General features: G+C 57.5%; 61 protein-coding genes and 1 tRNA gene (2 of these 62 cut by a window edge). 17 read left to right on the top strand and 45 right to left on the bottom strand.

Features of this window, described 5'->3' with window-relative positions; all coding sequences use genetic code 11:
* From ACR0BF_RS08015 to ACR0BF_RS08000, 4 genes are all read left to right on the top strand, one after another.
* Window positions 1-595, top strand: partial view of an ABC transporter ATP-binding protein gene (locus ACR0BF_RS08015; protein ID WP_480624637.1) — the 3' portion only. Its footprint begins 482 nt before the window's first position; only the last 595 of its 1,077 coding nucleotides appear in the window; its start codon lies off the left edge, out of view; the stop codon is at window positions 593-595.
* A gap of 52 nt (window positions 596-647) precedes the next feature.
* Complete coding sequence (locus ACR0BF_RS08010) at window positions 648-1,388, top strand: sugar phosphate isomerase/epimerase family protein (RefSeq protein ID WP_170387240.1); 741 nt, start codon at window positions 648-650, stop codon at window positions 1,386-1,388.
* A gap of 11 nt (window positions 1,389-1,399) precedes the next feature.
* Complete coding sequence (locus tag ACR0BF_RS08005; protein ID WP_480624636.1) at window positions 1,400-2,533, top strand: Gfo/Idh/MocA family protein; 1,134 nt, start codon at window positions 1,400-1,402, stop codon at window positions 2,531-2,533.
* Between the two features lie 427 nt (window positions 2,534-2,960).
* Window positions 2,961-3,512 carry a hypothetical protein gene (locus ACR0BF_RS08000; RefSeq protein WP_480608323.1) on the top strand — a complete coding sequence of 184 codons (552 nt, stop codon included), beginning with the start codon at window positions 2,961-2,963 and terminating at the stop codon, window positions 3,510-3,512.
* Window positions 3,513-3,730: 218 nt separating this feature from the next.
* Here the strand turns inward: ACR0BF_RS08000 and ACR0BF_RS07995 are convergent, their stop codons facing one another.
* Both ACR0BF_RS07995 and terL read right to left on the bottom strand, forming a co-directional pair.
* Window positions 3,731-4,522 carry a class I SAM-dependent methyltransferase gene (locus ACR0BF_RS07995; protein ID WP_480624635.1) on the bottom strand — a complete coding sequence of 264 codons (792 nt, stop codon included), beginning with the start codon at window positions 4,520-4,522 and terminating at the stop codon, window positions 3,731-3,733.
* 281 nt (window positions 4,523-4,803) lie between these two features.
* Window positions 4,804-5,664 carry a phage terminase large subunit gene (gene terL, locus ACR0BF_RS07990; protein WP_480624634.1) on the bottom strand — a complete coding sequence of 287 codons (861 nt, stop codon included), beginning with the start codon at window positions 5,662-5,664 and terminating at the stop codon, window positions 4,804-4,806.
* 124 nt (window positions 5,665-5,788) lie between these two features.
* On the opposite strand from terL, the gene ACR0BF_RS07985 reads away from it, so the two are divergent.
* Window positions 5,789-6,331, top strand: a complete 543-nt coding sequence (locus tag ACR0BF_RS07985; protein WP_480624633.1) for a hypothetical protein — start codon at window positions 5,789-5,791, stop codon at window positions 6,329-6,331.
* A gap of 561 nt (window positions 6,332-6,892) precedes the next feature.
* On the opposite strand, the gene ACR0BF_RS07980 is transcribed toward ACR0BF_RS07985, so the two are convergent.
* A tRNA-Ser gene (locus ACR0BF_RS07980) sits at window positions 6,893-6,982 on the bottom strand.
* A gap of 202 nt (window positions 6,983-7,184) precedes the next feature.
* On the opposite strand from ACR0BF_RS07980, the gene ACR0BF_RS07975 reads away from it, so the two are divergent.
* From ACR0BF_RS07975 to ACR0BF_RS07940, 8 genes are all read left to right on the top strand, one after another.
* Window positions 7,185-8,465, top strand: coding sequence for an SPOR domain-containing protein (locus tag ACR0BF_RS07975; RefSeq protein ID WP_480493853.1), 1,281 nt, complete (start codon window positions 7,185-7,187; stop codon window positions 8,463-8,465).
* Window positions 8,466-8,481: 16 nt separating this feature from the next.
* Window positions 8,482-9,648, top strand: coding sequence for a D-alanyl-D-alanine carboxypeptidase family protein (locus ACR0BF_RS07970; protein ID WP_480624632.1), 1,167 nt, complete (start codon window positions 8,482-8,484; stop codon window positions 9,646-9,648).
* Window positions 9,645-10,271: a dTMP kinase gene (gene tmk, locus ACR0BF_RS07965; RefSeq protein ID WP_480476142.1), complete on the top strand. Its 627-nt coding sequence runs from the start codon at window positions 9,645-9,647 to the stop codon at window positions 10,269-10,271. Before ACR0BF_RS07970 ends, tmk begins: the two co-directional genes overlap by 4 nt.
* 3 nt (window positions 10,272-10,274) lie before the next feature.
* Entirely contained in the window at window positions 10,275-11,396 is a 1,122-nt protein-coding gene (locus tag ACR0BF_RS07960) for a DNA polymerase III subunit delta' (protein WP_480624631.1), read from the top strand.
* Window positions 11,393-12,199, top strand: coding sequence for a TatD family hydrolase (locus ACR0BF_RS07955; protein ID WP_480604345.1), 807 nt, complete (start codon window positions 11,393-11,395; stop codon window positions 12,197-12,199). The genes ACR0BF_RS07960 and ACR0BF_RS07955 overlap by 4 nt, the downstream gene beginning before the upstream one ends.
* Window positions 12,196-13,014, top strand: a complete 819-nt coding sequence (locus ACR0BF_RS07950) for an MBL fold metallo-hydrolase (RefSeq protein ID WP_480624630.1) — start codon at window positions 12,196-12,198, stop codon at window positions 13,012-13,014. The genes ACR0BF_RS07955 and ACR0BF_RS07950 overlap by 4 nt, the downstream gene beginning before the upstream one ends.
* A gap of 33 nt (window positions 13,015-13,047) precedes the next feature.
* Window positions 13,048-13,980 carry an AEC family transporter gene (locus tag ACR0BF_RS07945; protein ID WP_480476134.1) on the top strand — a complete coding sequence of 311 codons (933 nt, stop codon included), beginning with the start codon at window positions 13,048-13,050 and terminating at the stop codon, window positions 13,978-13,980.
* A gap of 61 nt (window positions 13,981-14,041) precedes the next feature.
* Window positions 14,042-14,740 carry a CbiX/SirB N-terminal domain-containing protein gene (locus tag ACR0BF_RS07940; protein WP_480557458.1) on the top strand — a complete coding sequence of 233 codons (699 nt, stop codon included), beginning with the start codon at window positions 14,042-14,044 and terminating at the stop codon, window positions 14,738-14,740.
* A 39-nt stretch (window positions 14,741-14,779) separates the two neighbouring features.
* Here the strand turns inward: ACR0BF_RS07940 and ACR0BF_RS07935 are convergent, their stop codons facing one another.
* From ACR0BF_RS07935 to ACR0BF_RS07915, 5 genes are all read right to left on the bottom strand, one after another.
* On the bottom strand, window positions 14,780-15,772 hold the full coding sequence (locus tag ACR0BF_RS07935; RefSeq protein ID WP_480557460.1) for a diguanylate cyclase domain-containing protein: 993 nt from the start codon (window positions 15,770-15,772) through the stop codon (window positions 14,780-14,782).
* On the bottom strand, window positions 15,769-16,356 hold the full coding sequence (locus ACR0BF_RS07930; RefSeq protein WP_480604353.1) for a heme NO-binding domain-containing protein: 588 nt from the start codon (window positions 16,354-16,356) through the stop codon (window positions 15,769-15,771). Before ACR0BF_RS07930 ends, ACR0BF_RS07935 begins: the two co-directional genes overlap by 4 nt.
* 118 nt (window positions 16,357-16,474) lie before the next feature.
* Window positions 16,475-18,034 carry a trimethylamine methyltransferase family protein gene (locus ACR0BF_RS07925; protein ID WP_480476126.1) on the bottom strand — a complete coding sequence of 520 codons (1,560 nt, stop codon included), beginning with the start codon at window positions 18,032-18,034 and terminating at the stop codon, window positions 16,475-16,477.
* Between the two features lie 118 nt (window positions 18,035-18,152).
* On the bottom strand, window positions 18,153-18,845 hold the full coding sequence (locus ACR0BF_RS07920) for an HAD family hydrolase (protein WP_480622304.1): 693 nt from the start codon (window positions 18,843-18,845) through the stop codon (window positions 18,153-18,155).
* Window positions 18,846-18,869: 24 nt separating this feature from the next.
* The gene (locus ACR0BF_RS07915) at window positions 18,870-19,154 is read right to left on the bottom strand and encodes a DUF3572 domain-containing protein (protein ID WP_480624629.1); all 285 of its coding nucleotides are present in this window, start codon (window positions 19,152-19,154) and stop codon (window positions 18,870-18,872) included.
* 88 nt (window positions 19,155-19,242) lie between these two features.
* On the opposite strand from ACR0BF_RS07915, the gene ACR0BF_RS07910 reads away from it, so the two are divergent.
* Complete coding sequence (locus ACR0BF_RS07910; RefSeq protein WP_480624628.1) at window positions 19,243-20,643, top strand: diguanylate cyclase domain-containing protein; 1,401 nt, start codon at window positions 19,243-19,245, stop codon at window positions 20,641-20,643.
* A 5-nt stretch (window positions 20,644-20,648) separates the two neighbouring features.
* Here ACR0BF_RS07910 and ACR0BF_RS07905 read toward each other — a convergent pair whose 3' ends face one another.
* Genes ACR0BF_RS07905 through ACR0BF_RS07890 form a run of 4 tightly spaced genes read right to left on the bottom strand, consistent with a single transcriptional unit; the run spans window position 20,649 to window position 22,556 of the window.
* Entirely contained in the window at window positions 20,649-21,122 is a 474-nt protein-coding gene (locus ACR0BF_RS07905) for a periplasmic heavy metal sensor (RefSeq protein WP_480624627.1), read from the bottom strand.
* Window positions 21,119-21,472, bottom strand: coding sequence for a hypothetical protein (locus tag ACR0BF_RS07900; protein WP_480476116.1), 354 nt, complete (start codon window positions 21,470-21,472; stop codon window positions 21,119-21,121). Before ACR0BF_RS07900 ends, ACR0BF_RS07905 begins: the two co-directional genes overlap by 4 nt.
* A complete protein-coding gene (locus tag ACR0BF_RS07895) occupies window positions 21,462-22,079 on the bottom strand; it encodes an RNA polymerase sigma factor (RefSeq protein ID WP_480624626.1) in 618 nt (205 codons plus the stop codon). The genes ACR0BF_RS07900 and ACR0BF_RS07895 overlap by 11 nt, the downstream gene beginning before the upstream one ends.
* A 6-nt stretch (window positions 22,080-22,085) precedes the next feature.
* Window positions 22,086-22,556, bottom strand: coding sequence for an EF-hand domain-containing protein (locus ACR0BF_RS07890; protein WP_480624625.1), 471 nt, complete (start codon window positions 22,554-22,556; stop codon window positions 22,086-22,088).
* Between the two features lie 219 nt (window positions 22,557-22,775).
* Here ACR0BF_RS07890 and ACR0BF_RS07885 point away from each other — a divergent pair, with 219 nt between their 5' ends.
* Both ACR0BF_RS07885 and ACR0BF_RS07880 read left to right on the top strand, forming a co-directional pair.
* Window positions 22,776-23,174 carry a DUF983 domain-containing protein gene (locus tag ACR0BF_RS07885; protein ID WP_480516410.1) on the top strand — a complete coding sequence of 133 codons (399 nt, stop codon included), beginning with the start codon at window positions 22,776-22,778 and terminating at the stop codon, window positions 23,172-23,174.
* Between the two features lie 25 nt (window positions 23,175-23,199).
* Complete coding sequence (locus ACR0BF_RS07880) at window positions 23,200-23,901, top strand: NUDIX hydrolase (RefSeq protein ID WP_480554127.1); 702 nt, start codon at window positions 23,200-23,202, stop codon at window positions 23,899-23,901.
* 10 nt (window positions 23,902-23,911) lie between these two features.
* On the opposite strand, the gene ACR0BF_RS07875 is transcribed toward ACR0BF_RS07880, so the two are convergent.
* The 31 genes from ACR0BF_RS07875 to ACR0BF_RS07725 form a co-directional block, all read right to left on the bottom strand.
* A complete protein-coding gene (locus ACR0BF_RS07875) occupies window positions 23,912-25,579 on the bottom strand; it encodes a ribonuclease J (RefSeq protein ID WP_480624624.1) in 1,668 nt (555 codons plus the stop codon).
* Window positions 25,576-26,355, bottom strand: a complete 780-nt coding sequence (locus ACR0BF_RS07870; RefSeq protein WP_480476108.1) for a type III pantothenate kinase — start codon at window positions 26,353-26,355, stop codon at window positions 25,576-25,578. Before ACR0BF_RS07870 ends, ACR0BF_RS07875 begins: the two co-directional genes overlap by 4 nt.
* A gap of 11 nt (window positions 26,356-26,366) precedes the next feature.
* The gene (locus tag ACR0BF_RS07865; RefSeq protein ID WP_480476106.1) at window positions 26,367-27,116 is read right to left on the bottom strand and encodes a biotin--[acetyl-CoA-carboxylase] ligase; all 750 of its coding nucleotides are present in this window, start codon (window positions 27,114-27,116) and stop codon (window positions 26,367-26,369) included.
* Window positions 27,117-27,171: 55 nt separating this feature from the next.
* Window positions 27,172-28,614, bottom strand: a complete 1,443-nt coding sequence (gene nuoN, locus ACR0BF_RS07860) for an NADH-quinone oxidoreductase subunit NuoN (RefSeq protein WP_480476104.1) — start codon at window positions 28,612-28,614, stop codon at window positions 27,172-27,174.
* 15 nt (window positions 28,615-28,629) lie between these two features.
* Window positions 28,630-30,174 carry an NADH-quinone oxidoreductase subunit M gene (locus ACR0BF_RS07855; protein WP_480624623.1) on the bottom strand — a complete coding sequence of 515 codons (1,545 nt, stop codon included), beginning with the start codon at window positions 30,172-30,174 and terminating at the stop codon, window positions 28,630-28,632.
* Window positions 30,174-32,312, bottom strand: coding sequence for an NADH-quinone oxidoreductase subunit L (gene nuoL / locus ACR0BF_RS07850; RefSeq protein WP_480624622.1), 2,139 nt, complete (start codon window positions 32,310-32,312; stop codon window positions 30,174-30,176). Before nuoL ends, ACR0BF_RS07855 begins: the two co-directional genes overlap by 1 nt.
* Window positions 32,313-32,318: 6 nt before the next feature.
* On the bottom strand, window positions 32,319-32,624 hold the full coding sequence (gene nuoK, locus ACR0BF_RS07845) for an NADH-quinone oxidoreductase subunit NuoK (protein ID WP_005984024.1): 306 nt from the start codon (window positions 32,622-32,624) through the stop codon (window positions 32,319-32,321).
* Between the two features lie 571 nt (window positions 32,625-33,195).
* Complete coding sequence (locus tag ACR0BF_RS07840; protein ID WP_480516396.1) at window positions 33,196-33,798, bottom strand: NADH-quinone oxidoreductase subunit J; 603 nt, start codon at window positions 33,796-33,798, stop codon at window positions 33,196-33,198.
* Window positions 33,795-34,205 carry a carboxymuconolactone decarboxylase family protein gene (locus ACR0BF_RS07835; protein ID WP_170476531.1) on the bottom strand — a complete coding sequence of 137 codons (411 nt, stop codon included), beginning with the start codon at window positions 34,203-34,205 and terminating at the stop codon, window positions 33,795-33,797. Before ACR0BF_RS07835 ends, ACR0BF_RS07840 begins: the two co-directional genes overlap by 4 nt.
* A complete protein-coding gene (gene nuoI, locus ACR0BF_RS07830) occupies window positions 34,202-34,696 on the bottom strand; it encodes an NADH-quinone oxidoreductase subunit NuoI (RefSeq protein ID WP_480554123.1) in 495 nt (164 codons plus the stop codon). The genes ACR0BF_RS07835 and nuoI overlap by 4 nt, the downstream gene beginning before the upstream one ends.
* Before the next feature lies 1 nt (window position 34,697).
* A complete protein-coding gene (gene nuoH, locus ACR0BF_RS07825; protein WP_117868407.1) occupies window positions 34,698-35,735 on the bottom strand; it encodes an NADH-quinone oxidoreductase subunit NuoH in 1,038 nt (345 codons plus the stop codon).
* Window positions 35,728-35,943, bottom strand: a complete 216-nt coding sequence (locus ACR0BF_RS07820) for a hypothetical protein (protein WP_480604370.1) — start codon at window positions 35,941-35,943, stop codon at window positions 35,728-35,730. Before ACR0BF_RS07820 ends, nuoH begins: the two co-directional genes overlap by 8 nt.
* Entirely contained in the window at window positions 35,940-37,961 is a 2,022-nt protein-coding gene (gene nuoG / locus ACR0BF_RS07815) for an NADH-quinone oxidoreductase subunit NuoG (protein ID WP_480624621.1), read from the bottom strand. Before nuoG ends, ACR0BF_RS07820 begins: the two co-directional genes overlap by 4 nt.
* Before the next feature lie 5 nt (window positions 37,962-37,966).
* Window positions 37,967-38,371 (bottom strand): DUF5333 domain-containing protein, encoded by a 405-nt coding sequence (locus tag ACR0BF_RS07810; protein ID WP_480604374.1) that lies wholly within the window; start codon window positions 38,369-38,371, stop codon window positions 37,967-37,969.
* A gap of 98 nt (window positions 38,372-38,469) precedes the next feature.
* A complete protein-coding gene (locus ACR0BF_RS07805) occupies window positions 38,470-38,820 on the bottom strand; it encodes a hypothetical protein (RefSeq protein ID WP_480624620.1) in 351 nt (116 codons plus the stop codon).
* Window positions 38,821-38,857: 37 nt separating this feature from the next.
* Entirely contained in the window at window positions 38,858-39,274 is a 417-nt protein-coding gene (locus ACR0BF_RS07800; protein WP_480624619.1) for an MAPEG family protein, read from the bottom strand.
* Window positions 39,275-39,280: 6 nt separating this feature from the next.
* Complete coding sequence (nuoF, locus tag ACR0BF_RS07795; protein WP_480476083.1) at window positions 39,281-40,579, bottom strand: NADH-quinone oxidoreductase subunit NuoF; 1,299 nt, start codon at window positions 40,577-40,579, stop codon at window positions 39,281-39,283.
* Between the two features lie 12 nt (window positions 40,580-40,591).
* Window positions 40,592-40,813, bottom strand: coding sequence for a DUF5337 domain-containing protein (locus ACR0BF_RS07790; RefSeq protein WP_209598087.1), 222 nt, complete (start codon window positions 40,811-40,813; stop codon window positions 40,592-40,594).
* A gap of 30 nt (window positions 40,814-40,843) precedes the next feature.
* Window positions 40,844-41,944 (bottom strand): NADH-quinone oxidoreductase subunit NuoE, encoded by a 1,101-nt coding sequence (gene nuoE / locus ACR0BF_RS07785; protein ID WP_480476081.1) that lies wholly within the window; start codon window positions 41,942-41,944, stop codon window positions 40,844-40,846.
* Window positions 41,944-43,167, bottom strand: a complete 1,224-nt coding sequence (locus ACR0BF_RS07780; RefSeq protein WP_480516386.1) for an NADH-quinone oxidoreductase subunit D — start codon at window positions 43,165-43,167, stop codon at window positions 41,944-41,946. Before ACR0BF_RS07780 ends, nuoE begins: the two co-directional genes overlap by 1 nt.
* Window positions 43,168-43,290: 123 nt before the next feature.
* Window positions 43,291-43,464, bottom strand: coding sequence for a hypothetical protein (locus ACR0BF_RS07775; RefSeq protein WP_170569030.1), 174 nt, complete (start codon window positions 43,462-43,464; stop codon window positions 43,291-43,293).
* A gap of 2 nt (window positions 43,465-43,466) precedes the next feature.
* Window positions 43,467-44,069: an NADH-quinone oxidoreductase subunit C gene (locus ACR0BF_RS07770; RefSeq protein WP_480516384.1), complete on the bottom strand. Its 603-nt coding sequence runs from the start codon at window positions 44,067-44,069 to the stop codon at window positions 43,467-43,469.
* 12 nt (window positions 44,070-44,081) lie between these two features.
* Complete coding sequence (locus tag ACR0BF_RS07765; protein ID WP_209504454.1) at window positions 44,082-44,615, bottom strand: NuoB/complex I 20 kDa subunit family protein; 534 nt, start codon at window positions 44,613-44,615, stop codon at window positions 44,082-44,084.
* Window positions 44,606-44,971, bottom strand: coding sequence for an NADH-quinone oxidoreductase subunit A (locus ACR0BF_RS07760; protein ID WP_209504455.1), 366 nt, complete (start codon window positions 44,969-44,971; stop codon window positions 44,606-44,608). Before ACR0BF_RS07760 ends, ACR0BF_RS07765 begins: the two co-directional genes overlap by 10 nt.
* Before the next feature lie 193 nt (window positions 44,972-45,164).
* Complete coding sequence (locus tag ACR0BF_RS07755) at window positions 45,165-45,947, bottom strand: crotonase/enoyl-CoA hydratase family protein (RefSeq protein ID WP_480476075.1); 783 nt, start codon at window positions 45,945-45,947, stop codon at window positions 45,165-45,167.
* Window position 45,948: 1 nt separating this feature from the next.
* Complete coding sequence (locus ACR0BF_RS07750; RefSeq protein ID WP_480476073.1) at window positions 45,949-46,800, bottom strand: hydroxymethylglutaryl-CoA lyase; 852 nt, start codon at window positions 46,798-46,800, stop codon at window positions 45,949-45,951.
* A 78-nt stretch (window positions 46,801-46,878) separates the two neighbouring features.
* Window positions 46,879-48,810: an acetyl/propionyl/methylcrotonyl-CoA carboxylase subunit alpha gene (locus ACR0BF_RS07745; protein ID WP_480624618.1), complete on the bottom strand. Its 1,932-nt coding sequence runs from the start codon at window positions 48,808-48,810 to the stop codon at window positions 46,879-46,881.
* Between the two features lie 3 nt (window positions 48,811-48,813).
* A complete protein-coding gene (locus ACR0BF_RS07740; protein WP_480493839.1) occupies window positions 48,814-49,239 on the bottom strand; it encodes an ASCH domain-containing protein in 426 nt (141 codons plus the stop codon).
* A 1-nt stretch (window position 49,240) separates the two neighbouring features.
* Complete coding sequence (locus tag ACR0BF_RS07735; protein WP_480624617.1) at window positions 49,241-50,848, bottom strand: carboxyl transferase domain-containing protein; 1,608 nt, start codon at window positions 50,846-50,848, stop codon at window positions 49,241-49,243.
* 8 nt (window positions 50,849-50,856) lie between these two features.
* A complete protein-coding gene (locus ACR0BF_RS07730; protein ID WP_050602781.1) occupies window positions 50,857-51,678 on the bottom strand; it encodes a DUF6602 domain-containing protein in 822 nt (273 codons plus the stop codon).
* Complete coding sequence (locus tag ACR0BF_RS07725; RefSeq protein ID WP_480604388.1) at window positions 51,675-53,216, bottom strand: AMP-binding protein; 1,542 nt, start codon at window positions 53,214-53,216, stop codon at window positions 51,675-51,677. The genes ACR0BF_RS07730 and ACR0BF_RS07725 overlap by 4 nt, the downstream gene beginning before the upstream one ends.
* A gap of 136 nt (window positions 53,217-53,352) precedes the next feature.
* On the opposite strand from ACR0BF_RS07725, the gene ACR0BF_RS07720 reads away from it, so the two are divergent.
* A complete protein-coding gene (locus ACR0BF_RS07720) occupies window positions 53,353-53,958 on the top strand; it encodes an OmpW/AlkL family protein (protein ID WP_209504463.1) in 606 nt (201 codons plus the stop codon).
* Between the two features lie 51 nt (window positions 53,959-54,009).
* Here the strand turns inward: ACR0BF_RS07720 and ACR0BF_RS07715 are convergent, their stop codons facing one another.
* The gene (locus ACR0BF_RS07715) at window positions 54,010-55,173 is read right to left on the bottom strand and encodes an isovaleryl-CoA dehydrogenase (RefSeq protein ID WP_480624616.1); all 1,164 of its coding nucleotides are present in this window, start codon (window positions 55,171-55,173) and stop codon (window positions 54,010-54,012) included.
* Between the two features lie 164 nt (window positions 55,174-55,337).
* On the bottom strand, window positions 55,338-55,799 hold the 3' portion of the coding sequence (locus ACR0BF_RS07710; protein ID WP_480624615.1) for a DegT/DnrJ/EryC1/StrS family aminotransferase. 729 nt of this gene lie beyond the right edge of the window; only the last 462 of its 1,191 coding nucleotides appear in the window; its start codon lies off the right edge, out of view — the gene reads right to left on this strand; the stop codon is at window positions 55,338-55,340.

Raw genomic sequence — 55,799 nt, 5'->3', positions numbered from 1 at the left:
GCTGTCGAATCTGGATGCCAAATTGCGCGCGGACCTGCGTGTCGAGATCAAGCGTTTGCACCAGAACCTTGGAAATACGATGATCTACGTAACCCACGACCAAATCGAAGCCATGACGCTTGCGGATCGTATTGCGATTATGCGCGGCGGTCAGATCATGCAACTGGCATCACCGGAAGAAATCTATGGTCGCCCTGTAAACAAATACGTGGCTGACTTCATTGGATCACCGTCAATGAACTTTCTGGAAGGCCACATCAAAGACGGCGCTTTTGAAACGGGCAACCTTTCGATCCCACTATCGGGGTACGAATTCTCCGCTGGCCCGGCGACAGGTCCTGCGACTTTGGGGATCCGTCCCGAACACATCATCACCGGCGAACTGGTCGGCAAAGCCCCTTTCCAGACAGATGTTTCGGTCAGCCTTATCGAGCCTACAGGATCAGATACACTCGTCGACTGCGAAATTGCCGGTAGCCCGTTCCGCGTCCGTATGGATGGGCAGGCCAAGATCGCGGTGGGCGAAAAACTGCAGCTCGGGCTCGATCTATCAAAGGCCTCGCTCTTCGACACCAAATCCGAACTGCGGCTGTGAGCCAAAAGCGTCCGCCATCATTGAAACAGTCAGACAATCAAAGGATTGAGTTATGCCTGCCATCTCCTATCAGCTTTATTCTTCGCGCAACTGGGACGTGGAGGAAACCTTTGCCATGCTCGCGGATCTGGGGATCAATGAGGTCGAAGGTTTCGGTCCATACTTTGATGATGTTGAAAAGACAAAATCCCTACTCGACGCCTATGGCCTGACCATGCCGACGGCACATTTTGCCTTGGATTTGGTCGAAACCGACCCTGATCGTGTGATCGACGTTGCAAAAAAAATCGGCATTCAAACAATTGTCATCCCGTTTGTGGCACCCGAAAATCGTCCATCCTCGGCGCAGGGGTGGAAGGAATTTGGCGAGCGTCTTGTTTCTGCTAGCAAACCTGTCTTGAACGCAGGTCTTGGCTTTGCCTGGCACAACCACGACTTCGAAATGGTGCCCGTCGACGGTCAGACACCTCTAGATCTGATTGCCGCGGCCTCAGAGGATATCCAGATCGAACTTGATCTCGCTTGGGTAAAATTCAGCGGCGAGGACCCAGTCCAATGGATTGAAAAATACTCAGGACGGCTGGTCGCAGTGCACGTGAAGGACATCGCTCCGGTAGGAGAAAACGCGGACGAAGACGGCTGGGCAGATGTTGGCTATGGCACGATGGACTGGCCTGCGATCAAGCGGGCGATGGATGCTGCTCTCGTGCGACGTTACGTGATCGAGCACGATAATCCCAATGATCACAAGCGGATGGCTCAACGGTCACTCGCAACTGTTCAATCATTCTGAGGAAGAACGCGATGCAGGTATATGGTGTCGGAATAATCGGGTGCGGCAACATCTCGACCGCCTATCTGAATCTTGCGCCTTTGTTCAACTATATTGAAATCCGGGCAGTCGCGGACCTGAACATGGAAACCGCGCAGGACCGGGCTCAAGAGTTCGGCGTCCGCGCGGATACGGTCGAAGGTCTGCTGGCAGCCGACGATATCGACATCATCCTCAATCTCACGATTCCAGCCGCGCATTTCAGTGTCACAACGTCGATCCTCGAAAATGGCAAGCACGCCTATTCGGAAAAACCGTTTGTATTGACCCTTGAGGAAGCTGAAACACTGCGGAAAATGGCGCAAGAACGAAATCTGCGGATCGGATCAGCGCCGGACACTTTCCTGGGCGGTGCCCATCAGGCGGCCCGTGCGGCAATCGACAGCGGCGAGGTGGGCGAGATCATCGGCGGCACATGCCATGTCATGTCGCATGGAATGGAGTCCTGGCACCCGAACCCGGACTTCTTTTTTCAACCAGGCGGCGGCCCAATCCTCGACCTCGGCCCTTACTACATCTCTAATCTTGTGCAGTTGATTGGCCCGGTTAAAGCCGTGACGGCCATGGCTTCGGCAAGCTTTGCTGAACGCGAGATCGGCAATGGACCACGATTGGGTGAAATGGTTCCGGTCGAGATCCCAACAAACGTTCACGCGCTCCTGGAGTTCGAAAACGGCGCTTTGATCACATTTGGGGCAAGTTGGGACGTCTGGGCGCATCGCCACGACAATATGGAGTTATACGGCACCAGCGGCTCTTTGTTCATTCCGGACCCAAATTTTTTTGGTGGCGAGGTGTTGATGTCAAAGGCGCAGGGCGAAATCACACAAGTACCAGACAACAATCATCCATTATCTGTAGCAAATGGTTCGGATGGATCCGGGGTGCATCGTGCCAACTATCGTTGCGCAGGCCTCGCGGAAATGGCTCAGGCTATTCAGGAAAACCGTCCACACCGGTGCAGCCTTGAGATGGCGACCCATGTTGTTGAAGTCATGACCAGCATTTTGGCCTCAGCGCAGGATCGCGGCTGGGCATCCATGACGACGACCTGCGCCCAACCATCTTGGCTTGGCCCCGAACAAGCAGTCCAACTAATGCGGTGAAAACCACAATTTGCGCGATAGACGCAAAGTCAGCAGCTTCCCGCGCGCCGACCATCAGGTGCTAGTCCCTACGATTGTGGAAGCTTTCCGCTGAGTGTTGATTTACTTGTTTGGCCCTTTGTCCGTAGTGCGCTTCTCGCGACACTTTGAACGGGCTGCTTCGGGCTCGAGGCAGACGCTCGCTCAATTCCACTCAATGACTGCAATGCGGACGAATCTACCGTTTGCACCAGTGCGGCACCATCAAATTTTTTGATGGAACGTTTAACGGACAAAAGCGTCCCCTTATTGGGGACGCTCGTTGCGGTGCCAGCTAAATTCTGAGTTGATACACATCAAAGACGCTTCTGGCCTAAGATCATTAAATCATTGGCAGTTCACTTCACTTTTGAGCCAAATAACAGTGGCTGTGAATGAAAGGGGGATTATGTCTTTTGATTTTGCCAGCAAAGTAACAGGGGTGGCAATGTGCATACTCCTAGCCGGCTGTGCTCAGCCAGCGCAAAAAACGGCCATGGTTCCGGGTTCAATTGCACCAACACCAAGTTCGGCGAAATACCACAGTTCAGTCGGAAAGGTGACTGGATATGGTGGGGAAGAAACCAACCCCATGTGGACATCGGAAATATCAAAAGAAGATTTTCAGGCGGCTTTAGAAACTTCTCTTCGTCAAGCTGGAATTTACTCTACTTCAGGCCAGTACACGCTACGTGCTGATATTCTTAGTGTCGAACAACCGCTTGTTGGCTTCGATTTGAAGGTCGCAATGACCGTCCGATACAACATTATTGATACTAATAGCAGGATACTTTTCGACAGAACTATAAAGTCGGAGTACACGGCAGATTTGTCGGAGGCATTTGTTGGCGTTGAAAGGTTGCAAAAAGCTAACGAAGGTGCCGCAAGAGCGAACATTCATTTACTACTAAAGGCATTGGGTTCTACCTCATCCGGTGGACAAATAGGTGCAGTCTCCTGAAGGCTGAGCAGCCTGATCTGACTGGGCCCATTTTTTTGTTCCTTTTGTCCAAAAAGGACGTTGGTTGAAGGTCGGTTGAATGACCGGTCTGCGGACGTAGCGAGCATTCGCTGCATCGGCGCAAGTGTCTGCTTTCAGCGCCTGACGCAGCAACGTTGCAGTTAGACATCAACCTATCTGGGTTGTGGATTCACGCGGGCATGAGCGACGCGAGGATACTATTTGCGTCCTGTCACGACATTCACCGCGTCAGGGTAGATAAGTCTATCGCCCACAACATATGCGTCGAGCATTTCCGCGACCTCTTGAATCAAGGCACTTTGCGAATCTTCTTCGAGCGCGAGAAATGCGCCTGCAATAGGCATAGACGCCAGATGCATGGGAACAAATTCTGGCGCAAGCGGAACATCGATCATCAGCTCTTGCCTCTGAACGGCCACATCCGAGAACCCTTGATCCGAGACCTGTTGTCTTAATTCTTCCGCCGGTGGCGTCTGCCGTTGAGCGCTCTGCTTTTCTGCAATCTCGGGGGAGATGTGGTGGGCAACAGCAGAGCAGAGGGCTTCAGTATAAGCGCTATGCCCATCCCAGATTGAGAATGCCAAACGCCCGCCTGGAACCAGGAGCCGCAAGAACTCACTCAAAGCTTTGGTTTTTTTCGGAAAGTAATGGTAGCCATGCTGCGAAAGAATGACATCGTAAGACCCTGAAGGCAGTCCGCTGCCGCATACATCGCTCTCAATCCATTGAATATCGAGATCACCAGCTAGATCTTTTGCCTTGGCGAGCATTGGCGCGTTGATGTCCAGACCATCGACCTGCCCGCTTGCTCCAACCTTCGACTTAGCAAGTCGGGTCGTCACACCTGTTCCGCAAGCAACATCTAAGACACGTTCCGAAGAAACTAGTGAAGCCTGTTCAACAAGCGCTTCGGCCCACCGGCCAAACCAAAGGGGCACCATGACTTCTTCGTAGATTTTGGGTCCGTTACCTGCCAATTGAAATGTCATGGAAAAACCTTTTGTCGCTTTTTGTGTTAACGACAGCGTATGCGCGTACCCTTTCTCAGGTCAAACCGCCGTTGATTGTGTTGTATTCAGGCTTGTCCTTTGATCCGGACATTCATGCGCCGTGCAGCATTTGTAGAAGTGGGCTCGAAGCAGTCATCCGACGGCATTAGCGATGAGACCGGTTTGTGGTTGCGAGCGGTCATTGGGGCCGCTCTCAGGATTGGTCCGACATCGGCCCTCCCTGCACTATTCAACGAGTTTTCAAGCTTGACGCTGAGGTTCTACCGCCGTCTGACCCTCTCTCGATTGCGCTCCCGACGTTCGATGTTGATCCGGTGGTCCCGGCCCAATGCCCGGTAGAATCCCAGTCCCTTGGACCAGTTCAGAAAGTGGGCAAAACTGTCGACCTGATCGTCGTTTCGCCCGCGTGGAAAGGACTGCAGTTCCCGTTTGAACGCTGACAACCAGGGCGCGTCCGCAGGCAGGTACACCTTGCCCTCTTCGACAGGACCGCACTCGGACTGGAACCGGGTTTCCTTGTCCTTGTCAGGTCTAATGCGTTCATAGCGCCGACGGTCATCACGAAACAATTCGTCCAGAAGCGGTTTGCCGGAGGCCGCATCTTCGATCAGAACTCGATCCGGATCCCAGCGACCGACAAGCTGCAGTGCCTTGGCTTTCAGGTCTGGGTAGTCCACCTGCCCACGCCAGACGTCAAGAAGGTACCACGCGTTTTCGCGGAACCCCCAGGTTGTACAGACCGAGAAGTCGGACCTGGGATCCGCAGACATCCCCGTATCCCAGCTTTGAACGACAAGCTGATACCAGCGGCGATCTTCGATGGTCTCGTAAGTACGGAACCACTCCCAGCGCAGGGGTGACCCGTCGGGAGCAATGGGGTTCTGCTGAAATTGGCAGTTGAACACGGCCGCGCCCATTTCCCGACGCTTCGTATCCAACGTTTGCTGATCCAGGCGCGACGGGCACAGGAGATCGCCAGGTTTGCGGCGCATGACCCTTCCAAGCCCAAGGGGCACCGTCTCATGGTCTTCGGCGATGGCAGGCAGATTCAGATGCCGATAAGTCCCGCGTTCCAGCAGATACCCCGGAGGATCCATCTCGTGCAGCCGTTGTGCAACCATAACCACGCGTCCCTCGGACGGGTTGTCAAAGCGCGACAGCAAAGTCCCCTCTGATACGCGCCAACACTCCAATGACCCCGGCGCCTGGCTCACCGGTCTGCTACAGGACGAAACAGGTGATCGGTTGACGCCAACCCACACCACGCGCAAAGGCCGACGGTTGCGCTATTACGTCTCCAATCGACTGATCTCGGGTGGCAAGGATATCTCCGGCTGGCGACTGCCCGGCCCGGCGCTGGAACACGCAGTCATTGATGTCATCGTCAGACATCTGCAAGACGCAGCCGCGGCGCACCAAGTACTGGCGCAACCGGAGGCCGGGTCAGCCGATGCAGTGCAGACTTCAGTTGCAGATTTAGTAACCCGGCTTCAAGGCCAAGGCGGTCAGGTCGGCGCTGCTCTTCTGGCCAAAGGCAAAATTGCACGAGGACAGATCGACCTCGAATTTAACCCCAAAACTCTGGCAAGCGCACTTGGCATCGCGGCCGATCATCTGCACCCGGATCTCACCCACGTCTCCGCATCTTTCGATCTGCGCCGCCGCGGTGTCGAGGCCAAGATCATCGCTGGAGACATTTCACCCCAACCCGATCCTCACCTCCAGTCCATGCTGCTCCGCGCCCATGGCTGGGCGCGCGATCTGAATGCCGGGATTCAACTGATGTAAATTGCACGCCGTGAAAGTGTTCCCGGCGTATTCATCCGCACCCGCGCCCAGCTCGCGTTTCTCTCCCCGAAGATTCAGGCCGCGATTCTAGACGGGACCCAACCGCCCGAACTCACACTCAAGCGTCTGGTCAGCGTGACCCACCCACTTAATTGGTCCGAACAGGAACGCCAGTTCGGCTTTTGATAGCTTCAGATCCTGCGTCCCTGATACAGGGTTCGCCCTCCCTGATCCGCCGGAACAATTCCCTGTTCCCGCGAGAAAATTCCCTGTTCCGCTTTTTAGGGAATTTGCAACATAAACCTCTGAAAAACATGCAGTTCTGACAGGAGAAATGACCGAACTCAGACCCGTTTCACGAAAATTCCCTGTAAATTGCCGGGTATCAGGGAAATCCAGCCCAAAGCGACCCCGCCAAAATGCGGCACTGAGACTGCGGCCGGAATTGCGCTCTGAATGTACAGTCTGCTCCGTCTCTGATTGAAAGCGCACGCGCCAACTCGCGGAAATTGCGGCACAATTCCGGGTCAGAAAACACAACTGAAGTGAGACGGGTATGGGTGGCGGGGAGACAGGGATTCGAACCCTGGGGACGCTCTCACGCCCAACGGTTTTCAAGACCGCCGCATTCGACCACTCTGCCACCTCCCCGTCGAAGGCAGGGTCTAAGCGCAAGTTCTGCCAGAGGCAAGTCGAAATCGGGATTTCTTGCCGAAGCCCGCGCAGCGGTCTTTCCATGACTCTTCAGCCGCGTTATGATCCCCGAAATAGACCGAAACAGGCTGGCAAGCAGAACCAGCAGACCGGCAGCGGGGTTCCGAGAACGAGACCCCTTCAGGCAAGGGATAAGCAGATGAAGCGAGCGATCATGACACGCCCGGGACCGAAACGGTTGGCGTATCTGGCGTTGACTTTGACAGTTCTGAGCGGGTGTGAGGACATTCTTCAAGAGGCTGAAAAACCTGAAGAAAACTCAAACAAAACCGAACTCCTTCCCGAGGCGGCCTCGGGCTCGCAGCGTGACGTCGAAGCCCCTGATGTTTTTCAGGTCACCGAAGCGGGGCTTTGGGATGGCAGACCCTCGCTGGGCGGGATCTGGGTCGCGTACCCGGATGTTTCACAGCCCGAGCGTGTCGTGATTACGAACACTACGAACAACAAGTCCGTAACAGGGGCCCTGTTCCGACGTGAACGCAACCTGCCCGGCCCGGCACTTCAGGTGTCATCTGCGGCTGCGGAACAGCTCGGAATGCTGGCGGGCGCGCCGACAAAGGTCAGTGTCGTCGCTCTGCGCCGTGAAGTTGTAAAGGAATCACCACCAGAGGACGCGCCCAAACCGGAAGACGAGGCGGCGGATACGGTTGCGGTGTCGGATGCCGCAGCCACCGACGATCCATCCGCGGCAGATAGCGAAAAACCGGCCAAGCCGAAATGGTGGCAAAAGAAGGCGCCAGCGGCAGCAGCTGGTACAGCAGTGGTTGCGGCGGAAGCGGCAAGTTCTGCCAATGAAGCAACCGAAGGTACGGGAACAACCACCGACGCGGCATCAGCCACTGAGGATCCGACAGAGCCCGCTGAAGAAAAACCCGCCAAGCGGAAGTGGTGGCAGAAACAAGAGCCAGCAGCGGCGGCTGCGGGAGCCACCGTGGCTGCGGCGGATGTCGCAACAGACAGTGTGGATGTGGCCGCAGAAGTTGCGGCGGCCGCAGCTGCACCGGCGTTGTCCGATGCGCCTGTCGAAGCCCCCGCTGAAAAACCCGCGAAACGAAAGTGGTGGCAAAAGAAAGACCCCACTGAAATCACCGAAACGCCGCTGGACCCCATCGAAGGCGCGGCAGCCGCGATTGACGCGACCGAAGCGATTCCGACCGCGGCAGCAGCAACAGGCGCTGCGTCTCCGCTGAGCAAACCATTCGTGCAGATCGGGACATTCAGCGTCGAAGCAAATGCCAATGCCGCTGCTGAGAAAGTGCGCCGGAATGGCATGTCGACTGTTGTGCGGGAACTGAAAACCGAAAACAAAACAGTATGGCGGGTCCTGGTTGGCCCTGCCACAACCCGGGCCGAACGCAAAGCCATTCAAAAAGATGTAAAGGATCTTGGTTTCAAAGATGCGTTCACCGTGTCCGACTGATACAGGGAGGCATAACATGCTATCCTCATTGCGAGTTTCTGTTCTGGCCTTTGGGCTTGCCGTGCTGGCAATCCCGGCTCAGGCTTTTGATACATCCGCCCGCGCGGCATATGTGATCGATCAGACCACCGGTACGGTGCTTTTAGCAAAAGACGCTGATCAACCCTTGCCGCCTGCATCCATGTCCAAGCTCATGACGCTGTATGTTGCTTTCGAAGCGCTGCGTGACGGAAGACTGACGCTGGACGAAACCCTGCCCGTGTCTGAACACGCGATGAGCTATGGCGGCTCGACCATGTTTCTGAACACGCAGGACCGGGTTCGGGTCGAGGACCTGCTGCGCGGCATCATCGTTCTGTCAGGCAATGACGCTTGCGTGGTGCTCGCCGAGGCGCTGAGCCCCGACGGGACAGAGGCCGGGTTTTCCCGATACATGACCCAACGCGCCAAGCAGATCGGTATGAACAACTCGAATTTCGCGAACTCGAACGGTTGGCCTGCCGCCGGACATATGATGTCGGTTCACGATCTGGCGGTTCTGGCCGACAGGCTGATTACCGACTTCCCCGAATATTACCCCCTGTTTTCAGAAGAGGAATTCGAATTCGATGGCCGTGCGCCATCGAATGCCCGTAACCGCAATCCGTTGCTGAAACTGAGCATCGGCGCGGATGGCCTTAAAACCGGCCACACGCAGGAGGCCGGATACGGCCTCGTCGGCTCCGCCAAACAGGGCGACCGCCGTGTCATCTTCGTCCTCAGCGGGCTGGACAGCACCGGCCAACGGGCAGAGGAGGCTGAGGCCGTGGTTAACTGGTCGTTTCGAAATTTTGTCGAGAGGACAGTTGCCAACGCGGAAACGCCGATAGCTGAAGCCAAGGTGTGGATGGGCGAGAAAAGGACCGTAGGTCTTGTACCTGACGGCGATCTGACGGTTCTGTTTCCAGTTCTGGGCACACAGAACGTCAAGGCCGAAGTGGTCTATCAGGGTCCCATCAATGCGCCGGTCAAAAAAGGCCAGCAACTGGCCGAGCTTGTCATCAAGCCTGAAGGATTGCCGGAAATAAGACGTCCGCTGGTGGCAGCGGAAGACGTTGCAATTGGTGGATTTGTCGTTCGTATGCTGACCGTTGGTGGCATTGTTCTGAAAGACGTGATCAATAACCCGCTGGAGTCGATGTGACCAGGGCTGGGTTATTTCTGACTTTCGAAGGCATTGACGGATCAGGCAAGTCAACTCAGGCGCGGATGCTGGCAGATCAACTGCGCGCGCAGGGTCATGAGGTCGTTTTGACGCGTGAACCGGGCGGCTCGCCTGGCGCGGAAGAAATTCGTAGTCTGGTGTTGGAAGGTGATCCCGACCGCTGGTCGGCAGAAACGGAAATTCTGCTTTTCACGGCCGCCCGCCGCGACCATCTGGAACGTACGATCGAACCCGCGCTGGCCGCAGGGCAAGTCGTTATCTGCGACCGTTTTGCCGACAGCACACGCATGTATCAGGGCCTATCGCGGGGAGATCTGCGCGGCCTTGTTGATCAGCTGCACAGCCTGATGATCAAGCGCGAGCCTGACTTGACGCTGCTGATCGACATGGACCCCGATACCGGCCTGTCCCGCGCCAAAGGGCGGCAAGGCGCGGAAGAACGGTTCGAAGATTTCGGCCCGGACCTGCAAAAGAAAATGCGGGCGGGCTTTCTGGCGCTGGCCCGTGAGTTTTCTGACCGTTTCCGCGTTGTGGACGGCAACCGGGACATGGACAGCGTTGCACAGGATGTGACAGAAATCGTCCAGGCTGCACTGCGATAGACGATGAATGACGAAATCCCCTCTCCGGATCAGGTGCCTGGTGCGCCGCATCCCCGCGAGACCGCCCAGCTTTTTGGTCAGGATGCAGCGGAACAGGCGTTTCTGACCGCCTTCAACTCGGACCGGCTGCACCACGGCTGGTTGCTGACCGGGCCGCGTGGTGTCGGCAAGGCGACGTTGGCATGGCGGATTGCGCGGTTCTTGCTGGCAACACCTTTGGCAAACGACGGTGGGCTGTTTGGCGCGCCGCCACCGCCAGAGACTCTCGACATTGATCCCAACCACCCGGTGTCACGTCGCATACTGGCCGGGGCCGAGCCGGGATTGGCCGCGATAGCCAGGTCACTGAATGATCAGGGGCGGCTGCGCAACGAAATCGTTGTGGACGACGTCCGAAAGCTGGGAAAGTTCTTTGGCCTGTCCTCTGCCGATGGCGGGCGCCGGGTCGTAATCGTGGATTCGGCGGATGAGATGAATGTCAGCGCCGCCAATGCACTGCTGAAGATGCTGGAGGAGCCTCCGGCGCGCACCACCCTTTTGCTGGTATCGCACCAACCCTCACGCTTGCTGCCAACCATCCGCTCTCGTTGCCGTACCCTACGTCTGGGGCCGCTGAACGCTGGGGATATGCAGGACGCGCTGTCGCAAACCGGGACGACCTTACTGGCGCACCCCGAATATCTCGCCGCATTGGCCGCTGGCTCGGTCGGGCACGCGGTTCGCCTGATCAATCTGGGCGGACTTGAAATCTATGCCGAACTGATTGCCATTCTGGGCACCCTGCCCCGTCTGGACCGGCAGCGCGCACTGGCCCTGGCCGAGGCTGCAGCACAACGCGGCGCGGCCGAGCGCTTTGATCTGCTGCTGACACTGATCGATGTCGCCTTGTCTCGGCTGGCCCTGACCGGGGCAACCGGTGCACCACCGTCCCCCGAAGCCGCCCCGAACGAAGCTGAAACGCTGGCCAGATTGTCGAATTCTACGGATCAGGCTCGTCGATGGGCCGAAGTCGCCGCGACAATCACAGCCCGCGCGCGACATGGTCAGGCGGTGAACCTTGACCCTGCCGCTCTGGTCCTAGATACGGTGTTCAAGATACAGGAAACCGCCGGCCAGGTCAGATGAGCGACACCCCCCAGATCACCGACAGTCATTGCCATCTGGACTTCCCGGATTTTGACGGTCAGTTGAGCGACATCATTTCGCGCGCGGCCGAGGCTGGCGTGACCCGGATGGTGACGATTTGCACCAAGCTGCGCAATGAACCCGCGGTCCGTGCAATTGCCGAAGCCCATGCGCCGGTATTCTACGCCGCAGGGACCCACCCGATGAGTGCCGCAGACGAGCCTATGGTCTCGGTCGATGAATTGGTTGCACTGGCACAACACCCGAAATTTGTAGGCATCGGCGAATCCGGTCTGGATTACCACTATACAGCGGACAGCGCTGAGCTTCAGAAGCAATCACTGCGCATTCATATCGAAGCCGCCCAGCGCACAGGGTTGCCTTTGATCATCCATGCCCGCGCCGCAGACGACGATATGGCCCGAATTCTGGCCGAAGAATATCGCAATGCGCCCTATTCCTGCGTGATGCACTGTTTCTCGTCCTCGGCCGAGTTGGCCAAGGCCGCGCTGGATCTGGGGTTTTATCTTTCCATGTCCGGCATTGCGGCCTTTCCCAAAAGCCAGGAGTTGCGCGACATTTTCGCAAGTACGCCAGTGGATCGCATTCTGGTGGAAACTGACGCGCCCTATCTGGCACCGCCCCCTTATCGTGGCAAGCGAAACGAACCGGCCTATACCGCACATACAGCCCGAAAAGGGGCCGAGCTGTTCGGGCTGGAGTATCCGGCTTTTGCCGCCCAAACTCAGGCGAACTTTGACCGGCTGTTCAGCAAGGCGGCAACGTACAGGGCCGCTGCATGACCGAATTGCGATTTACCATTCTGGGCTGCGGATCGTCAGGCGGCGTACCCCGGTTGGGTGGTCACTGGGGTGATTGCGACCCTGCAAACCCCAGGAACATTCGCCGACGCTGTTCCCTGCTTGTCGAGCGTGACGGCCCCGGCGGCACAACCTCCGTGTTGATTGATACGACCCCGGACATGCGCAGCCAGTTGCTGGACACGGGCACCGGGCGGCTTGATGGTGTGGTCTATACACACTCTCACGCGGATCATGTCCATGGAATCGACGACCTGCGCATGATCGTGTTCAACATGAAAACCCGCGTTCCGGTCTGGGCTGATGGTGATACTCAGAACGCCCTGCTGGGGCGGTTTGGATACGCCTTCATTCAACCCGAAGGGTCACCCTATCCTCCGATCCTCGACCTCAAGTCCATCGACGGGCCGTTCGAAATCGATGGCCCCGGAGGACCCATTCCGTTTCGTCCATTCAAGGTCAATCACGGCTCGATAGATTCTCTGGGCTTTCGAATGGGGCAGCTCGCCTATTTGCCGGATGTTGCCGAAATTTACGACGCCGCATGGCCTGAAATGGAAGGGTTGGAGTATCTCATTATCGACGCCCTGCGCCGAAGCCCTCATCCCACACATGCACATCTGGAAAAAACGCTGGAGTGGATTGGGAAGCTGCAACCAAAACAGGCGATACTGACCAACATGCATATCGATCTGGACTATGCGACCGTCGATGCAGAAACTCCGGACAATATCACCCCCGCCTATGACGGGATGGTGATACATCACGCGTTTCAGGCCCCTGTTCCTTTTGCATAAGATATCGCAGCTTGGCAGCTGCATGGGGGCCAAATGCTGCAAAGCCTGATTGACGTCATTCTTCCTGTCTTTCTTGTGATCGGCGCCGGTTACACGGCAACACGAACAGGTTATTTCAAAGAAAACCATGTCGACGGGCTGATGAGATTTACGCAAGGGTTCGCGATCCCATGCCTGTTGTTTCTGGCCATCGCGCATCTGGACCTCAGCGCCAGTTTCGATCCCCGGCTTTTAGCCAGCTTCTATTCCGCCGCTGCCTTGTGTTTCACCACGGGTCTTTTTGGTGCGCGCATCATTTTCAACCGCGAATGGGAAGACTGCGTGGCAATCGGGTTTTGTTGCCTGTTCTCAAACTCGGTTCTGCTTGGATTGCCGATTACCGAACGCGCTTATGGTCCTGAGAACCTGACAGGCAACTATGCGATTATCGCCTTCCATTCCCCGTTTTGTTACGGCGTTGGGATCACGGTGATGGAGGTTGTCCGCAATCGCGGAAACGGTGGCGCGCGCATGGCACGTTCTGTTCTGTCTGCAATGTTCAAGAACGCGCTGATCCTTGGTATTGCACTGGGGTTCGTGGTCAATCTGTCCGGTTTGACCATCCCGGCTGTGGTGGACGAAGCCCTTGGTCTTATCACTCGGGCCGCCCTGCCCGGCGCCCTGTTTGCACTGGGCGGGGTACTGGTCAAATACAAACCCGAAGGCGATCTGCGAACTATCGCCTTTGTTTGCGCAATCTCGCTGATGCTACATCCCAGCCTAGTGTGGATATTCGGCAAGTCCACGGGGCTGCCGCAGGACCTTTTCCGCTCGGGGGTGTTGAACGCAGCCATGGCGCCCGGGTTTAACGCCTATATCTTTGCCAATATGTATGGCCGCGCCAAGCGGGTCGCAGCTTCTTCTGTTCTCATTGGGACAGCCACATCCATCCTGACTGTCTGGCTTTGGCTAACGGTTCTGGGCTAACAGTAGTGTTGACTTCAGTTCGCACAGAGGCACGTAACGCATATCGTGTCAGGAGATCCAAATGCCACATGCCATCATCGTCGCACATGGCCAGCCGTCCGATCCAGAACCGGCTGAGGCTGCTTTGGCTGCATTCGCGGCTACGGTCGGCGCCCTGACCGAGCATGTAACGGTGCATGCTGCAACTCTGGCCGCGCCCGGCGCGTTCGAGGCTAAACTGAACAGCCTGCCGGAAAACACGGTCATCTATCCGCTTTTCATGGCAAACGGATGGTTTGTCACCAGCGCACTACCCAAGCGATTAGGGGATCACAAAGCGCGCATTCTAGACCCATTGGGTGTTGACCCAGAGCTACCGGAATTGACCGCGCACGCCCTGCAATCCGAGTTGTCCGAATTGAATTGGGCAACTGCGTCGACCGATTTGGTCATTGCCGCCCATGGGTCGGGGCGTAGCCGAAACCCGTCGGTTGTGGCTCTGAATTTCGCATCGCAACTTCAAGAAATGCTGGCTTTCAAATCTGTCCGCGTTGGGTTTGTTGAAGAACCGCCATCCATTTCCGAAGCCGCAACCGGCATAGGGGCTCAGGCGCTGTGCCTTCCGTTCTTTGCCTGCACCGGGGGGCACGCAGTAGACGACGTGCCCGCAGGATTGAGCCAAGCAGGCTTCGAAGGCGTCCTGCTGCCAGTGGTTGGGGAACTGCCACCCATCCGGCACCAGATTGCCAAGCAGGTAACGAAGGCCGTTCAGCTCGCGTAAAAATTCGCCTGAGTTCTTTGCCCCGGAAACAGGCAAAACTCAGGTTTGCGCTTTGATCAGAGTGGAATACAGGCGGTGGCAGGACCGGCCATCTCGCTTGGCCTGATAAAGGGCGACGTCGGCGGCGTGAAGGATGTCGGCGGCTTTGGGAACCTTGAACTGGGTGGACAAGGCCGTTCCGATACTTGCAGAGATACAGCACGGTTGGTCCTGAAACATCATGGGTTCATTCAACCTCGCGATCAGGCGCCCGGCGATGGACTCCAGGGTTTCTTCCCGCGTCAGACCTTTAAAAATAATGACAAACTCATCCCCGCCGACCCGCGCAACCGTATCGTCTCCACGCGTCTCTTCAAGCATGATGCGGGCCGCCTGTTGCAGGACGTAATCCCCGGCAGCATGGCCCAGCCGATCATTCACGGATTTGAAGAAGTCTAAATCCAGATGCATAAGGGCAAATGTAGTATTTGTCAGGATCAGATGCCCCAGCAAATGATCCATCGCGCGACGGTTCTTCAATCCCGTCAATGTATCGGTATATGCCTGCTCTTCCGCGGCTAGCATTGCCCCCTGAAGCCTGAGATTAAGTGAACGGGACGCTTCCATCGCGGCAGATTTGGCTTCGACCAGATACAACAGCTCGATCGCCAGGTCGGTGCCGGAAAAATCTGCGCTCGTCAGGGCGTAATCCCGAACCGCATCCAAAATCGAAATACCGAATGACAGATTGATGACTGCACCGCCCGTCTCGGGCAAGGGTGCGACCAGGCCTTTCAGGGTCGTACGTGGTTCATCGCGAAATCTCAGATGCAGTTTGGCACCGGCCATCGACATCAATGCGGGAAGGGTGGTGACTGTTCTGGGGCGGATCAGCTCGAACACGTCCAGAACCCCCAGCCCGACCAAAGGCAATTCGGGCCGCAACTTTTGCAATGTCGGGCCCGCTTGTTGAATGCATCCGCTGCGGTCCACCAACATGAACATCGGGCAAAGCGTTTCCAGAAGTTCGGCCAGTTCTTGGGTATGTGTCATCTGTTCCGAGCCCCCAGATCAAAATGGCGCCCCTCGGCAAAGGCGCTTTCGACCAAAATGATTGAAATGATTTCACAAAACTCCTGACGACCCTCATGCGACAGCATCACCAGCGCACCATAATCATCGGCCATCGCTCGTAGGACCCCGACCATAACACTGGAAAATCCCGGTAAGTCCGGAAGGCAGCACAACTGGTATTCCGTGGCTGAAAGCTCTCTCAACTCAAGCGCAGGCAAAGTCAGATCAGAGACAGCCAGTCTCACACGATCCGCAAGATCATCTAGGGAATGAAGAAACTCGACATAGGTGACACCCCCAAACCTGAGCAGTCGGCGCAGCCCTTCCATGTTCGGATGGGACACCAGATATGTTCCCAGATCTTCAAGGATTTCCGCCTGTGGTCGGTTGAGGTCAATACTCAGGGCCTCGAGCAACCGGGTCGTCATGTCATCGTCATAGATGAGCATGGCTTCAAACTCGACAAACCCAAGCCGCGCACCTTCGGTCACGCGAACCCAACAGGATTGCCCGTAGGTCGCGCCGACAAAGGATTGTATCGCCCGGTTGATCAGACCATGCATCGGATGCCTCAGATTGGTGTCCTTGGCACTGTGGTCTGAGAAACCTTAACAAATAGCCAAAATTCGCCCCGAGTTGCTGTGAATGCAGCGGAGTATCAAGACGACACTACCCACCATGTCAGAAGTCCGTCGGCGCGCCGCCTTCGGCCTTGCGGCGTTCGACGAACTCGGCCAGTTCCTCGCGAATACCATCGTCCATCGGAGGGGCTTCAAAGCTCGAGATGATCTCTTTGAACATGTGATGCGCACGCTCAGCCGTCCAGATGCCTCCGGCGGCCTCCCAGCCTTCATAGTTCTTCCAGTCACTCAGGAAGGGCTGGTAGAAGGCCGTGCTGTAGCGATCCTGTGTATGCTGGATGCCAAAAAAGTGACCGTCATTGCCAACCGCTCGAATTGCATCCAAAGCAATCTCATCCGGCCCGGTCGCGGTCAGATCAGGGTTCATATAGCGCTGAATTTGCTGCAAAACCTCGCAATCCATGATGAACTTTTCCGGGCTGGCGATCAGGCCGCCCTCCAGCCAACCGGCGGCGTGGTACACCATGTTGGTGCCTGACTGTACGGCCGCCCAGAGCGAGTTTGAGGTTTCCCACACGGATTGCCCGTCTGGCACATTGGCCGCACAAACACCGGATGAACGCAGCGGCAGCCCATAATATCGCGCCATCTGCCCGGTCATCTGTGTCGAGCGCATGTATTCCGGCGTCCCGAAAGCGGGCGCGCCTGATTTCATGTCCACATTGGATGTGAAAGTTCCGATTACACAGGGGATACCAGGGCGCACATATTGGAACAGAGCGATGGCGCACAAGGCTTCGGCCAGGGACTGTGCAACCGCACCTGCCATCGTTACTGGTGCCATTGCCCCCGCCAGCGTAAAGGGGGTTACGACAATCGCCTGCCCGCGCCGCGCCAATCTCAGGCAACCATCTATCATCGGATGGTCATGCTTCAACGGCGAGGTTGAGTTGATGTTGGTGTACATCCGTGGCGAGGCCTCGAATTCCTCGTGGCTGAGACCGCCCGCGATGCGCACCATCTCCATCACATCTTCAACACGTTCCTTACCCAACGAATAAGCGTGCATCGCCTTGTCGGTCAGGGTCAGCTTGTCATACAGCACATCCAGATGCCGGACACTGGCATGAATATCGACGGGTTCTACAGGATATCCGCCAGCGAAGTGAATACAGTTGAAGTACTGCGTCAGTTTCAGAAGATTCTGGCACATCTCGCGATTGCCCGGCACTTTCTTTCCGATTTCCATGTCCCAGTAATTGGGCGGAGATGAAACGTTGCCAAACAGGATATTCTTTCCACCTATCTCGATCCTGTGGTCAACATTTCGGGGGGTAATGGAAAACTGGCTGGGCGCCTTGGCGATCATCTCCATGACAAAATCGCGCCCCATGCGGACGTTGTCACCATTGATCGTGCACCCCGCTTCGCGCAGGATGCCGATTGCCTCTTCGTTGTAGAATTCGATCCCGATCTCTTCCAGAATACGCATGGCACCTTCATGGATCGCTTCGATCCCGGCCTGATCCAGCGGTTCAGTCGGGCGATCTATATTGATGGGTGGGTCCCACGGCATCTGGTCAATCACCGCGCTACCCCTGCGCGCTGCCGCACCTGCGCGTCCTCCGCCGCGGCGTTTGCGTGTGTTGGTTTCGGCCATGGTTGCCTCCGTTCTGGCTTGGTACAAGCAAGACCCGAAGACGCGTTTCTGGCCGCTCCATCTGCGACAGAGCTTGTCGGTTTTCTATAATTGTTCGTCGATTTTCCGGATCAACACATCATTTTTCGGCCAGCCACGCTGGAATGTGACCGATATCCGGAAGGACCACATCCGCCATCGGTGCCAGCGCATCTGCTTCAGCCAATCCGGTCAAAACGCCAATGGTGATCATCCCGGCTGCGCGCCCCGCTTGCAGGTCATGAACACTGTCCCCCACCATTGCAATGCGCGACGGCTCGACCCCGACCTGTGCGGCAAAGGCCAGCAACTGACCTGGCCCGGGTTTGAAACCATGACCACTGTCATACCCGGCGATAAAATCGAAGTGTTCGCGTATTCCCGCAGATTCCAGATGCTGCAAAGCCGGATGCTCGCTGTCATTTGTCGCAAGGCCCAGTTTGATCCCGGATTGCTGCAACCCTTTCAGGAATGGACCCAACGGCACGGCAGGGGATTGAGGAGCCGCCGCGGCCTCGGCATTCATCATGTCTACAACTTCCTGCAATGTCACATCGTCAACATGCGCAATAAGCACCTCGGCGATTTCTTCGACTGTTGCGGCTATCACAATGCTATCCGTGGAATACCGCTCTTGCTCGAAGTCAAATCCGATGATGCTGCCGAGTTCCACAGCCCGGTCTACATCCCCCTTTGTCAGACGCATCAGCAACGAGCGCCCGAAGGTTCCCCAGGTTTTGGCAAAATCGAACAAAGTGCCATCCTTGTCGAAGACGATTGCTTCTATTGGCATCGCGTGCTCCTGCGGAAAAGGTGTTCAGGTCCAGTGTACATCGCCACCGCCTGACAGAACCGCCCGCGCTTGGGCAGGGTGATCATAGGCGATCGAGTTGGCGTCACAAAACGCCATGACCCACGAATCGTCAAGCACAAGAAAATCGAGAACCGAAGCCAGAAAGTCCCGGTCACCGGCCCGATTGCGAACATCCCCGATCGAAGCACCTGTCGAGCCAAGAAAGACAGGCAAAAGCTCGTCATTTCTGACCAGCCAACCCAAGGCCGTCAGAGCAAGGGTCTCGGCTGAATCAGGCGAAATGGACATAAACAGTGCTCGGATCAGGTGATGGAAAGAGTTTGTTAACCAGACTCATAAACAATTTGTTCGCGCATGCAATCAACGGTGAACGACTATGTCTGTGCAAGGCACCATCCTTGTCCTCGACGGGGTATCAACTAACCGCATAATGCTGAAGGTTCAACTAACCGCTGCCTGGTATCACGTGGTACAGGGTGGAAAACTTGAAGGGCTACAAGCCCTTGCGCGTCGCGTTCAGCCGGACCTTGTACTGACGGCACAGACATTGCCCGACGGAACAGCCGCAGATGTCAAGAAAGCCCTTACCGAAGTATCTGGCCTTGATGACGTGCCTGTTGTCGTACTTGCAGCACAGAATGACAAAAACGCGCGCCTGCGTGCCCTGAAAGACGGGCTGGACGATGTGTTGACGCATCCTTTCAAAGATACGTTGCTGCTGGCACGCATTCGCAGCCTTTTGCGTGCGCGCGCAGTTACTCAAGATTTGCAGGTCAGCAACGGATCACAACCTATTGGATTTGGGGAACCCGCCCCTGTCATGATCACCCCCCCGAACGCGGCCCGGGTTGATATCTTGACCGATACTGTCCGAACCGGTGCCCTTTGGCACAAGGCCTTGCAAGGCCAGCACCATTTCGATCTGTCCTGGCACCTTCAATCGAACTTGCAGGGCGTTTTGTCCGGACCGATACCGGACGCGATTGTGGTCGAACTGAGCTCGCATCCGTCCGCGCTGAATATCCTTGCAGATCTCAGGTCACGGGCAGCAACCCGGAACACTGTCCTGATTGGCGTCTTGCAGGACTACGATGCCGTGCAGGCCTCAGAAGCGCTGGACAGAGGCGCAGACGCCGTATGCCTGGGGGGGTTCTGTGCGCAAGAGATCCTGTTGCGGCTGAACAATCAAGTTGCGCGCAAGGCACGGCTTGATCATTTGCGCGTATCATTGAGAAAAGGGATCGCCGAGTCCTGGATTGATCCGCTGACCGGGCTGCACAATCGTCGTTACGCCATGCGGGCATTGGATCAGATCGCGCGCCAGTCTGCCCGTACCGGGCGTGGCTTTGCCGTCATGCTGGCGGATCTGGATCACTTCAAAATCATCAATGACTGCCATGGCCATGGCGCCGGTGATTGTGTTCTGACGCAGGCCGCAAAACGAATGCAAAGCGCACTTGGATCCAAAGGTTTTGTCGCCCGTATCGGCGGTGAAGAGTTCATGTTCGCGGTGCCCGATGTGTCACAAAAACAAGCCAGAAAACTGGCTGAGACCATCTGTGACAGCATTTGTCGCGCCCCGTTCCTGCTATCGGACCAAGGTTTGCAGGTTAACGTGACGATCAGCATTGGGCTGGAGATGCCGCAATCGGGTCAGCCGGGAAAAGAAGGCACACCCGTTCCTGTAGGAGATATCCTGAAAGCCGCCGATAAAGCCCTTTATGCGGCAAAAAAAGCGGGACGCAATCAGGTGAGTATCAGGCAAAGCGCAGCCTGAACCCGTCAGTCCTTTTTCTTGTGTCCATGCGGCCCGCGTTCGACGATCTTTTGCAACCTGCCCGCATAAGATTGCCGCTCTGCGTCGCTCATGGCGGTGACGCGAGCCAGCCATTGCGTCTGCAGGGCTAGTTGCAGTTCTGCCGTCGCCTGCGACTGTTTCTGCAACAACACTTCAACGGCGACCGGATCGAAGGGCACTGTGCGCAGTGCCAGGCTCAAGGCTTCAAAGTCCTGTCTGCGCCCCCTTAGGTCTTTTTCGCGCAGCGCTGACAGTTCCCCTCGCATCGCTTTGCGATCATCTTTCGGCAAAGCGCGATACAGCGCAGGGCCAAATCCCGGCGGTGCCTCGGTGTGAACTCCATCCTTCAGGCGCAGCATGGTTCCGACTGCAACACCGACAACCAACAGGTTCAGAGCCAATGACAAGACCAACAAAACCGTCATCCACCGGCGTTTCGGTTTAAGGGCAGCGTTCATTCTGTGCTCTCCAGAAAACTCGTGTCATATCCAAGGTCCGCCACAAAAAATGCCGCCTCTTGCGATGTCAGCAGATTGGCGGGATCGGGCAGGAACCCCGGCGCGGAAAAACCGATCCAGAGCCCCGCCGCACTGGCGGCGATCAAGCCGCCCACCCCCTGCCAGCCACCTACGTTGTCCATCATTCGATGCCAGATCGAAGATTGAGGTCGAGGTTCAGGCCCTAGGCGACTAAGACGGAGTTTTTCAGCATCTGTCTGGATGCGCACGGCCAGATCGTCGGGCAGCGCCGGTCGGTTCTGCCGAGCCTGCGCAAACAAATGATCCAGTTCCAGGTTTTCATCCGTCATCGTCATACCCCAGTTCTTCACGTCGCCCGGCCAGTATCGCGGTCAGACTTCGTTTGCCCCGCGCGGTCAAGCTTTCAACCGCTTCCACTGAAATTCCCATGATCCCGGCAATTTCACTGTTGGGCAACTCTTCGATGTGGCGCAGAACCACAGCCTGCTTCTGCCTTTCTGGCAGCTCCGCCAGGGCAAGCTGCAACGCATCCACGCGGGCCTCATCCTGCAGTCGGTCGGCCACGCTGGCTTTGCCATCTTCCGGCTCAGGAATATCCGACAACCTGCCGGGGGCCTTCCTGCGCCGGATGTCCACACAAAGGTTCAGCGTTACGCGATACAGCCATGTCGAAACTTTGGCCTGACCCGGCACCCAATCCGGCGCCATCTGCCACAACCGCATCATCGCCTCCTGCGTTACGTCTTCTGCCTCGGCCCGATTGCCCAACATACGCAACGCAACGGAATAACAAAGCGGCCCAAGGCGATCGGTTAAAACCCGCGCAGCCTGTGCGTCACCATCAGCGAATTGGCTCAGCAACACATCGTCGCTGAGAGAGCTCGCGGTGCAATCCGCACCGCGAACATCGTGTAGGTGGGAGGTCAGGTCCTCCACCCTGCTTCAGTTGTCGATTGCACCTGACTTATGGTTCTTTTTCTTATGGTGCCGTCCCATCCGGTCTTTGGCATCGGCAAATTCCTGTTCCGATATTCCACCACTGTTATCTGCATCCATCCGGTCAAACATCTTGTCACCCCGGCGCGGTTTCGGCAACTCGTCCTGGCTTAGGAACCCGTCATTGTTCACATCGTTGTTTTCGAACATTTTGGCGACCCGGTCGTTTGCTTTTTTCTGAGCAGCAGCCTGCATCTCCTCTAGGCTGAGCTGGCCGTCCCCATCGGTATCCGCGGCTGAGAAACGCTCGGTGTAATGTGCTTCCATCTCCTGCTGCGTCACTTGACCATCGCCATTGGCATCCAATTCCAGAAAGGACACTGGCTCACGACCACCCGGACCAGCCGCCAGAACGGACGTGCCGGTGATTGCAACACCCGACAGGACAATCGCCGTGATGAACTTTGCATTTTTCATTTCGGTTTTCCCTTGTTGACGCGGCCTGAGTGCCGCTGCTCATAACCATTCAAACGCGCGAGGCAGGGAATTCCGTCGCGGTGCCAGCAACTTTTTTTGAACCAGCGCGGTATATCACGACGTGGTTCACCTGAGGTGCGTTGCAAAGCGACGCACCCCCCTTTAAAAACCACCCGTTCAGGCGCATTATCCGCCAAAGATTACTGCGCGAGTTATATTATGACGGATCAGACGATCGACACCACAACCCAGAACGAGCGAGAAACCTGGCCTGCATTGGTCAAAGGGTTTCGGTGCAAGTGCCCAAATTGCGGTGAAGGCAAGCTGTTGCACAGCTACCTGAAGGTGAATGACACCTGCTCGAACTGTGGGCAGGAACTGTTTCACCATCGCGCCGATGATGGCCCAGCTTATCTGACGATCCTGCTGGTCGGGCACCTGTTGGCCCCGGCCCTGCACGTCTCGTATGTGAACTGGCGCCCGGACCCATGGGTGATGGCCATCGGGTTTTCCATTGCTTGCGTTGCACTGTCGCTGTTTTTGCTCCCCCGTCTGAAAGGCGCTGTGGTCGCTTATCAGTGGGCGCGTCGTATGCACGGTTTTGGCAACGATTCATGAGCCGGAAGAAGCGATTGTTTTCCGCATGACGACCGACAAGACCGCCATCCGCGATGCCGCAACCGTCATCGTGCTGCGAAACAGGTGGACCAATCCGTCGATCCTGATGGGTCAACGTGGGTCCAAGGCCGTGTTCATGCCCAACAAATTCGTGTTCCCCGGTGGAGCTGTCGATCCGGCGGATGCAGATGTACCGCTTGCGACCGCACTGCCTGACCTGTGTTTTGAGCGGTTGGCGGAACAGGCGGAATCCGGAAAACAACACGCCCTTGCCGCCGCAGCAATTCGCGAGCTTTGGGAAGAGACAGGACTTGTCCTTGGCCAGACAGGACACTGGCCGGGCAGCGTTCCTGACGACTGGCAAAGCTTTTTCGCCATGGGTTACGTGCCGTCGGCAGCTGCGCTGCAATTTGTTTTTCGCGCAGTCACACCGCCCGGCCGCCCCCGCCGCTTCGATGCGCGGTTTTTTCTGGTCGATGCCGATGCGTTGCAGGGCGATCTGGATGATTTCAGCCATGCCTCGGACGAGCTGTCGCATCTGCAATGGGTGGAACTGGATCGGGCGCGTGAACTGGATCTGCCGTTTATCACTGAGGTTGTTCTGGCCGAGGTCGCAGCCCGGGTGACCTCACCCGAGCCGCCAGTATCGGTTCCGTTCTATCAGAACAACGAAGAAGCCAATCTGTTCCTGCGGCTCAGAGGCTATCCGATGCCCGAGCACGACTGACCGATCAGTTTCACCGCATCCGGCTGACAACCACCGTCACTTCGGGTTTTTTGCCGATTTCCGCTTTTGCCGTCTGACGCACGATCCGGCGCATTTCGTCTTCCAGCTTGTCGTCATCCCGTAGGGTCTTGGCCGCCGCCCGCATTAGGAACTGGTTCAGGTCTTCTTCCAACACTTCGACCAATCCGGCGCGGGACGTTCCGACCTCGGGCAGGCCCATCGTGTCGCACCACGGTTCGCCCAGCGGCTCGTCTTCTTCATCCAGAACAACCGTCACAGTAACATGGCCGTTCAGAGCCATGCGAATACGGTCCCGTACCACGCCGTCCAACGCACCGATTTTCACCGTACCGTCCAGATAGGTACGCCCGGATTCGACATAGTCGACCACCACGGGTGCATTGCCGCTGAGGTCCAGCATGGTGCCGTTTACGGCCAGCACACCCGTTCTGCCGCCCTGCTCAGCCAGTTTGACATGCTCGCGCAGGTGCCGGTGCTCTCCATGCATTGGGATCACAATTTGCGGATCGATCAGCGCGTGCACCTTCTCAAGATCAGGTCGGTTCGCATGGCCAGAGACGTGATAGAGGCCCGAGCTGTCATCCACCACATCCACGCCCTTTTCACTGAGCTGGTTCATGATGAAAATCACGCCACGTTCGTTTCCGGGAATGGTTTTCGACGAAAACAGGAACAGGTCGCCTTCGGACAGTTCCAGACCACGGTACTTGCCACGGGCCAGTTGCGCACTTGCCGCACGGCGTTCGCCCTGGCTGCCAGTCACGATCAGCATCAGGTTCTGACGCGGCAGATCCAACGCTTCTTCCGCGCTGATCACCTTGGGGAAGTCCGACAGGATACCAGTTTCGGTCGCAGCTTCGATCATCCGCCGCATTGCGCGCCCTAGCAACACAAGTGAACGCCCCGCGCGCGCGCCTGCCTCGGCCAATGTTTTGACCCGTGCCACGTTCGACGCGAAGGTGGTTGCCACAACCATACCCTCGGCGTTTTCGACCAGTTTGGTAATCTCTGGCCCGACCTCGGATTCCGAACGGCCCGGATGCGCCGAGAAAACATTCGTGCTGTCGCAAACCAACGCCTTGACGCCCGGCTTGGCAATCTCGGCCCAAAGGTCGGGATCAAAGGCTTCGCCCACGACTGGGTTTGCATCTAGCTTGAAATCACCCGAGTGCACCACGCGCCCTGCGGGCGTGTCGATGACCAAAGCAGCACTTTCCGGAATCGAATGTGAAACTGGAAGGAAGCCCACCGTAAACGGTCCGACTGAGACCGTTTCGGGCCAAGAGGACACGGTTGTCACCGCATCGGTCGGGTGCGCGTATTCTTCCATCTTGCGACGCGCGATATTGGCCGTGAAAGCCCGGGCATAAATCGGAGCTCCCAGTGCCTCATAGCAATGAGCCACGGCGCCGACATGGTCTTCATGCGCATGGGTGATGAAAACGCCATCCAGCCGGTCGGCCCGTTCTTTCAACCAGGAAATATCCGCATAGATCAGGTCGACGCCCGGTGTTGTATCCATATCGGGAAAGGTGACACCCAGATCCACCAGGATCAGGCGTTCCTGCCCAGGTTGACCATATCCGTACACGTAGGCATTCATGCCAATTTCGCCCGCGCCACCCAGCGGCAGGTAGATCAATCTTTCACTGCTCATATCGAGCCATTATCCTTGTTATAGCGATGAATCACGGTCAAGCCGTGCATCGTCAAATCATCTTCGATTACGTCGAACCCCACGTCGGCCTGATCGAACAAGGGGGCCAACCCTCCGGTTCCCACGACTTTCATCGGCATTCCATATTCGGCCTTGATCCGCGCGATCAGCCCCTCGATCAGGCCGGAATACCCCCAATACACGCCTGACTGGATACAACCAACCGTATTCGTACCGATCACCTTCTCGGGACGCGTGATGTCGATATGCGGCAGTGCGGCTGCGCCCTGATGCAAAGCCTCAAGGCTGAGATTCACACCCGGAGCGATGACGCCCCCAACATAGGCACCGTCCGCGGCGACAACGTCGAAATTTGTTGCAGTACCAAAGTCCACCACGACGACATTGCCGCCATGACGGTCAAATGCACCAACTGCATTGGCCAGTCGATCCGGGCCCGGCACAGTCCCCTGATCCACGCGCGGCGGCACGGGCAACAGGCAATCCGGCCTGCCTACCACCAGCGGCCTGCACCCAAAAAAGCGATCGGCAAAGATGCGCAGGTTGAACACCACGCGCGGCACGGTCGACGCAATGATGACATCCGAGATATTCGCCTCGATCCCGTAATGTTTCACCAGCGTCGAATACCAGGTGAAATAGGCGTCCGCCGTGCGTGCATGATGGGTCGAGGTGCGCAGGGTGCACAGAAATTCCTGACCGTTCCAGATCGAGAAGACTGTATTGGTATTGCCGCAATCAATGGCCAGAAGCATTTGCGCCCCTTTCAGAAATAGACATCCGCCGCAGGAATGCTCACGCGGCCTTTGGCGGTGTTTAAGACAAGGTTACCGCCTGCGTCTACCGTTTCGAAGGTCCCAACCGTCTCAGACGTGCCGGTACGGGCCGTAATAACCTCGCCCAGCCGGGCAGCACGGGACAGCCACGCGGTGCGAATGGGTTCGAACCCGTAGGTAACAAACTGAGTTTCATATTTGGCATAGGCTGAAGCAAGCTCGGTCAGAAAATCCTCGGGCGTGACGTTTGCACCGGTTTCCGACAAAAGAGAGACAGGTCGGACCGCGCCCGGTTCCACCGCGTCGGCGTCTGGGGCGTTGGCCAGATTCACACCAATACCGATGGACAGATACGCCACACCACGCCCCTGCCCGGCGCTTTCCAGCAAAATACCAGCAAGCTTGCCACCGTTCAGTAGTACGTCATTGGGCCATTTCAACGACAGCCCCGCCGCACGCCCCGTCACAGAGACACAAGCGTCAAACAGAGCCAGTGCCGCAACAAAACTGCGCAGAGCCGCCTGTTCTGGAGCACCTTCAGGGCGCATCAAAAGGGTCGCGGCAAGGTTGCCCATAGGGTTGGCCCATGACCGTCCGCGTCGCCCACGCGCAGCCGTCTGATGATGCGCCATGATCCACACAGGACCACGGGCATTGGGGGCAATCCGCGCAGCTTCGTTGAGTGTGCTATCAACTTCCTGCACCTCGTGCAGGCCATAGCCTTGTGGCCACTTGGTCATATCAAAAAGGCCCGGTCACGCGACCGAGCCCCCTCTTTCAGATTGCGCAAAACGTTCAGTTGACAAGAGTTGCCGCCGCAGCCGCTGCCGCGCCCTCGATCCCAAACTGATAGAAGACCCCGATCAGCATCAGCGCCGCGGACCCCATCAGGGCGACCCACAGAACGGGTGTCGACCGCGTTTCAATCGGGTCTTCGTTCTCGGCCCCGAAATACATGTAGAACACAATCCGCAGGTAATAGAAGGCGCCAATTACCGATGCGATGGCCGAAACCACAACAAGGCCTGTCAAATCGGCACTTACACCAGCCCGCCAAACACCAAACTTCGCAAAGAAACCCAGCATCGGTGGGACACCGGCAAGCGAGAACATCAGGATCAGAACAGCAAGGGCCTTGCCCGGATCACGTTTGGAATACTGGCGCAGCGCATCAATGTCAGTGACGGGTTTGCCGTCGCGTTCCATCATCAGGATAAACGCAAACGTGCCAATGTTCATGGTCACGTAAATCGCCAGATACATCAGCATCGCCTGAATACCCAACTCGGTGCCAGCCGCGAGACCGATCAGCGCATAGCCCATATGGGCAATCGACGAGAACGCCATCAGTCGCTTGATGTCGCGCTGACCAATTGCGGCAACCGCCCCCAGCAACATCGACAGCACGGACAGCAAAACAATCACTTGCTGCCAGTCTTTGACCACACCTCCGAAAGCGTCATGCAGAAGACGTGCGAACAAGGCCATTGCCGCGACTTTCGGCGCGGTGGCAAAGAAGGCCGTAATTGGCGTCGGCGACCCTTCATAGACATCCGGTGTCCACATATGGAACGGAACCGCCGAGACCTTGAATGCCAGACCCGAGATCAGGAAGATCAGGCCAAACAACAGACCAACCGAGACGTCCCCATGATGGACCGTCTGAATAATGCCCGAGAACAGTGTCGTGCCGGTGAACCCATAGACCAGCGACGCACCATACAGCAGCAGACCTGAACTGAGAGCGCCCAGAACAAAGTATTTCAGCCCTGCTTCGGTTGATTTCGCACTGTCACGACGCAGCGCGGCAACAACATACAGCGCAAGGGATTGCAGCTCGAGCCCCATGTAAAGAGACATCAGATCGCCCGCGCTGACCATCATCATCATACCAACGGCAGCAAGCGCCACCAGCAGCGGATATTCAAAGCGCAGCAGACCCCGGCGTGCCATGTATTCCTGGCTCATCACCAGAACGGCACCTGCCGACAAAAGGATGGCAACTTTGGCAAAACGCGCGAACCCGTCATCTACGAACATGCCGTTGAAGGCCACGTTGGTGCCACTGCCCTGGGTGGCGATCCAGATCGCCAGGACCGCCATCAGGCCCGCCGTGGTCCAGACCAGAACCGAAGCCAGCCCGTCTTTCGACGTGTAGACTGCCCCCAACAGAGCCACCATCGCATAGATCGCCAGAACGATTTCCGGCAGGATAATTGTCAGATCAGCCTGGATCATGTCTCCAAAGCTCCCTTAATGCGAAGCGGCAGTCTGGGTCGCAGCCTCAGCCGCGGCCAGAGCCGTGTCATAGTTCGAAATGAGTGCCGTCGTGGATTGGCCGATCACATCGGTCACCAACGACGGGTAAACGCCCAGAAGGATCGTCATCACGATCAGCGGGGCAAAAATCAGCCGCTCGCGCGAGCTCATGTCGGTCATCGCCTTCAGGCTTTCCTTAATCAGATCCCCAAAGACAACGCGGCGGTAGAGCCACAACGCGTAGGCTGCAGAGAAGATCACACCGGTCGCCGCAACAGCAGTCACCCAGGTGTTGACCTGAAATGTGCCCATGAGTGTCAGGAACTCACCAACAAACCCGCTGGTGCCCGGCAGTCCGACATTGGCCATGGTGAACAGCATGAAGACCAGTGCATAGGCGGGCATCCGGATGACCAGACCGCCATAGGCATCGATATCGCGGGTGTGCATCCGGTCATAGATCACGCCGACACAGAGGAAGAGCGCGGCCGAAATAAACCCGTGGCTCAGCATCTGGAAAATCGCGCCGTCAATGCCTTGCTGGTTCGCAGCAAAGATGCCCATCGTGACAAAGCCCATATGCGCGACCGAAGAATACGCGATCAGCTTTTTCATGTCTTCCTGCACCAGTGCCACCAGCGAGGTATAGACAACCGCTATAGCTGACATCCAAAGCACAAGATCAGTCATCACCGCCGAGCCAACCGGGAACATCGGCAGGCTGAACCGCAGGAAGCCGTAGCCGCCCATCTTTAACAGGATCGCGGCCAGCACGACCGAGCCCGCCGTCGGCGCTTGAACGTGCGCATCGGGCAACCAGGTGTGCACCGGCCACATCGGCATTTTCACCGCAAAAGACGCGAAGAAGGCCAGGAACATCAGCGTTTGCATACCGCCGGTGACATAGATGCCCAACACGCTGAAACTCTCGGATGCGAACTGATGGGCCATCAGCGCTTCGATATCCGTGGTGCCCGCGTCAGCATACATTGCGACCATGGCCACCAGCATCAGCACCGAGCCAAGGAAGGTGTAAAGGAAGAACTTGAAGCTGGCATAGATACGATCCTTGCCGCCCCAGATACCGATGATCAGAAACATCGGGATCAGACCCGCCTCGAAGAACAGGTAGAACAGCACCAGGTCCAGCGCCATGAACACGCCCAGCATGAGCGTTTCCAGCAGCAAGAAAGCAATCATGTATTCTTTGACGCGGTCCGTCACATTCCAGCTGGCCAGAATGGTCAGCGGCATGATGAAAGTGGTCAGCAGCACGAACAGAACGCTGATTCCATCCACACCCATCTTGTATTTCAGGCCCATCAGCCATTCACCCTCTTCCACCATCTGGAAACCGGTGTTCGAAGGATCAAAGCCTGTGTAGATGCCAATTGACACCAGAAACGTCACAGTTGTCGCCAGCAATGCAATCCACTTGGCGTTGCGCTGCGCTGCAACGTCGCTGCCGTGCAGGAACAGCGCCAGAATGCCTGCTGCGATGGCGGGGATAAAGGTGACAATAGATAGGATATTGTCCATTAGTGTGCGCCTCCGCCGATCGACATCCAGGTGACAAGGGCCGCAATGCCCAAAACCATCCAGAAGGCGTAAGTAAAGATGTACCCGGTCTGCGCCTTGCCTGCGAGGCGGGTGAAGAAGGGAATCACGCCCATAGCAACCCCATTCAGGAAGCCGTCAATCGTGTTGCCGTCACCGCGTTTCCATAAGAACCGGCCAAGGGCGACAGTGGGTTTGACAAAGATCGCGTCGTAGATTTCGTCGAAATACCATTTGTTCAGCAGGAACAGGTACAGCGGACGCTGGTTTGCTGCCAGACGTGCGGGCAGAGACGTGTTCACGATGTAGAACCAATAGGCCACGATAAAGCCAAGCACCATCGCAACGAATGGTGAAACCTTGACCCATTTCGGAGCCGCATGCGCATCGTCCAGAATGTGGTTGTCCGGCGCCATATAAAGCGCCCCTTCACCCGGCTCGCCCGCAAACACATAATGGTGGTCCCCGCCCTCTGCGGCATTCTCACCATGCGCGGCGTCATCAGCATGGCTGTCATCGGCAAGGCTGTCTTCGCCGTGCGACGCATCCGCCGCCGCGTGATCACCGACCTCGGCATGCTCTGAGGCTTCTGCAACCGGAATACCGTAGAATTTGCCGACCTTATCCGCATGGCCAAAGAAGTTTCCGTACCAGATCATGCCCGCGAATACCGCACCCAGCGACAGTACACCCAGCGGCACCAGCATGACCATCGGGCTTTCATGTGCGTGATCATGCGTGTGCTTGTCGCCGCGCGGCTCGCCATAGAAGGTCAGGAAGATCAGACGCCAGCTGTAGAACGAGGTGAACGCGGCAGCGACGACCAACAACCAGAAGCCATAGCTTGATCCGCCCGCATAGGCGCTCTCGATAATTGCGTCTTTTGACAGGAAACCGGCAAAACCAAAGGTGGTCAGCGGGATGCCAACACCGGTAATCGCCAGGGTACCGATCATCATCGCCCAGAAGGTGTAGGGGATCTTTTTGCGCAGACCGCCATATTCGGTCATCTCCTGTTCGTGATGCATCGCGTGGATCACGGAACCGGCCCCAAGGAACAACAACGCCTTGAAAAAGGCATGCGTAAACAGGTGGAACATCGCCGCCGAATACATGCCCACGCCCGCCGCCACAAACATGTAGCCTAGCTGCGAACAGGTCGAATACGCGATGACACGTTTGATATCGGTCTGAACCAGACCAACAGTAGCCGCAAAGAACGCAGTCGAGGCCCCAAGAACAGTTATGAACCCTGTCGCGCCCGGTGCGAACTCCATCAGCGGGGACATGCGGCAGACCAAAAAGACGCCTGCGGTCACCATGGTCGCAGCGTGGATCAGCGCTGACACAGGCGTCGGGCCTTCCATCGCGTCCGGCAACCACGTGTGCAGGATCAACTGCGCCGATTTACCCATGGCACCGATGAACAGCAGAACGCAGATCACTTCGATCGCGGTCCATTCCCCCCACAGGAAATGCAGCTTCTCTTCTGCCAGCGTAGGAGCAGAGGCAAAGATATCCGAGAAGTTGATACTGTCGGTCAGGAAGAACAGCGCGAAGATGCCCAGAGCAAACCCAAAGTCGCCAACCCGGTTGACCACAAAGGCCTTGATTGCCGCCGCATTGGCCGAAGGCTTGCGATAATAGAACCCGATCAGCAGGTATGAGGCGACGCCGACGCCCTCCCAGCCAAAGAACATCTGCACCAGATTATCCGCCGTCACCAGCATCAGCATGGCGAAAGTGAAGAAGGACAGATAGGCGAAGAAACGTGGCTTATAACTTTCGCCTTCGCGCCATTGCGGGTCGTGATCCATGTAGCCGAAGGAATACAGGTGTACGAGCGCCGAGACGGTCGTCACAACGATCAGCATGATTGCCGTCAGTCGGTCCAGACGGACGGCCCAGCTTGTCGAAAGCGAGCCGCTTTCGATCCAGCGCATGATCTCGATCTGCTGCGTGTGCCCGTCGAAGGTGAAGAACACGATCCAGGACAGCAGACAGGCCAGGAACAGCAGGCCCGTCGCCGTCCACATGGCAGCTTTCTGGCCAATGAACTTCCAGCCGAACCCGCAAAGCAGCGCGCCCACCAGCGGGGCAAAGAGGATGGTGGTTTCCATGTTCCCTTACCCCTTCATCATATTGACGTCTTCAACCGCGATCGTACCGCGGTTGCGGAAGAAACAGACCAGAATGGCCAGACCAATCGCCGCCTCGGCCGCCGCAACGGTCAGCACGAACAGCGTAAACACCTGCCCGACCAGATCGCCGAGGAAACTGGAAAACGCCACAAGGTTGATATTCACCGCCAGCAGCATCAGTTCGATGCTCATCAGCAGGATGATGACGTTCTTGCGGTTCAGGAAGAGACCGAAGATGCCGATGACGAACAGCGTCGCCGCGACCGTAAGATAGTGTTCAAGTCCGATCATAGCTTCGCTCCTGGCGAGTCGGGGTAGTAGAGTTTGCAGCCGCAGGTGTAGTCGACTTTCTTTTGATCCGCAGTCCTGCCGAAGAATGAACCGAGGCTAGAGGTACTGCGATAACGGTGGTTTCTTGCGATACTTTGCAATTCAGACACAGTAGTCTGCTCATTTAGGCCAATTGGGCCCAGCGGCTGTTGAATGAGTTCGATTGACTCATGAGTTCCTATCGGAAGCGATACAACCTTCTGGCCATCTACTCCAACTACCGTCTGCGAGCCTACGAGTTGCCCACCGATGACAATTCCGTCCGCACTTGAGCAGTCCATAAAAAAGAGGTTTTGCTGAGAGAAACACGCATCACCACTGTTCAATCTTTGCCCAATGCGACCGTTGCCCAAGTCGACGACTGGCTCTCCCCTGAAGGAGTTCCATTTTCCACGCCCAGCATTCTCAAAAGAACAATCAGCGTGGACCGACTTAAACTTCCATCCCTCGTTAGCAGGCGCGGGCGAACAGGCCATTGCCGCGTTACTCATCACATACGTGGCGAGCGCAAGTACTATGGTGGAGTTATGATTCACAACCCCTGCCCCGGTTTCACGTCCTTCAACTCCATCGCCTTGGCCGGGTCGCGCATCATCTGGCCGATGATGTCCTGACGCTTGATGTCCTTGCGGTGGCGCAGCGTCAGAACGATGGCGCCGATCATAGCCACCAGCAGGATCAGGCCCGCCAGTTGGAACAGAAGGAAGTATTGATCGTAAAGGATGAGGCCAAGCGCCTCGGTGTTGTGGCGGTCTGTCGGGACCGGCTGCGCCAGATTGGCCGCAGCACCCTGTGCGCTGTCCCACGCCCCGAAAGCCATGACAAACTGCATCAGGATGATCAGACCAATCAGCAGTGCCAGCGGCATATAGCGCGCCATTTCGGCCTTGAGCTCGGCAAAGTCCACGTCCAGCATCATCACCACGAAGAGGAACAGAACCGCGACCGCGCCGACATAGACGATGACCAGCAGCATCGCCACGAACTCGGCCCCCAGCAGCACGAACAGCCCTGCCGAGGACAGAAACGCCAGGATCAGCCACAGGACCGAGTGCACCGGTTGGCGGCTGATCACCGTGAACAGCCCGCCGGTGATGGCGCTGATGGCAAACAGGTAGAAGGCAAAGACGGTCATTGATCCTCATCCTCGTTGTCGCCCATGACCTCTTGCGCCAGATCCAGCGCGCGGGTCATGGCCGGGATGCCGGCAAAGACCGACATCTGACCGATCGTTTCCACGATCTCTTGTTTCTTCGCGCCCGCTTCCAGCGCATGACGCACGGTCTGACGAACAGCCGAATCCGCCTGAGCGCCCTGACAGGTCAGCCCGGCCAGCGTCAGCAGCAGGCGTGTTTTGGCATCCAGCCCGTCCTTGTTGACGGTGTTGCCGAACATCATCTCCATGACCTCTTTGGGCATGGTCGGCCACAGCGCCTCGAACCCTTTGGGCGAGAAGCTTTCCATCGCCGGGTTCATCGCCTTGGCCATGTCCTGAGCTTGCTTCATCATCAGCTCGAACGGATTTGTCGGGCTGTCACTCATCGGTACGGTGCGTCCAGTTCCAGATTGCGCGCGATCTCGGCTTCCCAGCGCTCGCCGTTCGACAGGAGTTTTTCCTTGTCGTAGAACAGCTCTTCCCGGGTTTCCGTCGCGAATTCAAAGTTCGGGCCTTCGACGATGGCATCAACCGGGCATGCCTCTTGGCAGAAGCCGCAATAGATGCACTTGGTCATGTCAATGTCATAGCGCGTGGTGCGGCGGCTGCCGTCCGCGCGGGGCTCGGCATCGATGGTGATGGCCTGTGCCGGGCAGACCGCCTCGCACAGTTTACACGCGATGCAGCGCTCTTCACCGTTTGGATAGCGGCGCAGGGCGTGTTCACCGCGAAACCGCGGGGACAGAGGGCCTTTTTCGTGCGGATAGTTCAGGGTGGCCTTGGGAGCGAAGAAATACTTCATCCCCAGTTTGAAGCCGACCCAGAAATCCTGCAGCAGGAAGTATTTGGCAGCGCGGGTGTAATCGATGTTTGCCATATCAGCCTCCTACGCTCCAACGGGCGAATGCGCCCCAGAACCAGTCGAATTTCGCCGCAAAGGCCACAAAGACCACCCAAACCAGCGAGAACGGCAGGAAAACTTTCCAGCCCAGCCGCATCAGCTGGTCATAGCGGTAGCGAGGCGTGATGGCCTTGACCATCGCGAAGATGAAGAAGAAGAACGCCATCTTGGCGACCATCCACAATACGCCATCGGGCAGGCCCGGGATTGGCGACAGCCAGCCGCCGAAGAACAGCAGCGAGGTCAGCGCGCACATCAGGAAGATCGCGATGTATTCACCGGCCATGAACAGCAGGAAGGGTGTGGCCGAATATTCGACCTGATAACCCGCCACCAGTTCCGATTCCGCTTCGGGCAGGTCAAACGGCGGTCGGTTGGTCTCGGCCAGCGCCGAAATGAAGAACAGAAAGACCATCGGGAAATGCGGCAGCCAGTACCAGCTGAAGAAGCCGAACGACCCATCCTGCGCGCGGACGATGTCACCAAAGTTCATCGACCCGGTCGAGATGATCACACCGATGATGATCAGACCGATGGAAACCTCGTATGAGATCATCTGCGCGGCTGAGCGCAACGAGCCCAAGAACGGGTACTTTGAGTTCGAGGCCCAACCGCCCATGATCACGCCATAAACCTCAAGCGAGGACACGGCGAAGACATAGAGGATTGCGACGTTGATGTCCGACAGGACCCAGCCATCATTGAACGGGATCACCGCCCAGGCGATCATCGCCAACACGAAAGAGGTGAGCGGCGCGAGGATGAAAACCGTGCGGTCGGCCCCCGCGGGGATCACGACCTCTTTGACGACGTATTTCAACGCATCCGCCACCGATTGCAGCAGACCGTAAACGCCGACCACGTTAGGGCCGCGGCGCATCTGGACAGCGGCCCAGATCTTGCGGTCGCCATAAACAAGGAACAACAGCGAGATCATCACGAAGGCAACAACAGCAAGCACTTGCGCCAGAATGATGATGGCTATTCCGCCGGGGGTGTTAAAGAATTCAGCCATTGGTCCTCACACCGTGGGTATTCCGTTTTTCGCGCGCGATGCAAAGGCCCGATGCCTGCGCAAACTGCGGCTGGGTCGGCGCGTTGGTGTAAACAGCATCTGCCGCCATTGCGCCACCCTTTTTCTTTCGTTTCACGCACATTTCCGGCGCAGTCAGGTGCCACCCGACCACAGCGCTGGTTTGCGATATGAAACTGCTTTCGTTCATTCCGCCGCAATCTTCTCAGCTTTGCGGGCTTGCGCCTGCGCCGAAAGCTCGGCCATCAGTTGCGAGGCCCGAGCGATCGGGTTGGTCAGATAGAAATCCTTGATCGCATTGCGGAAGGTCGCCTTGCCCAAAGACCCGGCCTCCAGCGCTTGAACCTCATTCTCGATCACCTCGTCGATGCGGGCCAGATGGGGAACCGCCTCGATCAAGGCTGTGCGCAACTGCGCCAGTGAGTCATAGGGGAGTGTCGCCCCCAGCTCAGCCGACAGCGCACGCAGGATGGCCCAGTTTTCCTTGGCCTCACCAGGCGCAAACCCAGCGCGCATCGCCAGTTGCGGGCGGCCTTCCATGTTCACGAACAGACCGTTTTCCTCGGTATATGCCGCGCCCGGCAGGATCACATCTGCGCGATGCGCGCCCCGATCCCCGTGGCTGCCCTGATAAATCACAAAGGCGCCTTCGCCGATTTCGACCTCATCCGCACCAAGGTTATAGATCACATCCGCAGCATTTATTGCTTCCATACCGCCATCGTTGGTGGCGTCCACATCCATCGCGCCCACGCGCGACGCCGCAGTGTGCAAAATGATCAGGCCGCTTTCCGTATTTGCGGCAATTGTTTGCGCGGCAGCCAGAACAGCTCCTCCGTCCGCCTCCTGCAGCGCTCCCTGCCCGACGATGACCAGCGAGCGTTTACCCCTGATTTCATCGTCGCCGCCCATGTCGACAACCTTTTGCAGCGCTGCGCGATCATCGCCCACATGATGGTACCCATAAGTCAGATCGACCGCTGGACCCACCAAAGCGACTTCGGCCCCGTGCGCCCACGCCTTGCGGATACGCGCGTTCAAAACCGGTGCTTCATCGCGCGGGTTGGTGCCAATCAGAAGAATACGCTCGGCCGTATCGATGACTTCAATCGCGGCGGTCCCGGCATATCCGCCACGGTTCCCGACCGGAAGCTTGGCCCCATCGGTGCGGCACTCAACAACTCCGCCTTGCCCTTCGATCATCTGTTTCAATGCGAATGCGGCCTCGACCGGTACCAGATCACCGACGATACCGGCTGGCTTCTCAGCACCTTTCAGCGCTTCTGCGGCCTTGGTAAGTGCTTCGGACCATGAGGCCGGGCGCAGCTTGCCGTTTTTGCGGATGTAAGGTTTGTCCAGTCGCTGACGCCGCAACCCGTCCCAGACAAAGCGGGTTTTGTCGCTGATCCACTCTTCATTCACTCCGTCATGATTGCGAGGAAGGAAGCGCATCACCTCGCGCCCTTTGGTATCGACACGAATGTTCGATCCCAGCGCGTCCATAACGTCGATGCTTTCGGTTTTGGTCAATTCCCACGGGCGCGCCGTAAACGCATAAGGTTTCGAGGTCAGCGCCCCAACCGGGCACAGGTCGATAATGTTGCCCTGCAGGTTCGAATCCAGCGTCTGGTTCAGATACGAGGTGATCTCGGCATCCTCACCGCGCCCTGTCTGACCCATCTGAGTGATCCCAGCGACTTCGGTGGTAAAGCGCACGCAACGGGTGCAACTGATGCAGCGGGTCATTGCCGTGCCCACAAGCGGTCCCAGATCCAGATCATCAACCGCGCGCTTGGCTTCCTTGAACCGCGAACCGGACAGGCCATAAGCCATCGCCTGATCCTGAAGATCGCATTCGCCGCCCTGATCGCAGATCGGGCAATCCAGCGGATGGTTGATCAGCAGGAACTCCATCACACCTTCGCGGGCCTTTTTGACCATGGGAGAGTTCGTCTTGACCACCGGTGGCTGCCCTTCTGGCCCCGGGCGCAGGTCACGCACCTGCATCGCGCAGGATGCAGCCGGTTTCGGCGGACCGCCCACCACTTCAACCAGACACATCCGGCAGTTTCCCGCAATCGACAGACGCTCGTGATAGCAGAAACGCGGCACCTCGACCCCGGCCTGCTCACAGGCCTGTATCAGGGTCATCGCACCTTCGACTTCGATTTCCTGCCCGTCGATATTGATCTTGCGGAGGTCAGACATGGCTCTCAGTTCGCTCTCAAATAAACGCCAATGGCGCTGTTTCTTTGGATTTCCTTCTGCCCCAAAGAGCAGAATGTTTTGGGGTTGTCGTAGGACACGCCGTTTTTCGCCAGATAAGCCTCGCCCTTGGCCCGCATCCGATCCTTTTCAGCATCCGACTCGACATATGAGCGGATTTCCGTGTCCGAGTACCCCAGATTATTCGCTTTGGACCGCAGTCCCCACATCACACTGATCGCTTTCAATCGCCGCCCGCTGATCGACGGGCAGAACTCGGAAATCTCATTTGCAATGGCGATGTAGTAGAGTTCGTTGTCGATCTCTTTGACATCCCTCAAGGGCGGCTTTGCTTCTACAACCGTCGGCAAGGCCATCAGCGATGCGAGGGCGGCTAGTTTTGTAACAGACATGGGTTTTCCTTTCGTCTTGGACTGTCCAAGACGAAGCGGTTCGCGGCTGCTAGGCAATAACACCCTGCCCGCCCACCGGAGATATGGAAAAACACCGGTCATGGCCGCTGGCAGGTTCCTGCAAATGTCAGTTGATCATTGCTGATGCTAAGGTTCTGCGAGTCTGTATCCGGACCCACCGTCCACGAAATCCGAGACGACCCGAAGTTCTGGATGCAGAATTTGGTACCTTCATGACGTCCGGCCTCGCGCGCACCATCGAGTGAAGCAGAGACGCCTTTGACGACAACCGTAAAGTCCGCGGGCGAGGTCTTCTTGTCGACCACCTTCGCCTTGGTTCTGAACGACTTGCCATCAAACAAAAGCCGATCTGCCGACGGCTTAACCAGACCGCAAGCGGAAACACCAACCAATGCCAGCGCAACAATAAGGGCTTTGGGGGCCTTCATACTTTCCCTCTTTGTTTTCTGTTCCGCTGCGTCGCTATCAAAACGCCGCGACCAATGCCATGAGCCCGATTACGACCATGCACGCCCATCCGATCACATACAAAATTGTCCGCGGGCCGCTGGTTGGCTTGCCGATCCCCTTCAAGTGCACCACCAGCATCGCCAAGCGCGCAACCAGCGCCACCGAGGCCAGCAGGTTTACCCAGAACGGGCTGACGCCCAGCAGAATCGCCGCTGTAATGACTGTCACAAACGCAGGAAGTGTCTCCGTCCCGTTCAGATAGGCCCGGTTCAGACGATACGCCTTGTCGGCATAATCCTGGTCAGGTGTCGCACCGGGTGCCAGCCCCTTGGCTTGTTTGGCCAGTGCCGAAAACGGCGCCAGAAACAATGCAACCAGCGTGAATAGCACAACCGACGCAATTGCGTGGCTATATTCTGCAAACACTTCCATCTTCGTTCACTCCGCTGCCATCGCACCCATACGGCCCGATTTCTGAGCCTTGATGCGGTCTTCGATCTCTTCCCGGAAATTCCGGATCAGGCCCTGGATCGGCCAGGCGGCCGCATCGCCCAAGGCGCAGATCGTGTGTCCTTCGACCTGTTTGGTCACGTCAAACAACATGTCGATCTCTTCCAGCTCAGCTTCACCACGCACCAGACGATCCATCACACGCATCATCCAGCCGGTGCCTTCGCGACACGGCGTACACTGACCACAGCTTTCATGCTTGTAAAACTTCGACAAGCGCCAGATCGCCTTGATGATGTCGGTGGACTTGTCCATCACAATCACCGCTGCCGTACCCAGACCCGACCCCAGATCGTTGCGCAGGTAATCGAAATCCATGATCGCGTCGCGCATGTTTTCACCGCGCACGCAGGGAACCGAGGATCCACCAGGGATAACCGCCAGCAGATTATCCCACCCGCCGCGAATGCCGCCGCAATGGGTTTCGATCAGCTGTTCGAACGGGATCGACATCGCCTCTTCGACGACGCAAGGGTTGTTCACGTGGCCCGAGATCGCAAACAGCTTGGTACCTGCGTTGTTCTGACGACCAAATCCAGCGAACCAATCCGCACCCCGTCGCAAGACGGTCGGCACCACCGCGATGGATTCCACGTTGTTCACAGTGGTCGGACATCCGTACAGCCCCGCGCCCGCCGGGAACGGAGGTTTCATCCGCGGCATACCCTTCTTGCCCTCAAGGCTTTCGATCAGGGCGGTTTCCTCGCCACAAATATAAGCCCCTGCCCCGTGATGAAGGAAAAGATCGAAATCCCAGCCCGAACCAGCGGCGTTTTTGCCAAGAAGCCCCGCGTCATAGGCCTCGTCAATCGCGGCCTGCAATGCCTCGCGCTCGCGGATATATTCGCCGCGCAGGTAGATATAGCAGGTATGCGCGTTCATCGCGAAAGAGGCGATCAGACACCCTTCAATCAACGTGTGCGGATCATGGCGCATGATCTCACGGTCTTTGCAGGTGCCGGGCTCGGATTCATCGGCATTCACAACCAGATAGGAAGGGCGACCGTCGCTTTCCTTTGGCATAAACGACCATTTCAGGCCAGTTGGGAAGCCCGCACCGCCGCGTCCGCGCAGCCCGGAATCCTTCATTGTCTGAATGATCCAGTCCCGGCCCTTTTCAATCAGGCCAGCTGTGCCGTCCCAATGCCCGCGGGCTTGCGCGCCTTTCAGCGTGCGTTCGTGCATCCCGTAGATGTTGGTAAAGATCCGGTCCTGATCCTTCAGCATCATTCGTTACCTTCAGCTGTCCTGACGCATGCGCCAGAGTTGAAAAATGTTCACACCCGCATAAATGAATGCCGCCAGAGCGGCAAAATCAAACAGCAGCGCGTGCCGGGCCGTCAAACCCAGCGCGGGGCCAATGAACAGGTTCATGGCAAGCCAGATCACCATCGTCACCGCAATGACGATGCCGATATGTCGGCCCTTTCGGGCTATGGCCTGATCCTTATCCTTGTCCATCATCCCCCGATGCCCCGATGGGGCACCCGTTTAGTCTTCGTAAGTGCCATCTTCCTTGGCACGTTTGGCAAATTCGGTTTCCTCACCCGCCGCAAGCTTGGCTGCCTGTTCAATCCAGCCATCGCGCTCGATCCGGCCCTTGAACTTCAACCGAGCATCTACCCATGCGACCTGTTCCGGCGTCCAGGCTGCGATCTGATCATAGTGGAAGAAGCCCAACTCGTTCAGGGTCTGCTCCAGCTTGGGGCCTACGCCTTTCAACAGTTTCAGGTTATCTGCCTTGCCGTCGCGCGCGCCTGTCAGTGTTTCGGGCTGGTCCTCTTGCGCTGCCTTCGCCTCAGCGGCCTGTTTCACAGCAGGTTTCGCTGGGGCTGGCGCTTTGGGCGGCTTCGGTGCAGCTTTGGTCGCAGCCGCTTTGCCATCCTTGCCCAACCAAGGGGTCAGGATCGGAACCTCGGTCCCATCAATGCGCCTGACCGTATCGCCAATATCGGTGGCCAGTTCGACGCTGGCGTTGTACTGCGTTTTGCCGCTGTCATACTCCGTCAGGCTGGTCAGCCCCTTGAGCGGTTCAGCCGCATAGCGACCATTCTGCGGGCCCGGCGTCGGAACTTTCCCCGCCACCAGATCATCAAGGATCTTGCCAAAGCTCGCAGCGGTCAGGTCTTCGTAGTAATCCTTGCCGATCTGCGCCATCGGCGCATTGGTGCAGGAGCCAAGGCATTCGACCTCTTCCCAGCTCAGCTTGCCATCGGCGGACAGCACGTGTGGCTTGGCCGCGATCTTCTCCTTGCAAACAGCGATCAGATCCTCGGCCCCGCAAATCATGCATGAGGTCGTTCCGCAAACTTGAACATGGGCCACAGATCCCACCGGTTGCAGCTGGAACATGAAGTAGAACGAGGCCACCTCTAGCACGCGGATATAAGCCATACCCAGCATGTCGGCGACGGATTCAATCGCCGGGCGGCTCAGCCAGCCTTCCTGCTCCTGCGCACGCCACAGCAGAGGGATCACCGCACTGGCCTGACGGCCTTCGGGATATTTGGTAATCTGCGCTTCGGCCCATTGCTGGTTGGCAGCGGTGAAGGCAAAGCTTTCAGGTTGTTCGGGATGAAGACGGCGGAGCATTAGCGGTCAATCTCTCCAAATACGACGTCCATGGTGCCGATGATGGCGGCGACGTCGGCCAGTTGGTGGCCTTTGGCAACGTGGTCCATGGCTTGCAGGTGCAGGAAACCCGGGGCGCGCAGTTTGGCGCGGTAGGGTTTGTTGGTGCCGTCGGCAACTAGATAGACGCCGAACTCGCCCTTGGGGGCTTCGACAGCGGCATAGACCTCACCGGCAGGCACGTGGAAACCTTCGGTGTACAGTTTGAAGTGATGGATCAGGCTCTCCATCGAGGTCTTCATATCCGAGCGTTTCGGCGGGGTGATCTTGCCACGCGCCAGAACGTCACCGGGGCACTCGCGGATTTTGGCGATGGCCTGACGGATGATCAGCAGCGATTGGCGCATTTCTTCCATACGGACAAGGTAGCGGTCATAACAGTCGCCGTTCTTGCCAACGGGGATCTGGAACTCGAACTCGTCGTAGCACTCGTAGGGTTGCGCGCGGCGCAGGTCCCATGCCAGACCCGATCCACGGACCATCACGCCCGAGAAGCCGTACTTCTGGATGTCATCCTCGGTCACGACGCCGATATCAGCGTTGCGCTGTTTGAAGATGCGGTTTTCGGTCAGCAGCCCGTCAATGTCATCAAGGACGTTGGGGAATTCGTGGCTCCACGCCTCGATATCGTCCAGCAGTTCCGGCGGCAGGTCCTGATGTACACCACCCGGACGGAAATAAGCGGCGTGCAGGCGGGCACCGCAGGCACGCTCATAGAACACCATCAGCTTTTCACGCTCTTCAAAACCCCAGAGTGGCGGGGTCAGTGCGCCGACGTCCATCGCCTGCGTCGTCACGTTCAGCAGGTGGTTCAGGATGCGCCCGATCTCGGAATACATAACCCGGATCAGCGAGCCACGGCGCGGCACCTCGACCCCGGTCAGCTTTTCGATGGCCAGACACCAGGCATGTTCCTGGTTCATCGGTGCTACATAGTCCAGACGGTCGAAATACGGCAGGTTCTGCAGATAGGTCCGGCTTTCCATCAGCTTTTCGGTGCCACGGTGCAGCAAGCCGATATGCGGGTCGCAACGCTCGACGATTTCACCGTCCAACTCGAGCACCAGACGCAAAACTCCGTGCGCCGCAGGGTGTTGCGGGCCGAAGTTGATGTTAAAGTTGCGGATCTTCTGCTCGCCGCTCAGCGCGTCCGTGCTGCCGTCATCGTATCTTGAGCCGTCCATCACCGCCCTCGTTTCTTCTTTGCTTCGGCCCGAACCCGGACCTTTTCCGCCTCGGTCGCTTTGACCGCAGCTCCGGCCAGTAGAACCCCTAACGCGCCCAGAATGATCAACTCACCCATCATCTCAGCGTCGCTCCATCTCTTGCAGTTTCATCGCCATCATCCACAGCAGGACAATCACGACCGGAGAGATGATGCATGCAAACGCCCAGTTCTTGTTGATCCCGAAATGCGGCAGCAGCTTGATCATCGGAATGACCGTTGCAACAACCAGAATTATCCAGATCAGGAACTCCATGATTATGTCTCCTGTTTCTCATCCCCCGGCAGAATGTAGTTCGCACCTTCCCATGGGGACATGAAATCAAACTGACGGTATTCCTGCACCAGACTGACCGGCTCATAGACCACGCGTTTCTGCGCCTCGTCATAACGCACCTCGGTGTAGCCGGTGGTCGGGAAATCCTTGCGCAGCGGATGGCCACGGAATCCATAGTCCGTCAGAATCCGCCGCAAATCTGGATGTCCCGAGAACCGGATGCCGAACATGTCGAACACCTCACGCTCGAACCAGTTGGCCGAGGGGTGGATATCGACGATCGAAGGCACCATGTCATCTTCGCGGATCGAAACCCGCAGACGGACACGCTGGTTCTGGTACATCGACAGGAAGTGGTACACCACATCGAACCGCTTGGCACGTTCGGGGTAATCGACGCCGGTGATATCCACCAATGTCGAGAACTTGCAGTTTTGGTCCGACCGCAGGAATTCTACGAATTCCACCAGGTTCGACGGCGCCACATCGACGTTCAGCTCGCCATGGGTCACATCCCAGGACAGAACGCAATCGGCTCGTTTCAGTTCAAGCTGGGTGCCGAGTTCTTTGAGTGCTTCGCTCATCTACCCTTCCCCTCAGCGTACAATTGTGCCGGTGCGGCGGATTTTGCGTTGCAGCTGTAGCAGACCGTAAAGCAGCGCCTCGGCGGTTGGAGGGCAGCCAGGCACGTAAATATCCACCGGAACAACCCGGTCACAGCCACGCACGACGGAATAGGAATAGTGGTAGTAGCCCCCCCCATTCGCGCAGGATCCCATCGAGATCACATAGCGCGGCTCGGGCATCTGGTCGTAAACCTTGCGCAAGGCAGGAGCCATCTTGTTGGTCAGCGTGCCAGCCACGATCATCACGTCAGATTGGCGCGGAGAGGCGCGTGGCGCGATGCCGAAACGTTCCGCATCATAGCGCGGCATCGAAGTGTGCATCATTTCAACCGCGCAGCAGGCCAGACCAAAGGTCATCCAATGCAGCGAACCCGTACGGGCCCAGTTGATAATATCCTCGCTCGAGGTCAGCAGAAAACCTTTGTCCTGCAACTCGGCATTCAGGGCCTGAGTGGCGACTTCTTTGTCGACGCCAGCGGTATTTGCACCGGTCATCACTCCCATTCCAGGGCCCCTTTCTTCCACTCATAGGCAAAGCCGATGGTCAGCACGGCCAGAAACACCATCATCGACCAGAAGCCGACATCGCTGATATCGCGGAACCCGACAGCCCAGGGAAACAGGAATGCGATCTCAAGATCGAAGATGATGAAGAGAATCGAGACCAGATAGAATCGGACGTCAAACTTCATTCGCGCATCGTCGAATGCATTGAAGCCACATTCATATGCGCTGACCTTTTCGGGGTCGGGATTGCGGACAGCCAGTACAACGGCGGCAAGAATCAGGACGATTCCAAGGCCTACGGCAACGGCCAGAAACACCAGAATCGGGAGGTACTCCCGCAGCAGGTCTTCCACGAATAGCTCCTTTCTTGCGCACGCATCTTGTCGGGTGCGCCGTCAATTGGCGTGTTGACTGGACATTCTCTATCCCCGCCGGGTCAGAGGGTCAACCGAACACAGCCCCCTCTGCCATCAAACATACGCTTGACAGCGCGGCATAGAATCGCATCACGAGCGATTTGCATTGGCTTACGGAAACTCGGTAAACTTACTTATTCCATGCAGGTTTACGTTTTTCGAAGAACGCCGCGATCCCTTCACGTGCCTCTTCCGTTTCCCAGCGCTCGACCAGTTCGTTGATGGTCTGGTCGATTGTGGCATCATCAATACGAGGTCCCAGAGTTCGAACCAATGCCTTGGCAGATGCAACTGCCCCCGGCGCGCACGAAAGATAGGGCCGGAGTTCATCTTCTATCGCAGCCGCAAGCTGCTCGGGAGGCACAGCCTTTGCCAGCAATCCCAAATCAACCGCTTCGGGCGCATCGAACAACCGGGCCGACATGAATACACGCCGTGCCCGCGCCTCACCCATACGAGCGATAACATAAGGGCCGATTGTCGCTGGGATCAGCCCAAGCCGGGTCTCGGTCAGTCCCATCTTCAGACTATCTACACCGATGGCGACATCGCACACGGCCGCCATTCCAACACCTCCGCCAAAGGCGTTGCCTTGTAGCGCCCCGATCAGGGGTTTGGGCATCGTGTTCAACGCCTGCAACATCTCGGCCAGCTTGCGCGCCTCGACAAACCGCGTCGCCTTGTCGGCCGCCATCTGGTCCTGCATCCATCCCAGATCACCACCAGCGCAAAACGTCTTTCCCGCAGCAGCCAGAACGACCGCTCTGACAGTGCCATCCTGACCCAGTTGCGACGCGGCCTGTGTCAGCTCGGCAATCATCTGACCCGAGAGCGCGTTGTGCTTTTCCGCCCGGTCCAGAGTTAACGTGGCAACACCGCGTTCGTCTGCTGAAATCGAGATTGTTTCGAACATGTTAGCCTCTCAACGCCTTGGCCATCTGCGCGGCCTCTTCGACCACATCGATATCCAGACCGGTTTGATAGCCCAACCGGTGCAAATGCGCTGCAACGGTTTCAGTCGCGACATTACCCGCAGCCCCCGGAGCATATGGGCAACCGCCAAGCCCACCCACGGCCGCGTCGAACACACGCACACCCAGCGAAAGTGCCGCATCGATATTGTCGATTGCACGCCCATTGGTGTCATGAAAATGCCCGGCAAGCCGCGTCACAGGAACCCTTTCCCGAACCGCCAGAAGCATATGCGCAATCTTGTCTGGCGTGCCTTGCCCGATCGTGTCCCCCAATGACACCTCGTAACAGCCCAACGCAAACAACCGGTCGGCAATTTCGGCGACTTTCTCGGGCGGGGTCGGGCCATCATAGGGGCAATCCGTCACGCAAGAGACGTAGCCGCGAACCGGAAGGTCGATATGACGCGCCGCTTCGAGAATCGGCGTGAACCGTTCGATTGACTCGGCGATCGAGGCATTGATGTTTGCCTTGGAAAACCCCTCGGAAGCCGACGCGAAAATGGCAATCTCATCCGCTTCGGCAGCCAGCGCATCCTCGTATCCGCGCATATTCGGCGTCAACGCCGCGTAGCGCACGCCGTCCGCGCGGGTAATACCGGCCAGAACCTGCGCCGACCCCGCCATTTGAGGCACCCATTTGGGAGAGACAAAGCTTGCAACTTCGATCCGTCGAAACCCGGCGCGGCTGAGGCAATTGATCAGCGCCACCTTGTCGGCAACCGGTATCTCACGTGTTTCGTTTTGTAGCCCGTCGCGCGGTCCAACCTCGTAGATTTCGACCAGATCACCCATGTCAGAACCCCTTATGGCTTGTTCTCATTCCAAATACGGATCGCGCGACCGTGCCACGTCAAGCCGCGCGGGTACAGATCACTCTTCTTCCAAACGCACCAAAGCTGCCCCAGCCTCGACCTGCGCGCCATCTTCGACCAGCACCTCGGCCACCACACCATCGCGCGCGGCCAGCAACGAATGCTCCATTTTCATCGCTTCCAGAATGGCCAAACGGTCGCCTTCCTGAACGGTCTGCCCCGCGGTGGCAAAAACTGCCTTGACCAGACCCGGCATCGGCGCCTCGATCACGTTGGTGTCACCCGTCGCGCTGGCATCCCGGTCCAGCGGGTCGATAACGTCGAAACTGTGACCGTAGTCGGTAAATACGGTCAAAGTTGTTCCGCTGACAGCGACCCGCGGCATCGGTGCGCCGTTCAGCGTCCACTGCCCCGAGATCCGCTCGGCCACGACACGGTGTTCGCCCAGCTGCCAAAGCTGGCGATCCGACCCGTCGACTTGCACGTCCAGATCAAGAACCTCTCCCTGATCGGACAGCTGCACCGCCCGATGCAACGGAGCCCAGAGCGAAAACCCGGTGTCAGGCGTGACATTAACCAAATCCAGTGCGGTCATAGCAGCCGCAACTGCGGTTGTGGCCGGAGTCGGCGATTCCCGCACCAACCCGTCAAGATCGCGCCCGATCAGGCCCGTATCCACATCGCCCGAGGCAAATCCGTCATGGCGGGTCAGCGCTCCCAGAAAGGCGAGATTCGTAACGGTGCCCGCCACTTCGGTCTGCCGCAGCACTCGGTGCAACGTCTCAAGCGCAACCGCGCGGGTCGGACCATGCACCACCACTTTGGCAATCATCGGGTCATACCAGGGGCTGATCGTGTCACCTGTGCGAACACCACTATCCGCTCGGCAGTTGGCCGGGAAAACCAGATGGGTCAATGTACCTGTCGCCGGCAAGAACCCCTTTGGTACATCCTCGGCATAAAGCCGGGCTTCGAAGGCGTGACCCGAGATCGACAGATCATCCTGTTGCCTGGGAAGTCTCTCTCCTGCTGCTACGCGCAACTGCCATTCCACCAGATCGATGCCGGTGATGGCCTCTGTAACCGGGTGTTCCACCTGCAGGCGGGTGTTCATCTCCATGAACCAGAATCTGTCGGGGCGCAGCCCGTCCGAGGTATCGATGATGAACTCCACCGTGCCTGCACCCTTGTACCCGATCGCCTCGGCGGCACGCACACCGGCCTGCCCCATCGCCTCCCGCATCTCAGAAGTCATGCCCGGGGCTGGTGCCTCTTCGATCACTTTCTGATGGCGGCGTTGCAACGAGCAATCGCGTTCAAACAGATGCACCGCATGGGTACCGTCACCAAATACCTGCACTTCGATATGGCGAGGTTTGGCCACGAATTTCTCGACCAGCACTGCGTCATTGCCAAAAGCGGTTTTGGCTTCGCCCCGTGCGCTGTCCAATGCGGAACGGAAATCCTCGGGGCGTTCGACCAGACGCATACCTTTACCGCCGCCGCCTGCAACGGCCTTAATCAGCACCGGATACCCAATCGCATCCGCCGCACCCGCCAAATGTTCGGGATCCTGATTGTCGCCGTGATAGCCGGGCACCACGGGCACGCCAGCCTGTTCCATCAACACCTTGGCCGCATCCTTGAGGCCCATTTTGCGGATCGCATCCGCTGATGGGCCGATAAAGGTCAAACCCGCAGCCTCGACCGCGTCGACGAAATCGGGGTTCTCTGACAGGAAGCCATAACCGGGATGGATCGCCTGCGCGCCCGTATCCAGCGCAGCCTGAATAATCACATCGCCCTTCAGATAGCTTTCCGCCGGGGCGGGGCCGCCGATATGAATGACCTCATCCGCCATCTGCACATGCTTGGCCGCAGCGTCCGCATCGGAATAAACAGCCACACAGGACACGCCCATCCTCTGAGCGGTTTCCATAACCCGGCAAGCGATCTCGCCCCGGTTGGCAATCAGGATTTTGTTGAACATAGCTTACCCCTCAACCGCCAGATCTTCGACAAGGCGAAATCGTTCGCACAGCAGCTCCATCTCGGGATCAAACCCGCCATTGCGTTCGAAATACTGGCGATGCCCCTCTCTCCATCCCTCGAGCGTTTCATTTTCGCCCTCTGCCAACGCGAAATCCTCGGTTACGTCGCAGTATCGGCAGGTCGAGACGTCGACCGTTTCGATCACCAAGGCCGGACGATCATCCCAATCCAGCGCAATGTCTCTCCGCCCGACAACAGGAGTGTCAGGGCTACCTTCGGGATAGTCGCGCAACGCACCGCAGGTTGCCGTTTTCCGCCCTGATCGTACCAGAGCCAGCAGCTCAGCACTCAGCCGGGCATTGTCACCAAACTTGAAAGTCTGGGCACCAGGATAGCGGGCCATGACGTCATTCAATGAAACGTTCATCTTACATCCTGAACACGCCGAAACGTGTCTCCTCAATCGGGGCATTCAGCGCCGCACTCAGCGACAAGGCGAGCACATCGCGGCTTTTGCGCGGGTCGATGATGCCATCGTCCCAGAGACGGGCCGAGGCATATAGCGGGTGCGATTGCTCTTCGAACATGTCCAGCGTCGGACGTTTGAATTCGGCCTCTTCCTCGGCCGACCAGGTACCGCCCTGTCGTTCGATCCCATCGCGCCTGACTGTCGCCAATACGCCTGCGGCCTGCTCGCCCCCCATCACCGAAATCCGAGAGTTCGGCCATGTCCACAGGAACCGCGGCTGATAGGCCCGACCGGCCATGCCATAGTTCCCGGCCCCAAACGAGCCGCCCACCAGCATCGTGATCTTGGGAACGCTCGTCGTTGCAACTGCCGTCACCATCTTGGCGCCGTGGCGGGCGATCCCTTCGTTCTCGTATTTGCGGCCTACCATAAAGCCGGTGATGTTCTGCAGGAAGACCAGGGGCGTTTTGCGCTGCGAACACAGCTCAACAAAATGCGCGCCCTTTTGCGCGGCCTCCGAGAACAGCACGCCATTGTTGGCAATGATCCCGACTGGGCACCCTTTGACATGGGCAAAGCCGGTGACCAGTGTCTCGCCAAAGCGGGGTTTGAACTCATCAAACCAAGAGCCATCGACCAGCCGTGCGATCACTTCACGGATGTCATAGGGCGTGCGCAAGTCGGCGGGAACGACACCCAGAATTTCATCCGGATCATAAGCAGGCTCCTCAGGTGCTTCGAACTGTAGGCCGGGCTTCAGCGCGGCACCGCCCAATGACCCAACCGCGCGGCGGGCCAATGCCAACGCATGCGCATCATCTTCGGCCAGATAATCTGCCACACCCGACAGGCGCGTGTGCACATCGCCACCGCCCAGATCCTCGGAGCTGACAACCTCACCCGTTGCAGCCTTGACCAAAGGTGGCCCTGCCAGAAAGATCGTGCCCTGTTCCTTCACGATGATCGTCACATCGGACATTGCTGGAACATAGGCCCCACCCGCCGTGCACGACCCCATAACCACGGCAATCTGAGGGATACCCTTCGCGCTCATCCGCGCCTGATTGTAGAAGATACGCCCAAAGTGGTCGCGGTCTGGGAACACTTCATCCTGATTGGGCAGGTTCGCGCCGCCACTGTCGACCAGATAGATGCAGGGCAGATGGTTTTCCTCGGCAATCTCCTGCGCGCGCAGGTGCTTCTTGACGGTCATCGGATAATAGGTGCCGCCCTTCACGGTGGCGTCATTGCACACCACCATAACTTCGCGCCCCTGCACCCGGCCAATGCCCGCGATGACCCCGGCACAGGGTGCTGCATCACCATACATCCCATGCGCCGCCGTCGCCCCGATTTCCAGAAACGGAGACCCCGGATCAAGCAGGTTCGCCACCCGCCTGCGCGGCAACATCTTGCCCCGAGATTCATGCCGCGCGCGGGATTTCTCGCCGCCCCCCATACGGGCCGCTTCGGCAGCAGCAGAGATTTGCGCCAGCGCATCGAGGTGGGCTGTGCGGTTTGCTTTGTAGCCCTCGGAGGCGGGCATGGCTTTGGATGTGAGTTTCATTTTCGTTCTTAAAACCTCGCATTCCCTAAGTATTCTGTCATGTTGACTCGTGTTGACGGAGAAGATGCCAAATGTGCATTGATCATAGCCACGAACATGGCCCATGGGCGCTGCGAGAAGTAAGAACACCAACTATATCCCGAACGGAGAATTAGGCCTACTTTCTCGGGTAGTTTGTCTTCAACTAATTTGTCCGGGTGATCAGCAGTCTTTGCTGCAATTCGCGTATTTCCATCCAACGAAAATATGGCGTCGATCAACGCCCCAGCCGCTTGCTGCGCATCAAGTGCATCTCGTGTCGTATTTCGGAAGTTCTCAGTAGTGCCTGTTTCTGCAGCCAAAACAAAAAAGAAAGGGTGCCAAAGAGCGCTGATATCAACCCCTTCAAATTTAACAGGTTGAGCAAAATACGCAGGACGTAATTGTGCTGATCTATCTAAGTTTTTAAAGGACGCGCATTTAACGAACGCATCAAAAATCTCTGTCTTGTTCAATTTAGTTTTTATTTCGCCGGCTGCGTAAACACATTCCGACGGTAAGATAGAAATTCCTTTCGAAAATATCGGTAGCGTCGCGAATTTGTCGAACAGAATTATATCGAGTTGCTTAGATATAGCTCCTTTTGAGTCTTGAACGAAACCTGAACACACTCCAACTCGTTCGGGAAGTGCATCCGCAAGTGCCTCATGAAATACCCGCTCAACTTCTGATCCTATTTCACCGGAATGCGGAAGCAGGTCACGAATATTCTTTATTTGGTTTTGAATAGCTTTCTCCGCCGTATCCAAACCCAACAGGTATCCAGTATCTCTTGAACCGTTGTCTTTCATAATTCGTTACCATTCAGGCGGACTTCCCCCGCCGCGCGCGCCTTCAATTCCTTCCGGATCACCTTCCCCGTCACGGTCATCGGCAGCTCCTCCAGAAACGCGACCTCACGCGGGTAGGAATACTGCGCCAGACGGTCTTTGACCCAATTCTGCAACTCCCGCTCCTCTGCCTCAGCCCCCGGTTTCAGCACCACATAAGCCTTCACGATCTCGGTCCGCATCGGGTCGGGCTTGCCGACCACACCAACCGTCGCCACCGACGGGTGTGTCAGCAGGCAATCCTCGATCTCGGCAGGGCCGATGCGATATCCGGCCGAGGTGATCACGTCATCATCGCGACCAACGAAGCGCAGATAATCCCCCTCCCACACGCCGCGATCACCGGTGATCAGCCAATCACCGCGAAACTTGTCGGCAGTTGCTTCGGGGCGATTCCAGTACTCCAGCAGCATCGAGGCCGAGCCGCGCCGGATGGCCACGTCGCCCTCGTCCCCGGTCGGGTTGCCGTCCTCATCAATCACCGCAACCTCATGCCCTGGCACCGGTTGGCCGATACATCCGGGACGCACAGGGAAATCTTCGGCGCAAGATGATACGACCATGTTGCACTCGGTCTGACCGTAGAACTCGTTGATAGTCAGACCAAACGCCTGCCGCCCCCAGGCCAACATCTCGGCCCCCAGCGGCTCACCACCCGATGCAACCGAGCGCAGGCCAGGGATCACCTGATCCGCTGCCTTGAGCATTCGCAGCGCCGTTGGTGGGAAAAAGACGTTCCGCACCCCGCCACGCGCGATGATGTCAGCGCAGGCCTCGGGGGTGAATTTCTCAAGCCGCGCGGCAACGACGGGAATGCCCAGCGCAAGACCCGGCATCAGCACGTCGAACAGCCCGCCGATCCACGCCCAATCCGCCGGGGTCCAAAGACAGTCACCTTCGCGCAAGTGATTATGGCTGATCGAAACTCCCGGCAGATGCCCCGTCAGAACCCGGTGTCCATGCAGCGCGCCCTTCGGGCTGCCGGTGGTGCCCGAAGTATAGATCAACACAGCCGGATCATCTGGGCTGGTCGCGGCGAATGGTACAGCAAGGCCTTCCTCGCCAATTTCCGACGCGATCAAAGGCGCAGCCAGATCACCCAACAGATCAGCCCCTTCGGCGTCGGTCAGCACAATCCGGACACCTGCGCCACTGACCCGCGACCGCAACGCGTCCTGCTTGAACAGTTTGAACAAAGGGACCGACACAGCCCTGATCTTCCAGATCGCCAGATGGGCCGCCGCGCACCAGGGAGATTGGCTTAGCAATACTCCAACGCGATCACCGGGCTGCACATGGCGCAATAATGCTCGGGCTAATCCGTCCGTCATTTGCGACAGCTGCGCATAGCTGATGCGCTGCGGGTCCGGTCCGGTTAAATCGATCAGCGCGACCCGATCCCCCTCATGCCGCAGGCACTGCTGCGCCATGTTCAGACTGTCCGGCAGATCCCAGCCTCCATCCGGGCGCAAACCCGGTATGCGCTCAGCGCTTAGCACGGTGATTATTCCCTATATTTCCTGCACTTATCGATTCATCTGCAGCCAGTTCTTTCACGTTTACTTGATGCAGATCAGAGTGGGCAATTTCAGTCGCTGCAACACCAAGGTCATCAACGAAACCAAAGGCAAGACAATGACCAAGAAACTCGCCGCTTTGACTCTTTCCACCGCGTTGGTGGCTCTGGCCGCCCCTGCGTTTGCCCAATCTCAGGGGGATTGGACGCTCGGTATCGGTGTGGGGTACCTGGACCCGAAATCCAACAACGGAACACTGGCCGGCCTTAGCGCCGATATCGACTCGGATACGCGCCCGATCTTCACCGCCGAGTATTTCATCCAAGACAATCTGGGGATCGAGCTGCTGGCCGCGACCCCGTTCAAACATAACGTCACCTTGGGTGGAAGCGTGGACGCTGGCAGCGTCAAACATCTGCCGCCCACCTTGTCGCTGAACTATCACTTCCCGACCAATAGCGCCTGGAAGCCCTATGTCGGTGCCGGTCTGAACTATACCATCTTCTTTGACGAGCAATCTGCCCTTGGCAACCTCAAGGTCGATGATTCCTTCGGCGTATCGCTGCAAGCCGGTCTCGACTATATGATCACCGACAAAGGTGCGGTCCGTCTGAATGTGCGCTGGTTCGACATCGACTCGGACGTCACGCTGAACGGAGCCGATATTGGCACTGCAAACATCGACCCTTGGCTGGTCGGTATTTCCTACGTTCATCGCTTCTGATCCTTTGATCGAAACGCCCCGCTGCAACCTCGTCTGCGGGGGCGTTTTCGTTCAGCGCATTTCGTTCATCATTTCCCGGCCGATCAGCATCCGTCGAATCTCGCTGGTGCCTGCGCCGATCTCCATCAGCTTGGCGTCCCGGAAAATCCGACTGACCGGTGCATCCGACAGAAACCCTGCCCCGCCCAGCGCCTGAACCGCCTGATGCGCCTGAACCATCGCCTGTTCGGATGCGTAAAGACAGCACGCCGCTGCGTCCTGCCGAGTGACGTCCCCACGATCACAGGCCTTGGCCACCTCATAGACATAGGCCCGTGCCGAGTTCATCGCGGTATACATGTCGGCAATCTTGCCCTGCATCAGTTGGAAACTGCCAATCGGTTTGCCGAATTGCTTGCGCTCGGCCAGATACGGCATCACCTCATCCAGACAGGCGGCCATGATGCCGGTGCCGATCCCGGCCAGAACCACGCGCTCATAGTCCAGACCTGACATGAGCACGGCTACGCCCTTGCCCTCTTCTCCCAACACATTCTCGAACGGCACTTCAACATCTTCAAAGATCAGTTCAGCTGTGTTCGACCCGCGCATCCCCAACTTGTCGAAATGGGGCGAGGTCGAAAAACCCTTCATCTCTTTTTCAATCAGAAATGCCGTAATGCCTTTTGATCCGGCATCGGGGTCCGTCTTCGCATAAACCACCAGTGTATCCGCGTCCGGCCCGTTTGTGATCCAGTACTTGTTGCCGTTCAGGCGGTAATGGTCGTTGCGTTTTTCCGCCCGCAGCTTCATCGACACCACGTCCGAACCTGCGGAAGGTTCCGACATTGCCAGCGCGCCTACGTGTTCGCCCGAGACCAGGCGCGGCAGGTATTTCTGTTTCTGCTCTTCCGAACCGTTCAGCTTGATCTGGTTCACACACAGGTTGGAATGCGCCCCATAAGACAACGAAACCGAGGCCGAGGCGCGCGCGACCTCTTCGACAGCAATTGTATGCGCCAAATAGGACATGCCCGCACCGCCGTATTCTTCTGGCACGGTGACACCCAAAAGACCAAGCTCTCCCATTTCTTTCCACATTTCATTCGGAAAGCTGTTCTTGGCATCAATCTCAGCCGCCATCGGCTTGACGCGCTCCTGCGCCCACCGATGTACCATCTCGCGCAGGGCGTTCACATCCTCACCCAGATCAAACTTCATCGTGGCCATGAACATCTGTGTCCTCCCTCCGCATTAATGAACAAGTGTTCAATAAATCTCTAACAGCGAATCTGTCTTCGGTCAATCTTTGTGAAAGCCCGGACCAAAATACAAAGCGCCGCCCGGACCGGGCGGCGCTCTCAAGGGTCGAGCGAGCGCTGAAAGCGCACTCTGTTTGGCTAGGATTGAAAAACCGCGCCCACTTCGGCCCGTATGATGCGCGCGATCATTCGGCAATCTTCCAGTGAAAAGGTCAGCGGAACACGCATATCCATGATGCCCGCCAGAACACGATCACTTTCCGGCATCCGTTCGCTTTTGAAATATTTCCAGCTGTCATAGCGCGACGTGAACCCTGTTGGCTCAGCCCCGCCAAACCATTTGATCTCGACCCCACGCGCGGCGCAGCGGCTGATAACGTCGGCTATCCGCTCAGGCGACCAATCCAACAGCAGGAACTGGATCGAAGACCCGACATAGGTTTCCTCTTCGGGTCGCTCGACTATCGTCAGGCCCGGAGTGCCGCGCAGCCCGGTCTCGATCTCGCGATAGCGCTCGTTCCACCGTTTCACCTGCCGGTCCAGATCCCGCAACTGAGGGCGTAGGATGGCGGCACGCAAATTGTCCATGCGACCGGACAC

The organism is Ruegeria sp. AG7, assembly GCF_056541545.1.
Note: the sequence above shows the minus strand (reverse complement) of the source record. Positions and strands in the feature narration are given on the sequence as shown.

Bases quoted from the DNA above. Each gene is read 5' to 3' on its own strand.
- ACR0BF_RS08005 (WP_480624636.1), top strand. From the start codon at position 1,400: ATGCAGGTATATGGTGTCGGAATAATCGGGTGCGGCAACATCTCGACC.
- ACR0BF_RS07835 (WP_170476531.1), bottom strand. From the start codon at position 34,205: ATGAGTGACAGCCCGACAAATCCGTTCGAGCTGATGATGAAGCAAGCT.
- terL (WP_480624634.1), bottom strand. From the start codon at position 5,664: ATGGTTGCACAACGGCTGCACGAGATGGATCCTCCGGGGTATCTGCTG.
- ACR0BF_RS08000 (WP_480608323.1), top strand. From the start codon at position 2,961: ATGTCTTTTGATTTTGCCAGCAAAGTAACAGGGGTGGCAATGTGCATA.
- ACR0BF_RS07840 (WP_480516396.1), bottom strand. From the start codon at position 33,798: ATGACCGTCTTTGCCTTCTACCTGTTTGCCATCAGCGCCATCACCGGC.
- ACR0BF_RS07720 (WP_209504463.1), top strand. From the start codon at position 53,353: ATGACCAAGAAACTCGCCGCTTTGACTCTTTCCACCGCGTTGGTGGCT.
- ACR0BF_RS07770 (WP_480516384.1), bottom strand. From the start codon at position 44,069: ATGAGCGAAGCACTCAAAGAACTCGGCACCCAGCTTGAACTGAAACGA.
- ACR0BF_RS07875 (WP_480624624.1), bottom strand. From the start codon at position 25,579: ATGAGCAGTGAAAGATTGATCTACCTGCCGCTGGGTGGCGCGGGCGAA.
- ACR0BF_RS07885 (WP_480516410.1), top strand. From the start codon at position 22,776: ATGACGGATCAGACGATCGACACCACAACCCAGAACGAGCGAGAAACC.
- nuoK (WP_005984024.1), bottom strand. From the start codon at position 32,624: ATGATCGGACTTGAACACTATCTTACGGTCGCGGCGACGCTGTTCGTC.
- nuoG (WP_480624621.1), bottom strand. From the start codon at position 37,961: ATGTCTGACCTCCGCAAGATCAATATCGACGGGCAGGAAATCGAAGTC.
- ACR0BF_RS07805 (WP_480624620.1), bottom strand. From the start codon at position 38,820: ATGAAGGCCCCCAAAGCCCTTATTGTTGCGCTGGCATTGGTTGGTGTT.
- ACR0BF_RS07750 (WP_480476073.1), bottom strand. From the start codon at position 46,800: ATGGGTGATCTGGTCGAAATCTACGAGGTTGGACCGCGCGACGGGCTA.
- ACR0BF_RS07970 (WP_480624632.1), top strand. From the start codon at position 8,482: ATGCTATCCTCATTGCGAGTTTCTGTTCTGGCCTTTGGGCTTGCCGTG.
- nuoF (WP_480476083.1), bottom strand. From the start codon at position 40,579: ATGCTGAAGGATCAGGACCGGATCTTTACCAACATCTACGGGATGCAC.
- ACR0BF_RS07775 (WP_170569030.1), bottom strand. From the start codon at position 43,464: ATGGAGTTCCTGATCTGGATAATTCTGGTTGTTGCAACGGTCATTCCG.
- ACR0BF_RS07755 (WP_480476075.1), bottom strand. From the start codon at position 45,947: ATGTTCGAAACAATCTCGATTTCAGCAGACGAACGCGGTGTTGCCACG.
- ACR0BF_RS07905 (WP_480624627.1), bottom strand. From the start codon at position 21,122: ATGAACGCTGCCCTTAAACCGAAACGCCGGTGGATGACGGTTTTGTTG.
- ACR0BF_RS07745 (WP_480624618.1), bottom strand. From the start codon at position 48,810: ATGTTCAACAAAATCCTGATTGCCAACCGGGGCGAGATCGCTTGCCGG.
- ACR0BF_RS07870 (WP_480476108.1), bottom strand. From the start codon at position 26,355: ATGCTTCTGGCCATTGATTGCGGCAATACCAATACAGTCTTCTCGATC.
- ACR0BF_RS07855 (WP_480624623.1), bottom strand. From the start codon at position 30,174: ATGGACAATATCCTATCTATTGTCACCTTTATCCCCGCCATCGCAGCA.
- ACR0BF_RS07975 (WP_480493853.1), top strand. From the start codon at position 7,185: ATGAAGCGAGCGATCATGACACGCCCGGGACCGAAACGGTTGGCGTAT.
- ACR0BF_RS07880 (WP_480554127.1), top strand. From the start codon at position 23,200: ATGACGACCGACAAGACCGCCATCCGCGATGCCGCAACCGTCATCGTG.
- ACR0BF_RS07995 (WP_480624635.1), bottom strand. From the start codon at position 4,522: ATGACATTTCAATTGGCAGGTAACGGACCCAAAATCTACGAAGAAGTC.
- ACR0BF_RS07890 (WP_480624625.1), bottom strand. From the start codon at position 22,556: ATGAAAAATGCAAAGTTCATCACGGCGATTGTCCTGTCGGGTGTTGCA.
- ACR0BF_RS07730 (WP_050602781.1), bottom strand. From the start codon at position 51,678: ATGAAAGACAACGGTTCAAGAGATACTGGATACCTGTTGGGTTTGGAT.
- ACR0BF_RS07915 (WP_480624629.1), bottom strand. From the start codon at position 19,154: ATGTCCATTTCGCCTGATTCAGCCGAGACCCTTGCTCTGACGGCCTTG.
- ACR0BF_RS07790 (WP_209598087.1), bottom strand. From the start codon at position 40,813: ATGGACAAGGATAAGGATCAGGCCATAGCCCGAAAGGGCCGACATATC.
- ACR0BF_RS07920 (WP_480622304.1), bottom strand. From the start codon at position 18,845: ATGCCAATAGAAGCAATCGTCTTCGACAAGGATGGCACTTTGTTCGAT.
- ACR0BF_RS07955 (WP_480604345.1), top strand. From the start codon at position 11,393: ATGAGCGACACCCCCCAGATCACCGACAGTCATTGCCATCTGGACTTC.
- ACR0BF_RS07765 (WP_209504454.1), bottom strand. From the start codon at position 44,615: ATGGGAGTGATGACCGGTGCAAATACCGCTGGCGTCGACAAAGAAGTC.
- ACR0BF_RS07960 (WP_480624631.1), top strand. From the start codon at position 10,275: ATGAATGACGAAATCCCCTCTCCGGATCAGGTGCCTGGTGCGCCGCAT.
- ACR0BF_RS08010 (WP_170387240.1), top strand. From the start codon at position 648: ATGCCTGCCATCTCCTATCAGCTTTATTCTTCGCGCAACTGGGACGTG.
- ACR0BF_RS07940 (WP_480557458.1), top strand. From the start codon at position 14,042: ATGCCACATGCCATCATCGTCGCACATGGCCAGCCGTCCGATCCAGAA.
- ACR0BF_RS07930 (WP_480604353.1), bottom strand. From the start codon at position 16,356: ATGCATGGTCTGATCAACCGGGCGATACAATCCTTTGTCGGCGCGACC.
- nuoN (WP_480476104.1), bottom strand. From the start codon at position 28,614: ATGATCCAGGCTGATCTGACAATTATCCTGCCGGAAATCGTTCTGGCG.
- nuoH (WP_117868407.1), bottom strand. From the start codon at position 35,735: ATGGCTGAATTCTTTAACACCCCCGGCGGAATAGCCATCATCATTCTG.
- nuoE (WP_480476081.1), bottom strand. From the start codon at position 41,944: ATGCTCCGCCGTCTTCATCCCGAACAACCTGAAAGCTTTGCCTTCACC.
- ACR0BF_RS07910 (WP_480624628.1), top strand. From the start codon at position 19,243: ATGTCTGTGCAAGGCACCATCCTTGTCCTCGACGGGGTATCAACTAAC.
- ACR0BF_RS07780 (WP_480516386.1), bottom strand. From the start codon at position 43,167: ATGGACGGCTCAAGATACGATGACGGCAGCACGGACGCGCTGAGCGGC.
- ACR0BF_RS07715 (WP_480624616.1), bottom strand. From the start codon at position 55,173: ATGTTCATGGCCACGATGAAGTTTGATCTGGGTGAGGATGTGAACGCC.
- ACR0BF_RS07810 (WP_480604374.1), bottom strand. From the start codon at position 38,371: ATGTCTGTTACAAAACTAGCCGCCCTCGCATCGCTGATGGCCTTGCCG.
- ACR0BF_RS07740 (WP_480493839.1), bottom strand. From the start codon at position 49,239: ATGAACGTTTCATTGAATGACGTCATGGCCCGCTATCCTGGTGCCCAG.
- ACR0BF_RS07900 (WP_480476116.1), bottom strand. From the start codon at position 21,472: ATGACGGATGAAAACCTGGAACTGGATCATTTGTTTGCGCAGGCTCGG.
- ACR0BF_RS07945 (WP_480476134.1), top strand. From the start codon at position 13,048: ATGCTGCAAAGCCTGATTGACGTCATTCTTCCTGTCTTTCTTGTGATC.
- ACR0BF_RS07735 (WP_480624617.1), bottom strand. From the start codon at position 50,848: ATGAAACTCACATCCAAAGCCATGCCCGCCTCCGAGGGCTACAAAGCA.
- ACR0BF_RS07925 (WP_480476126.1), bottom strand. From the start codon at position 18,034: ATGGCCGAAACCAACACACGCAAACGCCGCGGCGGAGGACGCGCAGGT.
- ACR0BF_RS07950 (WP_480624630.1), top strand. From the start codon at position 12,196: ATGACCGAATTGCGATTTACCATTCTGGGCTGCGGATCGTCAGGCGGC.
- nuoL (WP_480624622.1), bottom strand. From the start codon at position 32,312: ATGGAAACCACCATCCTCTTTGCCCCGCTGGTGGGCGCGCTGCTTTGC.
- ACR0BF_RS07800 (WP_480624619.1), bottom strand. From the start codon at position 39,274: ATGGAAGTGTTTGCAGAATATAGCCACGCAATTGCGTCGGTTGTGCTA.
- ACR0BF_RS07865 (WP_480476106.1), bottom strand. From the start codon at position 27,116: ATGACCAAGTGGCCACAAGGCTATGGCCTGCACGAGGTGCAGGAAGTT.
- ACR0BF_RS07820 (WP_480604370.1), bottom strand. From the start codon at position 35,943: ATGAACGAAAGCAGTTTCATATCGCAAACCAGCGCTGTGGTCGGGTGG.
- nuoI (WP_480554123.1), bottom strand. From the start codon at position 34,696: ATGGCAAACATCGATTACACCCGCGCTGCCAAATACTTCCTGCTGCAG.
- ACR0BF_RS07935 (WP_480557460.1), bottom strand. From the start codon at position 15,772: ATGACACATACCCAAGAACTGGCCGAACTTCTGGAAACGCTTTGCCCG.